Source organism: Vibrio sp. J2-4 (genome assembly GCF_021728155.1).
GTDB lineage: Bacteria > Pseudomonadota > Gammaproteobacteria > Enterobacterales > Vibrionaceae > Vibrio > Vibrio diabolicus.
The window spans coordinates 1-54,395 of record NZ_JAKKCN010000012.1 but is presented as its reverse complement, the minus strand read 5'-3'; the positions used below and the strand labels follow the sequence as shown (position 1 = coordinate 54,395).

Annotated in this window: 52 protein-coding genes, 1 tRNA gene, 1 rRNA gene, 1 pseudogene and 1 riboswitch; of the genes and pseudogenes, 38 read left to right on the top strand and 17 right to left on the bottom strand. The window is 45.8% G+C overall.

Features of this window, described 5'->3' with window-relative positions:
- Positions 1 to 5 precede the first annotated feature (5 nt).
- Both rrf and L3V32_RS23915 read left to right on the top strand, forming a co-directional pair.
- A 5S ribosomal RNA gene (gene rrf / locus L3V32_RS23920) occupies positions 6 to 122 on the top strand.
- Positions 123 to 191: 69 nt separating this feature from the next.
- Positions 192 to 282, top strand: a tRNA-Ser gene (locus tag L3V32_RS23915).
- Positions 283 to 1,014: 732 nt separating this feature from the next.
- On the opposite strand, the gene L3V32_RS23910 is transcribed toward L3V32_RS23915, so the two are convergent.
- From L3V32_RS23910 to hemC, 4 genes are read right to left on the bottom strand one after another with little or no spacing between them, the layout of a single operon-like run.
- Positions 1,015 to 2,196, bottom strand: a complete 1,182-nt coding sequence (locus L3V32_RS23910; RefSeq protein ID WP_237285411.1) for a heme biosynthesis protein HemY — start codon at positions 2,194 to 2,196, stop codon at positions 1,015 to 1,017.
- Positions 2,196 to 3,407: a uroporphyrinogen-III C-methyltransferase gene (locus tag L3V32_RS23905; RefSeq protein WP_237285409.1), complete on the bottom strand. Its 1,212-nt coding sequence runs from the start codon at positions 3,405 to 3,407 to the stop codon at positions 2,196 to 2,198. The genes L3V32_RS23910 and L3V32_RS23905 overlap by 1 nt, the downstream gene beginning before the upstream one ends.
- A 17-nt stretch (positions 3,408 to 3,424) precedes the next feature.
- Positions 3,425 to 4,153, bottom strand: coding sequence for a uroporphyrinogen-III synthase (locus L3V32_RS23900; protein WP_237285407.1), 729 nt, complete (start codon positions 4,151 to 4,153; stop codon positions 3,425 to 3,427).
- A 2-nt stretch (positions 4,154 to 4,155) separates the two neighbouring features.
- Positions 4,156 to 5,094 (bottom strand): hydroxymethylbilane synthase, encoded by a 939-nt coding sequence (gene hemC / locus L3V32_RS23895; RefSeq protein WP_005393847.1) that lies wholly within the window; start codon positions 5,092 to 5,094, stop codon positions 4,156 to 4,158.
- A gap of 346 nt (positions 5,095 to 5,440) precedes the next feature.
- Between hemC and L3V32_RS23890 the strand changes: the two genes are divergently transcribed.
- Positions 5,441 to 7,969 carry a class I adenylate cyclase gene (locus L3V32_RS23890; protein WP_005393844.1) on the top strand — a complete coding sequence of 843 codons (2,529 nt, stop codon included), beginning with the start codon at positions 5,441 to 5,443 and terminating at the stop codon, positions 7,967 to 7,969.
- Between the two features lie 69 nt (positions 7,970 to 8,038).
- On the opposite strand, the gene cyaY is transcribed toward L3V32_RS23890, so the two are convergent.
- Positions 8,039 to 8,353: an iron donor protein CyaY gene (gene cyaY, locus L3V32_RS23885; RefSeq protein ID WP_012841286.1), complete on the bottom strand. Its 315-nt coding sequence runs from the start codon at positions 8,351 to 8,353 to the stop codon at positions 8,039 to 8,041.
- Here cyaY and L3V32_RS23880 point away from each other — a divergent pair.
- The 7 genes and pseudogenes from L3V32_RS23880 (at position 8,333) to L3V32_RS23850 (ending at position 15,673) form a co-directional block, all read left to right on the top strand.
- Positions 8,333 to 8,544: pseudogene (locus tag L3V32_RS23880) on the top strand (lipoprotein). The gene cyaY and the pseudogene L3V32_RS23880 sit on opposite strands and share 21 nt — an antisense overlap.
- 61 nt (positions 8,545 to 8,605) lie before the next feature.
- Positions 8,606 to 9,859 carry a diaminopimelate decarboxylase gene (lysA, locus tag L3V32_RS23875; RefSeq protein WP_006743007.1) on the top strand — a complete coding sequence of 418 codons (1,254 nt, stop codon included), beginning with the start codon at positions 8,606 to 8,608 and terminating at the stop codon, positions 9,857 to 9,859.
- A 10-nt stretch (positions 9,860 to 9,869) separates the two neighbouring features.
- Positions 9,870 to 10,700: a diaminopimelate epimerase gene (gene dapF / locus L3V32_RS23870; RefSeq protein ID WP_237285406.1), complete on the top strand. Its 831-nt coding sequence runs from the start codon at positions 9,870 to 9,872 to the stop codon at positions 10,698 to 10,700.
- Positions 10,694 to 11,425: a DUF484 family protein gene (locus L3V32_RS23865; RefSeq protein WP_006743009.1), complete on the top strand. Its 732-nt coding sequence runs from the start codon at positions 10,694 to 10,696 to the stop codon at positions 11,423 to 11,425. The genes dapF and L3V32_RS23865 overlap by 7 nt, the downstream gene beginning before the upstream one ends.
- Positions 11,391 to 12,323 (top strand): tyrosine recombinase XerC, encoded by a 933-nt coding sequence (gene xerC / locus L3V32_RS23860; protein ID WP_012841287.1) that lies wholly within the window; start codon positions 11,391 to 11,393, stop codon positions 12,321 to 12,323. Before L3V32_RS23865 ends, xerC begins: the two co-directional genes overlap by 35 nt.
- Positions 12,324 to 12,331: 8 nt before the next feature.
- On the top strand, positions 12,332 to 13,048 hold the full coding sequence (gene yigB, locus L3V32_RS23855; protein WP_005393836.1) for a 5-amino-6-(5-phospho-D-ribitylamino)uracil phosphatase YigB: 717 nt from the start codon (positions 12,332 to 12,334) through the stop codon (positions 13,046 to 13,048).
- A 138-nt stretch (positions 13,049 to 13,186) separates the two neighbouring features.
- Positions 13,187 to 15,673 carry an EAL domain-containing protein gene (locus L3V32_RS23850; protein ID WP_237285404.1) on the top strand — a complete coding sequence of 829 codons (2,487 nt, stop codon included), beginning with the start codon at positions 13,187 to 13,189 and terminating at the stop codon, positions 15,671 to 15,673.
- Positions 15,674 to 15,756: 83 nt separating this feature from the next.
- Here L3V32_RS23850 and L3V32_RS23845 read toward each other — a convergent pair whose 3' ends face one another.
- Both L3V32_RS23845 and L3V32_RS23840 read right to left on the bottom strand, forming a co-directional pair.
- On the bottom strand, positions 15,757 to 16,362 hold the full coding sequence (locus L3V32_RS23845; protein WP_237285402.1) for a tRNA-uridine aminocarboxypropyltransferase: 606 nt from the start codon (positions 16,360 to 16,362) through the stop codon (positions 15,757 to 15,759).
- Complete coding sequence (locus L3V32_RS23840) at positions 16,362 to 17,912, bottom strand: COG3650 family protein (RefSeq protein WP_104974694.1); 1,551 nt, start codon at positions 17,910 to 17,912, stop codon at positions 16,362 to 16,364. The genes L3V32_RS23845 and L3V32_RS23840 overlap by 1 nt, the downstream gene beginning before the upstream one ends.
- Before the next feature lie 47 nt (positions 17,913 to 17,959).
- On the opposite strand from L3V32_RS23840, the gene L3V32_RS23835 reads away from it, so the two are divergent.
- Entirely contained in the window at positions 17,960 to 18,430 is a 471-nt protein-coding gene (locus L3V32_RS23835) for an EVE domain-containing protein (RefSeq protein ID WP_006743014.1), read from the top strand.
- A 53-nt stretch (positions 18,431 to 18,483) separates the two neighbouring features.
- Here L3V32_RS23835 and L3V32_RS23830 read toward each other — a convergent pair whose 3' ends face one another.
- Together L3V32_RS23830 and L3V32_RS23825 are read right to left on the bottom strand one after the other, a co-directional pair.
- Positions 18,484 to 19,308 carry a Cof-type HAD-IIB family hydrolase gene (locus tag L3V32_RS23830; RefSeq protein WP_005393831.1) on the bottom strand — a complete coding sequence of 275 codons (825 nt, stop codon included), beginning with the start codon at positions 19,306 to 19,308 and terminating at the stop codon, positions 18,484 to 18,486.
- A gap of 236 nt (positions 19,309 to 19,544) precedes the next feature.
- Positions 19,545 to 20,552: an alpha/beta fold hydrolase gene (locus L3V32_RS23825; RefSeq protein WP_047010230.1), complete on the bottom strand. Its 1,008-nt coding sequence runs from the start codon at positions 20,550 to 20,552 to the stop codon at positions 19,545 to 19,547.
- A gap of 65 nt (positions 20,553 to 20,617) precedes the next feature.
- On the opposite strand from L3V32_RS23825, the gene rhtB reads away from it, so the two are divergent.
- The 7 genes from rhtB (at position 20,618) to L3V32_RS23790 (ending at position 27,288) form a co-directional block, all read left to right on the top strand.
- Entirely contained in the window at positions 20,618 to 21,235 is a 618-nt protein-coding gene (gene rhtB / locus L3V32_RS23820) for a homoserine/homoserine lactone efflux protein (protein ID WP_005393828.1), read from the top strand.
- Positions 21,236 to 21,259: 24 nt separating this feature from the next.
- Positions 21,260 to 22,483 carry an EAL and HDOD domain-containing protein gene (locus L3V32_RS23815; protein ID WP_005393827.1) on the top strand — a complete coding sequence of 408 codons (1,224 nt, stop codon included), beginning with the start codon at positions 21,260 to 21,262 and terminating at the stop codon, positions 22,481 to 22,483.
- Positions 22,484 to 22,638: 155 nt separating this feature from the next.
- Positions 22,639 to 22,974 carry a metalloregulator ArsR/SmtB family transcription factor gene (locus L3V32_RS23810; protein WP_005393826.1) on the top strand — a complete coding sequence of 112 codons (336 nt, stop codon included), beginning with the start codon at positions 22,639 to 22,641 and terminating at the stop codon, positions 22,972 to 22,974.
- Between the two features lie 42 nt (positions 22,975 to 23,016).
- Positions 23,017 to 24,018 carry an ArsJ-associated glyceraldehyde-3-phosphate dehydrogenase gene (locus tag L3V32_RS23805; protein WP_005393824.1) on the top strand — a complete coding sequence of 334 codons (1,002 nt, stop codon included), beginning with the start codon at positions 23,017 to 23,019 and terminating at the stop codon, positions 24,016 to 24,018.
- 12 nt (positions 24,019 to 24,030) lie between these two features.
- Complete coding sequence (locus tag L3V32_RS23800; RefSeq protein ID WP_237285400.1) at positions 24,031 to 24,525, top strand: cyclin-dependent kinase inhibitor 3 family protein; 495 nt, start codon at positions 24,031 to 24,033, stop codon at positions 24,523 to 24,525.
- 256 nt (positions 24,526 to 24,781) lie between these two features.
- On the top strand, positions 24,782 to 25,999 hold the full coding sequence (arsJ, locus tag L3V32_RS23795) for an organoarsenical effux MFS transporter ArsJ (protein ID WP_237285398.1): 1,218 nt from the start codon (positions 24,782 to 24,784) through the stop codon (positions 25,997 to 25,999).
- 275 nt (positions 26,000 to 26,274) lie between these two features.
- Positions 26,275 to 27,288, top strand: a complete 1,014-nt coding sequence (locus tag L3V32_RS23790; RefSeq protein ID WP_005393819.1) for an acyltransferase — start codon at positions 26,275 to 26,277, stop codon at positions 27,286 to 27,288.
- Here the strand turns inward: L3V32_RS23790 and L3V32_RS23785 are convergent.
- The gene (locus tag L3V32_RS23785) at positions 27,285 to 27,614 is read right to left on the bottom strand and encodes a DUF2500 domain-containing protein (protein ID WP_012841295.1); all 330 of its coding nucleotides are present in this window, start codon (positions 27,612 to 27,614) and stop codon (positions 27,285 to 27,287) included. The two genes, L3V32_RS23790 and L3V32_RS23785, sit on opposite strands and share 4 nt — an antisense overlap.
- Positions 27,615 to 27,942: 328 nt before the next feature.
- Here L3V32_RS23785 and L3V32_RS23780 point away from each other — a divergent pair, with 328 nt between their 5' ends.
- The 4 genes from L3V32_RS23780 to L3V32_RS23765 all read left to right on the top strand — a co-directional run bounded on the left by L3V32_RS23780 (position 27,943) and on the right by L3V32_RS23765 (position 30,998).
- Positions 27,943 to 28,311, top strand: a complete 369-nt coding sequence (locus tag L3V32_RS23780; protein WP_005393815.1) for a hypothetical protein — start codon at positions 27,943 to 27,945, stop codon at positions 28,309 to 28,311.
- Positions 28,312 to 29,394: 1,083 nt separating this feature from the next.
- Positions 29,395 to 30,015 (top strand): lysoplasmalogenase, encoded by a 621-nt coding sequence (locus tag L3V32_RS23775; RefSeq protein WP_134648295.1) that lies wholly within the window; start codon positions 29,395 to 29,397, stop codon positions 30,013 to 30,015.
- Positions 30,016 to 30,084: 69 nt separating this feature from the next.
- Positions 30,085 to 30,306 carry a YecH family metal-binding protein gene (locus L3V32_RS23770; RefSeq protein ID WP_053807604.1) on the top strand — a complete coding sequence of 74 codons (222 nt, stop codon included), beginning with the start codon at positions 30,085 to 30,087 and terminating at the stop codon, positions 30,304 to 30,306.
- Positions 30,307 to 30,413: 107 nt separating this feature from the next.
- Positions 30,414 to 30,998 carry a YhgN family NAAT transporter gene (locus L3V32_RS23765; protein WP_005393807.1) on the top strand — a complete coding sequence of 195 codons (585 nt, stop codon included), beginning with the start codon at positions 30,414 to 30,416 and terminating at the stop codon, positions 30,996 to 30,998.
- A gap of 57 nt (positions 30,999 to 31,055) precedes the next feature.
- On the opposite strand, the gene L3V32_RS23760 is transcribed toward L3V32_RS23765, so the two are convergent.
- Together L3V32_RS23760 and rsmD are read right to left on the bottom strand one after the other, a co-directional pair.
- Positions 31,056 to 31,322 (bottom strand): DUF1145 domain-containing protein, encoded by a 267-nt coding sequence (locus tag L3V32_RS23760; protein WP_005378704.1) that lies wholly within the window; start codon positions 31,320 to 31,322, stop codon positions 31,056 to 31,058.
- A gap of 25 nt (positions 31,323 to 31,347) precedes the next feature.
- A complete protein-coding gene (gene rsmD / locus L3V32_RS23755; protein ID WP_005378702.1) occupies positions 31,348 to 31,947 on the bottom strand; it encodes a 16S rRNA (guanine(966)-N(2))-methyltransferase RsmD in 600 nt (199 codons plus the stop codon).
- 230 nt (positions 31,948 to 32,177) lie between these two features.
- Between rsmD and ftsY the strand changes: the two genes are divergently transcribed.
- From ftsY to glpG, 6 genes are all read left to right on the top strand, one after another.
- Positions 32,178 to 33,413 (top strand): signal recognition particle-docking protein FtsY, encoded by a 1,236-nt coding sequence (gene ftsY, locus L3V32_RS23750; RefSeq protein ID WP_237285396.1) that lies wholly within the window; start codon positions 32,178 to 32,180, stop codon positions 33,411 to 33,413.
- A gap of 22 nt (positions 33,414 to 33,435) precedes the next feature.
- A complete protein-coding gene (gene ftsE / locus L3V32_RS23745; protein ID WP_005393800.1) occupies positions 33,436 to 34,110 on the top strand; it encodes a cell division ATP-binding protein FtsE in 675 nt (224 codons plus the stop codon).
- Positions 34,100 to 35,068, top strand: a complete 969-nt coding sequence (gene ftsX / locus L3V32_RS23740; RefSeq protein WP_237285395.1) for a permease-like cell division protein FtsX — start codon at positions 34,100 to 34,102, stop codon at positions 35,066 to 35,068. The genes ftsE and ftsX overlap by 11 nt, the downstream gene beginning before the upstream one ends.
- 177 nt (positions 35,069 to 35,245) lie before the next feature.
- Positions 35,246 to 36,103 carry an RNA polymerase sigma factor RpoH gene (rpoH, locus tag L3V32_RS23735; protein ID WP_005378693.1) on the top strand — a complete coding sequence of 286 codons (858 nt, stop codon included), beginning with the start codon at positions 35,246 to 35,248 and terminating at the stop codon, positions 36,101 to 36,103.
- 493 nt (positions 36,104 to 36,596) lie between these two features.
- On the top strand, positions 36,597 to 36,917 hold the full coding sequence (gene glpE, locus L3V32_RS23730; protein ID WP_005378691.1) for a thiosulfate sulfurtransferase GlpE: 321 nt from the start codon (positions 36,597 to 36,599) through the stop codon (positions 36,915 to 36,917).
- Complete coding sequence (gene glpG / locus L3V32_RS23725; protein ID WP_046874382.1) at positions 36,917 to 37,759, top strand: rhomboid family intramembrane serine protease GlpG; 843 nt, start codon at positions 36,917 to 36,919, stop codon at positions 37,757 to 37,759. The genes glpE and glpG overlap by 1 nt, the downstream gene beginning before the upstream one ends.
- A 58-nt stretch (positions 37,760 to 37,817) precedes the next feature.
- On the opposite strand, the gene L3V32_RS23720 is transcribed toward glpG, so the two are convergent.
- A complete protein-coding gene (locus L3V32_RS23720) occupies positions 37,818 to 38,228 on the bottom strand; it encodes a flagellar basal body-associated protein FliL (RefSeq protein WP_046874381.1) in 411 nt (136 codons plus the stop codon).
- A 161-nt stretch (positions 38,229 to 38,389) separates the two neighbouring features.
- Between L3V32_RS23720 and L3V32_RS23715 the strand changes: the two genes are divergently transcribed.
- On the top strand, positions 38,390 to 38,929 hold the full coding sequence (locus L3V32_RS23715) for a chorismate lyase (protein ID WP_005393781.1): 540 nt from the start codon (positions 38,390 to 38,392) through the stop codon (positions 38,927 to 38,929).
- The gene (gene ubiA / locus L3V32_RS23710; protein WP_005393780.1) at positions 38,930 to 39,784 is read left to right on the top strand and encodes a 4-hydroxybenzoate octaprenyltransferase; all 855 of its coding nucleotides are present in this window, start codon (positions 38,930 to 38,932) and stop codon (positions 39,782 to 39,784) included. It abuts the gene before it with no gap.
- A gap of 68 nt (positions 39,785 to 39,852) precedes the next feature.
- Here the strand turns inward: ubiA and plsB are convergent, their stop codons facing one another.
- Positions 39,853 to 42,279: a glycerol-3-phosphate 1-O-acyltransferase PlsB gene (gene plsB, locus L3V32_RS23705; RefSeq protein ID WP_053807606.1), complete on the bottom strand. Its 2,427-nt coding sequence runs from the start codon at positions 42,277 to 42,279 to the stop codon at positions 39,853 to 39,855.
- 368 nt (positions 42,280 to 42,647) lie between these two features.
- On the opposite strand from plsB, the gene lexA reads away from it, so the two are divergent.
- The 3 genes from lexA to dinF all read left to right on the top strand — a co-directional run bounded on the left by lexA (position 42,648) and on the right by dinF (position 45,665).
- On the top strand, positions 42,648 to 43,271 hold the full coding sequence (gene lexA / locus L3V32_RS23700; RefSeq protein WP_005393778.1) for a transcriptional repressor LexA: 624 nt from the start codon (positions 42,648 to 42,650) through the stop codon (positions 43,269 to 43,271).
- A gap of 194 nt (positions 43,272 to 43,465) precedes the next feature.
- Positions 43,466 to 44,260 carry a class I SAM-dependent methyltransferase gene (locus L3V32_RS23695; protein WP_005393777.1) on the top strand — a complete coding sequence of 265 codons (795 nt, stop codon included), beginning with the start codon at positions 43,466 to 43,468 and terminating at the stop codon, positions 44,258 to 44,260.
- 55 nt (positions 44,261 to 44,315) lie between these two features.
- On the top strand, positions 44,316 to 45,665 hold the full coding sequence (gene dinF / locus L3V32_RS23690) for an MATE family efflux transporter DinF (RefSeq protein WP_171058394.1): 1,350 nt from the start codon (positions 44,316 to 44,318) through the stop codon (positions 45,663 to 45,665).
- Positions 45,666 to 45,722: 57 nt separating this feature from the next.
- Here dinF and sthA read toward each other — a convergent pair whose 3' ends face one another.
- Positions 45,723 to 47,153, bottom strand: a complete 1,431-nt coding sequence (gene sthA, locus L3V32_RS23685; protein ID WP_006742759.1) for a Si-specific NAD(P)(+) transhydrogenase — start codon at positions 47,151 to 47,153, stop codon at positions 45,723 to 45,725.
- Between the two features lie 263 nt (positions 47,154 to 47,416).
- On the opposite strand from sthA, the gene fabR reads away from it, so the two are divergent.
- Together fabR and L3V32_RS23675 are read left to right on the top strand one after the other, a co-directional pair.
- Positions 47,417 to 48,058 (top strand): HTH-type transcriptional repressor FabR, encoded by a 642-nt coding sequence (gene fabR / locus L3V32_RS23680; protein ID WP_005378632.1) that lies wholly within the window; start codon positions 47,417 to 47,419, stop codon positions 48,056 to 48,058.
- Positions 48,058 to 48,423 carry a YijD family membrane protein gene (locus tag L3V32_RS23675; protein WP_005378634.1) on the top strand — a complete coding sequence of 122 codons (366 nt, stop codon included), beginning with the start codon at positions 48,058 to 48,060 and terminating at the stop codon, positions 48,421 to 48,423. The genes fabR and L3V32_RS23675 overlap by 1 nt, the downstream gene beginning before the upstream one ends.
- A 66-nt stretch (positions 48,424 to 48,489) precedes the next feature.
- On the opposite strand, the gene trmA is transcribed toward L3V32_RS23675, so the two are convergent.
- A complete protein-coding gene (trmA, locus tag L3V32_RS23670; protein WP_237285393.1) occupies positions 48,490 to 49,599 on the bottom strand; it encodes a tRNA (uridine(54)-C5)-methyltransferase TrmA in 1,110 nt (369 codons plus the stop codon).
- 184 nt (positions 49,600 to 49,783) lie between these two features.
- Positions 49,784 to 49,984, top strand: a riboswitch (cobalamin riboswitch).
- A gap of 55 nt (positions 49,985 to 50,039) precedes the next feature.
- Here trmA and btuB point away from each other — a divergent pair.
- The 3 genes from btuB to murI are packed head-to-tail and all read left to right on the top strand — an operon-like array spanning position 50,040 to position 53,463.
- Entirely contained in the window at positions 50,040 to 51,875 is a 1,836-nt protein-coding gene (btuB, locus tag L3V32_RS23665; RefSeq protein WP_237285391.1) for a TonB-dependent vitamin B12 receptor, read from the top strand.
- Between the two features lie 60 nt (positions 51,876 to 51,935).
- The gene (locus tag L3V32_RS23660; RefSeq protein WP_182037205.1) at positions 51,936 to 52,619 is read left to right on the top strand and encodes an adenine nucleotide alpha hydrolase; all 684 of its coding nucleotides are present in this window, start codon (positions 51,936 to 51,938) and stop codon (positions 52,617 to 52,619) included.
- Between the two features lie 40 nt (positions 52,620 to 52,659).
- On the top strand, positions 52,660 to 53,463 hold the full coding sequence (gene murI / locus L3V32_RS23655; RefSeq protein ID WP_237285389.1) for a glutamate racemase: 804 nt from the start codon (positions 52,660 to 52,662) through the stop codon (positions 53,461 to 53,463).
- Here murI and L3V32_RS23650 read toward each other — a convergent pair.
- The gene (locus L3V32_RS23650) at positions 53,426 to 53,881 is read right to left on the bottom strand and encodes an RNA-binding protein (protein WP_046874612.1); all 456 of its coding nucleotides are present in this window, start codon (positions 53,879 to 53,881) and stop codon (positions 53,426 to 53,428) included. The genes murI and L3V32_RS23650 overlap by 38 nt on opposite strands.
- Between the last annotated feature and the right edge of the window lie 514 nt (positions 53,882 to 54,395).

Genomic DNA, 54,395 nt, shown 5'->3' with positions numbered 1-54,395 from the left:
ATTTGCTTGGCGACCATAGCGTTTTGGACCCACCTGATTTCCATGCCGAACTCAGAAGTGAAACGAAATAGCGCCGATGGTAGTGTGGGGCTTCCCCATGTGAGAGTAGGACATCGCCAGGCTTAAATATCGTTATTTGCATAGACAAGTAACAACATCATCAGTGTACTAATCTGTTGATGACAATTTGTGGAGAGATGGCTGAGTGGTTGAAAGCACCGGTCTTGAAAACCGGCATACGTTAATAGCGTATCTAGGGTTCAAATCCCTATCTCTCCGCCACTATTCAGAAGCCTCGCTAGAAATAGCGAGGCTTTCTTCGTTTCTGACGCTTAGAAATTCGTTAGGGACTGGAATCAATCCCTTAGCTGATCGTATCCCCGGACTAGGTATCCCTGCACTATGTCACTTGAGAAGCCTTGCTTTAAGCGCGTTCTCGCTATCCACAGGTTGTGCAGCGACAGAAGTTCATAACTTTATCTTCTAACGAGAGCCATCAAGTCTGAGTATTGGCATTCCTACCTCTAAGGGTGAAGTGTTTCTGTTAACAAGAGACTTGCCTTTACTCTATATTCCGTGCGTTAGCGCTCTTAGTGTTACCTAATAGCTATTCGCTATCTTGCTCTAGTTGGTACAATAAACACGGTCTAAGTATTGTATAGGAGAAAGTTCTTCATTGAAGAGAATGGAGAGTATCGGAGCTTATGTACCTATTTTTGCTTCCTGCACTATTTCAAGTTACCTGTATTTTGTTAGTAGAGCTCCTTCCTAGAAACTTATATTTGGTTGTTCGCCTTGAAGAAAGTGTGCAAGCTATTTTTTAGAGGATTTTATTGGGCTTAATGGAGTGCTGCTTGGAACGAATTAAGGAAGCTTTGCTAGGGCTTCCCAATGAAGTTCAGGCGATTGCAGGGCATTAGCTCTAGTGGATATTGCAGGTTTGTGGAGTGTTGATGAGTGACAGGCAATAAAAAAGCCGACAGTAAACTGCCGGCTTGGTTAGATGACTGCTACTTAGTCGTTCTGGACGAGCGTGAGAGCTTTACGAGAGACTTCGTGAGCGGCTTTAGTTAGATTCTGCTTCTCTAGTGTATCTGCTAGGAATGCATAATCAGAGACGTCAGAGCGAAGCTTTAAGGCGATCTCAAAGTGGTCTTGGGCTTCTTGCCACTTCTCTTGACGGAAATAGAAGTGCGCTAATGCGCTATGCGCTGCGGCGTTATCTGGCTCTTTCTTCACTACTCCCTCTAAGAAAACCACGACAGGGTGGATATCTGGCAGGTTTAGATCTGGCAGTAGTTGATAAAGCTCAGGAGCCGGTTGTTTTTTCAATGCTTCTTTTAGCACAGTAAAGGCTTCAGCATCTGCTTTCCGGGCTATCAACTCACGAGCAAAACAGGCGACTAGGTGTGTGTCTTGTTTTACTTTGCGTGCAAGGCCATTCCAATGAGAGATAAGCCCTTCGCTACCCTGTTGTTGCGCTACTTCATGGAGTAAGCCGCACTGCGCCTTTTGAATCAGCTCTGCATGTTCTTCTTCCGTGATGAGTTTTGCTTTGGTTAATTGTGGCAAGAGGTCAATAAGAGGTTGCCACAATTTTAGCTGCATGTACGTTGTTTTCAGCAAGTTCAATACAATCGAATTACTCGCATACTGACCTTTTAACGATTGCAAAGTATCGAAAGCAGCCTCGAACTCGTTGTCGCGGATAAATTGTTTCGCTCGAGTCAGCTCTACTGCGAGATGAGCATTCTCTTGCTGGCTTGCTAGCTCTAGGTAGTGCTCACGTTTTGCTTTATCACCTTGACCTTGTGCAGCTTCAGACGCGACTAAGTAACAAAGTAGTGGCATGTCGTGATGATTCGCCCAACGAGTCACTTTTTTCTCGGCACCTTTCCAGTCTCCTTCTAGGAGTTTAATAATGCCTTCATTGGTGTATCGGCGGGAATGGCGCATTTTGCGCACACTGAAGTAGTTCCATGTTGTAGAACTTGCGTAAACTAGCTTTTTAATTAGGTACTCAAGTAGAAAAAGACCTGCGAGTGCTGCGATAACGAATACGACCAATGTCGTTACGCTCATCTCGATCGTTTTCTCAGCGATGGAGATGAGTACATAGCCTTGCTGACCAGAAAATTGAGTGCCAACAAATAGTCCTGCACCTAGTACAACAAATAGGAAAATAAGACGAAACATTACTTATCCTCCATACCTGTCATCGTTGTGACTTCGCGACGTAGGCGCTCACGGATGACATCTGATAGTTGAGACTGACTTTGCAGTTTCGTTGGGTATTCCACTTGAATGTTTTGCTGGCTTAACTGGTTAACAGTTTTGTTGAACTCTTTAACGGAATTATCGTCTTGGTTGAAGAAAGCTAATGCCCATTTGTCGGCCGTTTTTAGAGACGTGGTGTAAATTTCACCTTGCTCTTGGTACACCGCTTTTATTGCGGTCTCCAATTTGGCTTTGATGTTTTCTTTTAGGTAAAAGTGTTGCTCAGGAGAAAGCAGTGGAATGACGTTACCATCGCGCGTGCGGAAGGTAATGAAGTTTTCTGAAAAGTCCTTCAGAGAGGTCATTAAGTTATCTTGCCAGTTTGCAATATCTTCAGACACTTCAGTGTTCTCTACGACTTCTGCTTCTGGGAGTAGTGCATTGGCGAGAGGTAGCTTGTCTACTTGCTGTTGCAGAGCAGTTAAGCGTAGTACCAATCCATCACGGTCAATCAGCGGGATAGTACGAAGTTTGGTGATATCGTTCGCCATTGCTTTACGTAGTTTGACGAGGCTAGGGTCATTCAGTGCTGCAATGCGTTGATCAGCACTTTCCATTAGTTGAGTGGCGCTTTCTACGTCATGCTCTAAGAACAGTTTACGACCTGCTAATTTGACGAGGTAATCGGCTTCAGCAAGTAGCCAGTCGTTTGGTCGGCGACCTTTCACATCGGCAACGGCAAGCTGTAAGCTTTCAATGCTCTTCTGTTGCTGTCCAAGTACCACTTCCGCTTTGTGTGTCACGGTCGTTGCTTTCTCGATAGTTTCTTCTTGTACCCGGCTGAGCTCTTGCTTCATGGAAGCTTGAGTGCTTTCTAGCTGACTTTTTAGTTGGGCGATCTGCGCTTGGTAATCGGCTTGCTGCTGATGCAGCTTGTATGCGAGGCCACCGCTAAAAATAATCGATAAGATGATAGCGACTGTGCCTAGTTTAACTCCGCGCTTGCCTTGTTTTTCTTCAAATTCGACTTTGGCTGGCTCGGCTGTTTTTGGGGGCTCGGCCACTTTTGGCTGTTCTTTTTTAGGGGCCGCATCCTGCTGCGATGTGCTTTTTTCGGCTAGCGGTGCCGATGAGGTTTCTTCGGAAAGGTTTTTATCGTTATTTTTTTGGTCGTTATTTTTACTTGTCATGCCTATATCCTGTGTAGCTAGGGCTGGAGAGCCGCCAGTAATTCTTGGTTGGATGCGCTTCCCGTGCATCTCACCCGAGTGAACCCCTTTTGAAGTGCGATATCAGCGATACGCTGACTGGGGATATACAACTCTTGTTGATTAAGCCAAGTCAATTGCTCTGACGTCAATTGGCTGCACAAATAATCCAGTTGCTCACCACTGGTGACGATGATCTGGTCAATTTGTAGGGTTTTCCATAGTGAGACACAGCTTACTGGATCGAATGGGATGAATTCTCTCTTGTAAGTCTCACTATAGTGAACTTTTGCGCCACGTCTCACCAATGCATCTTTGATCAGCTCTCTTCCACCGTTCCCACGAAGGATAAGAACCTGTTGTTGGGCCACATTATTGAGCTCTGGCAGTCGCAATAAATGTTCACTATCACTGACTTGGGGATAGTGTACTTTCTGTTGGGTACATTTGCTTAAATAGTGTGCTGTTTTTTGACCAACGGCAAGGTAAATGGCTTGTTTCGGCCATGATGTCTCGTTGCTGGCTATGATTTGCTGTGCACATTGCACGGCATGTCGACTAACAGCGATAACAATTTGAGCTTGATGCAGGTGTTTAGAGAGGTGCGTGTCCGTGAGATCGGCGACAATGTCGATCAGAGGATGGTGATATGCGGAAATGCCGTGCCTTTCGAGCAGAGAGCAAAGCGCGCTGCCTTGCTCTCCCGGCCGAGTGACCAACACTGCCATGATTATTCGTGATCTGCGTACAGCTTAGTTAGGATTTCACGAGCGCCGTTATCCAGTAGTTCATTGGCTAACTGCACTCCTAACGTTTCGCCGTCTTTACGATGGCCACGGATTTCACCACGAACAATTTCGCTGCCATCTGGTTCGCCAACTAATGCGCGTAGCCAAATGTTATCGCCATCTAGCAGGGCATAGCTGCCGATAGGTACCTGACAGCCGCCTTCTAGCGTCAGGTTCATTGCGCGCTCACACAAAACGCGGTCTACAGTGTCTTGGTGGTTAAGTGGCTCAAGTAGCTTAAGCAGCCTTTCATCGTCAAGGCGGCACTCAATACCGACAGCACCTTGGCCTACCGCAGGTAATGATTGCTCTGGCTCGATAAAGCTACGAATGCGTTCTTCAAGTTTCAATCGTTTAAGGCCAGCCGCAGCAAGAATGATCGCATCGTATTCACCCGCATCTAGTTTACCAAGGCGAGTGCCCACATTACCGCGAAGCTCTTTAATGATGATATCTGGACGATATTCTTTCAGTTGGCATTGACGGCGCAAACTGCAAGTACCAACCACTGCACCTTGAGGGAGTTCATCAATGTTGCTATAGGTATTGGAGACGAAAGCATCACGAGGGTCTTCACGTTCACAAATGGTCACGAGGCCAAGACCTTCCGGGAAATCGACGGGCACGTCCTTCATTGAGTGAACGGCAAGGTCTGCACGGCCTTCTAGCATTGCGACTTCAAGCTCTTTTACGAATAAGCCTTTGCCGCCAACTTTTGCTAGCGGTGTATCTAAAATCACGTCACCTTTGGTCACCATGGTTACTAACTCGACTTCCAAACCAGGGTGAGCGGCTTGAAGGGCGTCTTTGACAAAGTAAGCTTGCCATAAAGCAAGAGGGCTTTTTCGAGTTGCAATGCGAATAGGTGTGGATTGTGTCATGATCTTCTCAATGCTGTTTGGATTTGGGTTTATCCTACCATTCTCATCAAGAAATGCTTACTGTTAGTTCGTTATCTCTGAGAGCTATGAATGGAATTACATGACGTTATGAAAATAGTGTGACTGGATTCTCAATTAGACTAAGGACTATTATTAGTAATAGGTAATAAGAGCGACACTACCGCGCGATTAATTTTGTGACTAAAGTATGGTTTTGCATCCTGAGTGGTGCGTGGGCGTGAAACTTTACCCGCACCAATAAAAGTGTTAAATTGATCACGTTTTTAGGCCGTTTTGGTTTAAAACGTCAGCAGATTTTCGTGATTGTTCAACCAAGGAATTCCCCTTGCAGGCTTACACCCAAAAAATCATTCAGCGACTAGATAATTTGAATCAGCAGCGAGTTGATCGCGCGCTGGCGCTTATGGATTCGCAAAGCCAGCAAGTCTTCCACTTGATTCCTGCCTTGTTGAACTACAACCACCCTGTGATTCCTGGCTATTACGATGCCGATGTCCCGTTTGGTGTGCATGGGCTGGCGCTAAATAGCATTCAGCAGCAATTCATTGATGACATTCAACTTGCGATTGGTCAGCCACTTAAGACGGCAGAGAAACCGGCTATCTTGGGCTTATACACCATGGGCAGTACCTCATCGATTGGTCAAAGTACTTCTAGTGATTTAGATATTTGGGTGTGTATTTCGCCAGATATGGATTGTGACGAGCGAGAATTACTGACCAATAAATGCTTGCTGATCACCGACTGGGCACAAAGCCAAGGGGTGGAGGCGAACTTCTTCTTAATGGATGAAGAACGCTTTAGAAGCAACCATTCTGAAGAGATGACAGGTGATAACTGTGGCTCATCTCAGCATTTACTTTTGCTTGATGAATTCTATCGCAGCGCAGTGCGTATTGCTGGACAGCGTTTATTATGGCAAATAGTGCCGCCAGAAATGGAAGAGTGTTACGACGAGTACGTTTCTCAATTGTGCAGTGAAGGTTACATTGACTGTAGTGAATGGATCGACTTTGGCAAATTGAACCGCATTCCTGCTGAAGAGTACTTCGGCTCGAACTTGTGGCAGCTATATAAAAGTATCGATTCTCCCTACAAATCGGTATTAAAAGCCATTCTGCTTGAAGCTTATTCGTGGGAATACCCGCATACGCAACTGTTAAGCATCGATACCAAGCGTCGTTTCTTTGCCCATGAGCCAGACCTCTATGGCATGGATGCATACTACTTAATGCTGGAAAAAGTAACCCGCTATTTAGAGCGAATCCAAGACGACACTCGTTTGGATTTGGTGCGCCGTTGCTTCTATCTCAAAACCCATGAAAAGTTGTCGCGTGAACCAGATGTCGGTTCAGTGGCTTGGCGCCGTGAAGCGCTGAGCGACATGATTGCAAAATGGGATTGGGATGCCAGCGTTGTTGCTGAGCTTGATGATCGCCGCAACTGGAAAGTTGAACAGGTAAAAGTGGTGCATCATGCGTTGCTGGATGCGTTGATGCAGAGCTACCGTAATTTGATTCAATTTGCGCGCCGCAACGACATTACCTCCGCTATCAGCCCGCAAGATATCAGTATTTTGGCTCGTAAGCTTTACGCCGCTTTTGAAGTATTGCCGGGCAAAGTGACGTTGCTCAACCCACAGATTTCCCCTGATTTGCATGAACCGGATTTAAGCTTCATCGAAGTGAAAGATGGTGGTGTGAACAAGTCTGGTTGGTATCTCTATAAACAACCTCTGATCGCGCACCGCATTTTGGGGCAGCCATACTTAGAACATCATGAATACTTGAGCAAGTTAGTCTCTTGGGCATTCTTTAATGGTTTAATCACCGAGTCGACTCGTTTGCACGCGGTGGTGCGTGAAGCGCAACTGGATATCGATAAGTTCTACCAAATGGTGAGCGACTTACGAAATACCTTTGCGCTGCGTAAGCGCCGTCCGACGATGCAGGCATTAGCGAGCCCATGTGAGATCAGCCAGCTAGCGATGTTCATCAACTTTGAAAATGATCCTACGTCAGAGCTTTCGGGCCGTTCACTGAAAGTGGATGTGAAAAATACCGATATCTTCAGTTTTGGTCCGGAACATAAAAACTTAGTCGGCAGTGTCGACTTGGTTTACCGTAACTCCTGGCATGAAGTGCGTACGCTGCATTTCAAAGGGGAAACGGCGATGCTGGACGCACTGAAAACTATTCTGGGCAAAATGCACCAAGACGCGTTGCCACCAGAATCGGTGGATGTGTTCTGTTATGCGAAGAACATGCGTGGTGTTATGCGTAATATGGTCTACCAGCTTTTAGCGGAATGTATCGACTTACGCTTGAAGCCAGTAGAGCAAGAAAAACGTCGCCGCTTTAAAGCGATGCGCCTCGGTAACCAAACTTACGGGCTGTTCTTTGAACGTCGTGGCGTGTCGGTGCAGAAGTTAGAAAACTCCATTGATTTCTATCGTAGTATTTCTACTAACAAACTTAAAGGCTCGCCGCTATTAATGCTCGATCGTGAGCAAGAGTATCAAATGCCAGAAGCGGTGGATGGTTTTGCCAGTGAAGGTCTGGTGCAGTTCTTCTTTGAAGATAATGAAGATGGCTTCAATATTTATGTGTTGGATGAGTCAAACCAAGTTGAAGTGTATCACCAATTCAGTGGCTCCAAAGACGAGATGATTTCGTCCGTGAACAGCTTTTACACATCAGTAAAAGACGACAGTCGTGTTGCGTCGAAATTTATCAACTTTAACCTGCCGCAGTACTACCAGATTATCCATCCTGAAGAGGGCAATGCTTATATCATCCCTTATCGCAATGATGGGTGCTCACCGCATCGTCCCACTAAAGCGGTAAACGCGTAATTAAACCCGTATCAAAAAACAAAAAGAGCACCGAAGTGCTCTTTTTGTTTTGGTGACGATTGACCAGCATTATGCCCAATCAATGGCTTCGCCCGCGTGCTTTTCACACTCTTGCTTCACCATTTCAAATAGCTCCATGCCCGTTTTTGAGCAGGTCCATTTATCTTCAATAAGCTTGAAGTGGAAACCACCAGATTTGGACGCTAGCCAGATCTCATGCATCGGCTCTTGGCGGTTAATGATGATTTGGCTGCGGTCTTCAAATTCCAATGTCATTACGTTGCCAGTGACTTCGTAATCAATGTCTGCGCCTGAATCATCGATGGATTCTTCGATGATTTGCATCTGCGCATCCACCAGTTGATGAAATTCAGTATCGTTCATCCGTCTATCCTATTGCTTTTCCTGAGTGTGGTGCGATTATAGGGGGCATTGATTCAATAATCACGATATGCGAAATGAAAAAATTAGTTACTGTGTTGTTTGTGATGGTTGCCGCGACGTTAGCGGGATGTGGCCAGTCTGGCTCACTATACATTCCAGATGACACTCAACAGAATGAGCAATCACAATAAATAACCGCGCCTTAGGGTGAAATTAGGGTTCAGCAGTCGAATAAAATAAGGGAAGCGAATTTTGGATTACTTCAACTATCAGGATGATGGCCAGCTTTGGGCCGAAGACGTCCCACTTCAAGCTCTTGCAGAGCAATATGGCACTCCTCTTTACGTATATTCTCGAGCCACGCTAGAGCGCCACTGGAAGGCGTTTGATAGTGCTGTGGGTCAACATCCTCATCTAGTTTGCTACGCGGTGAAAGCGAACTCAAACCTAGGCGTATTGAACGCACTGGCGCGTTTGGGTTCGGGCTTTGATATCGTATCAGGTGGTGAACTTGAGCGTGTGATTGCCGCAGGCGGTGATCCGAAGAAAGTCGTCTTCTCTGGTGTTGGGAAAACACCTGCAGAAATGAAGCGTGCTCTTGAGCTGGGTATCAAATGTTTCAACGTTGAATCTGAGCCCGAGCTAGAACGTTTGAATAAGGTTGCGGGTGAGCTTGGTGTGATTGCGCCAATTTCTCTGCGTATCAATCCAGATGTCGACGCGAAAACACACCCTTACATTTCGACTGGTCTTCGCGACAATAAATTCGGCATTGCATTTGATCGTGCGCCAGATGTTTATAAATTCGCGCAAAGCCTGCCGAACTTGAATGTGCAAGGCATCGACTGCCACATTGGTTCTCAGCTCACCAATATCGACCCATTTATCGACGCGACAGACCGTTTATTAGCCCTGATTGATGATTTAAAAGCGCAAGGCATTAACATTCGTCACCTTGATGTCGGCGGTGGTTTGGGTGTGGTCTATCGTGATGAGTTACCACCACAGCCTTCAGATTACGCCAAAGCGTTACTTGGTCGTCTTGAAAATCACCAAGACTTGGAGCTGATTTTTGAGCCGGGCCGAGCAATTGCTGCGAATGCAGGTATCTTGCTAACGCGTGTTGAGTTTTTAAAACATACTGAGCACAAGAACTTTGCCATCATCGATGCGGCAATGAACGACTTGATGCGTCCTGCACTATACCAAGCATGGCAAGATATCGTGCCAGTTTCGCCGCGCACGGGTGAAGCTCAGACTTACGATTTGGTTGGCCCTATTTGTGAAACCGGCGACTTCTTGGGTAAAGATCGCGCACTCGTTTTGCAAGAAGGTGATCTACTCGCGGTTCGTTCAGCAGGTGCCTATGGTTTTGTTATGTCTTCGAACTACAATACTCGTACCCGAGCGGCAGAAGTAATGGTGGATGGTAAACAAAGCCACTTAGTTCGCCAGCGTGAGGAGCTGACCAGTTTGTGGCAGCTGGAACAGATTCTACCGGAGTAACACACAACAAATGCATTTCCACTTTTCCAAAATGCACGGTTTGGGCAACGACTTCATGGTCGTCGACTGTATTACCCAGAACGTGTTTTTCTCGCAAGACCTGATCCGCCGTTTGGCGGATCGTCATACCGGCGTTGGTTTTGACCAATTGCTCGTGGTAGAAGCCCCTTACGACCCTGAAACTGATTTCCATTATCGGATTTTCAATGCCGATGGTAGTGAAGTCGAGCAGTGCGGGAATGGCGCGCGCTGCTTCGCGCGCTTTGTTCGCTTGAAAGGGTTGACCAATAAATACAGCATCAGCGTAAGCACCAAAAAAGGAAAGATGATTCTCAACATCGAAGATGATGGAGAAGTGACGGTCAACATGGGTGTGCCAGAGTTTGAGCCGAACAAAATTCCTTTTAAAGCCAAGCAAAAAGAGAAAACCTACATCATGCGCGCTGGTGAAAAAACGCTGTTCTGTGGCGCGGTAAGCATGGGTAACCCGCATGTGGTGACGGTGGTCGATGACGTGGATACTGCTGATGTCGATACATTAGGGCCGCTGCTTGAGTCACACGAGCGTTTTCCAGAGCGCGTCAACGCTGGCTTTATGCAGGTGGTGAGTCGTGCCCATATTCGTCTTCGAGTTTACGAGCGAGGCGCAGGTGAAACACAAGCTTGTGGTAGCGGCGCATGCGCGGCGGTAGCGGTAGGGATTCTTCAGGGTCTGCTGGATGAAAACGTTAAGGTTTCTCTACCAGGTGGTGAACTGCGAATTGCGTGGCAAGGTCCGGGTAAGCCGTTGTTTATGACCGGACCTACAACGCATGTATTTGATGGTCAATTGTCTTGCTAGTAGAAGAAAAAGGAAACGGTTTGTCTCAAGTAGAAGCAGATGCCTTAACGGCTGAAGTGGTGGCCGAGTACCTCAAAGATCATCCCGATTTTTTTGTGCAGCGTCCAGAGCTTGTGGATCGTCTATCTTTCCCACACTCAGACTTGGGTGCGGTGTCTTTGGTGCACATACAAATGAATCGCCAACGTCAGCGCATTGAAGAGTTAGAGGAAGAGATCACCACACTGATGTCGCTTGCGGCGAACAACGATCGCACCTTTTACGAATTTATGGATTTGCAGGGGCAGATTCTAAAGTGTGGTGACTTTAAACAAGTCATTCATTCTATTGAAGAGAAAGCTAAAGCACTTGGCTTACGCGCGTTTGTTCGATTGTTTAGTCAATGCGACGCATCGATTCAATTGAGTAAGGAAAGTTATCAACGTTTTGCGACCACTCACTTAAATGGCAAAGATGCGTACTTAGGGCGTCTGAGAAAAGTGGATCGTGAAGCTTTGTTTGGCAATATGGATGTGCCGGAAATGGGGTCCTATGTGGTACTACCGCTCGTGAAACAGCAAACACTGGGCGTGCTTGCGTTCTCTAGTGAGGATGGCGGTCATTTTCAACCAGATATGGATACCTTGTTTTTGCGTCACCTATCATTAGTAGTGGCACATCTCGCTCAAACATTGGTATGGCAAAGTTACGATGACGACAACTCCCAACACTCCTCTGCCAAATAGTCTGCAAAAGCCTCTTGAGCGCTTCTATGAATTCTTACGAAGCGAAAAGGGGCTCAGCCTACATACTCAACGCAATTACAAACAGCAGCTAGAAACCATGGCGCAGCACTTGGCTGAAATGGGACTTAAAGATTGGTCTCAAGTGGATGCAGGCTGGGTGCGCCAATTAGCAGGTAAGGGCATGCGGGAAGGCATGAAAGCCAGCAGTTTGGCGACGCGCCTCTCATCGCTGCGTAGCTTTTTCGATTTCCTTATTCTGCGTGGCGAGATGTCAGCTAACCCTGCCAAAGGGGTTTCAGCGCCACGTAAAAAGCGCCCGTTGCCGAAAAACCTCGATGTTGATGAAGTGAGCCAACTGCTTGAGGTCAACGAAGACGACCCGTTGGCTGTGCGTGATCGTGCCATGATGGAGCTGATGTACGGTGCTGGCTTGCGTTTGGCTGAGTTGGTGAGTGTGGATGTACGTGATGTACAACTTCGCAGTGGCGAGCTTCGTGTTATCGGTAAAGGCGACAAAGAACGTAAAGTACCATTCTCTGGCATGGCAACTGAATGGGTTGCCAAGTGGTTGAAAGTCAGGGGCGATCTTGCTGCGCCAGGTGAACCTGCCTTGTTTGTGTCTAAACTCGGAACGCGTATTTCGCACCGTAGCGTGCAAAAACGTATGGCAGAATGGGGACAGAAACAGTCTGTGGCGAGCCATATTAGTCCGCATAAATTGCGTCACTCGTTTGCGACACATATGCTCGAATCCAGCAATAACTTACGTGCGGTGCAAGAGCTTTTAGGACACGAGAACATTTCGACGACCCAAATCTACACGCACTTGGATTTCCAACATTTAGCGCAAGCCTACGACCAAGCCCACCCACGCGCACGTAAAAAGAACGGGGAGTGAGCCGAAGTATGAAATTTTATCGCCGTATCGAGCCTATTAAGGCCATGACCTTCGATCTTGATGACACGCTGTATGACAATTACCCGGTGATTATCCGTATGGAGCGTGAGTTGCTGGCTTGGTTGCAGCAAACACACCCTGCCGTGGCGCACATGGATATGGCTGATTGGATGCAGGTAAAAAAACATGTGATCCAGCAGAGACCGGATCTCAGAAGCGATGTGACGCTTTGGCGTTTAGTGCAGCTAAAGCATGGTTTTCTTTCAGTTGGCTATGATGAAGCGCAAGCTCAAGCCGCAGCTGAAGAGGGTGTGCAGCTCGCTTTGGATTGGCGCAGTCAGTTTGAAGTGCCCCAATCAAGCTTAGATGTTTTGACACAATTGGGAGAGCGAGTTCCGCTCGTGGCGATCACAAACGGCAACGTCGATTTAGATAAAATTGGCTTAACGCCGTATTTTCAATGTGTGCTCAAAGCGGGGCCAGATGGGTTAGCGAAACCCGCCACCGATATGTTTACTAAGGCGAAACGGTTCTTGGATATTCCAGCAGAGAATATTTTGCATGTCGGTGATCACCTAACCACAGATGTGCATGGTGCCAAGTCGGCTGGTTTTGCGGCTTGTTGGTTCAATGATATGAATAAAAATGTCATTAACCATTCAAAAACACGTACTTTACCTGATATTGAAATCAATAGTTTGCAGCCGTTACTCACACTTTTTTAATTGCTTTCGCATTAATCCATTCTAATCTCATTTTGTGTCTAGAAAAGCAGCGTAAAGCCACGTAAATTATTCACTATTAAGTAAAAAGAGTAACGCCACACGTCGTGGTGAAGATAGTGTTACGGCAGTGGTAGGTGCATGCGAGCTTTTTCAAAACTGGTTCATGATGTCAGTCAGTTAAATGACTTTTTAGTCACTTCTCAGTTCTCTTCAAGTAAACAATATTTAGTGCAAATATTGTCGACTCAATCACGCGACTTTACGACCACACTTGCGGACGCTGTTTTATTGTTGCTGCCGAATGCTCATGTCATGGGGCATAGTACGCGTAATGTCATTCTGGAGGGGGAGATATTTACCTCTGGTTGCCTGATCAGTGTGACTGAGTTCGAACAAACCACGCTTACTTCTGCTGTACAAACCTACTCTTACTCCCCCGATATTGATGGTGGAGAGCTCAAACGCTCGCTTCTGTTGCAGCATAATTCGCAAGTGATCCTCAGCTTTGCTGTGCAAATTGAACGACGTGACTATCCCTTGTTTCAAACCTTCGCTAGTGAAGAAGTCGTGATCTCTGGAGGTTTGGCGCAGAGTATTGATGATGGCTGTTGGGTGCTATATCAAAACCGAGTTTACGATAATGCCGTGGTCGCCGTAGCTTTGCACAGCGATACCTTGAAGCTATGGACGGATGCGTATTCGGAATGGAACCCGATTGGCATGCCACATAAAGTCACCCATGCAAAAGGAACGCGCTTGTATTGCTTAGGTGAACAGAAAGCGTTGGACGTATACAAGCGTTACTTGGCGGATGGCCATGATGTGACGCTGAGTCAGCTGCTCAGCTTTCCTTTATATCGAGAAAGCTTGGGGCGCAAGGAAGTTTGCACGGTAACGGAGCTGCACGCTGATGGTAGTATGAGTTTCGACAGGCCTTGGTGTCTTGGTGACGAAGTACAATTTTGCTATAACCACCCCTCATTAACGCTCGAACAGGTGCGACATGGTGTGGTTGAGTTAGCCATGCACCAACCTGAAGTCGTGATGATTTTTAACTGCGCGTCACGGTTAGACTTTATTGACAGCAGCGACGAAGTCCAAGCCTTCAAAGATATCGCGACGACGTTTGGTAGTTATTGTATGGGGGAACTGCATGGCGGTATTGGACAGCCAGAAATTCTTCATCACAGTCTGACGTATTTAGCGATGCGAGAGGGAGACGAAGTACAAGCATTGAACTTGCCTAAGTCGCCCGTTAGCTCCTCTATTTCACCATTGTTTAGCTTGATTCGAAATGCGATTGGCGACCTCAACCATATGAACGCGCATATGGGGTATCAACTCGATCGCCAAACGCGCAAGTTACAAGAAAGCTATCGGCGAGATAGTCGCACTGGATTACAAAACCGAGTCGCGCTGCAAGAGCGGCTGAGTAGCATCTATTTGGATGAGCACTTGCTGACTCTAAAGCTACTTAACTTCAGCCATATCAATGAAAAATACGGTTATAGAGTGGGGGATCAGCTACTTAAAGACCTCTCAATGCATTTTACGAATCGACTGCGAAAGCGTTTTGGCATGCCAACGGCTTTGCAGCTTTATAGTATTGGGGTTGGTGAGTGGGCGTTCATATTTAAAGCTGACCAAAGCAGTGAAACCATCAAACAGCACTTTACTCGTTTTGCCGACGCGGTAGAGCAAACTAATTTTGAGCCAATTGGTCTGCGCGAAATAGATTATCTTTCTATCTCGCTGTGCGGTGGCTTAGTGAGTCGTCGAGATTTTCCATCAGCTTCTGCTGATGAGCTATTGCTCAAAGGCATTGAAGCGAGGCGCTCCGGTGTGCGCAGTAATACCCATATCTGCAATGCGAAAGACATCGAAGTCAGTGAGGATGTGCGTAAAGAGCAGCTTGGATGGTTGAGTTGCGTCAGTAAAGCCATTCTCAAACAGAACATCATTACCTATAGCCAGCCGATAGTGCATGCGGATAGCCATAAATTGGCAAGCCAAGAATGTTTGGTTCGCATTTTGGAGGAGGATGGAACGGTGATTGCGCCAGGGCGCTTCCTGCCTATTATTTCCGATACGCATCTTTATACTCGATTGAGTCGGCACATGATCCATTCTACGTTATATTACATGCGAGATAAGCAAGGTGACTTTTCTATTAACTTGTCGCCGCAAGATTTGCTTAGTGATAAAACTTTAATGCTTTTAGAGCATGAAATTTGTCAGCTCAATGACCCTAGGCGAATTGGTTTGGAAGTGTTGGAATCTGAGCAAATCAAAGACTACGGTCGAATGATCGAAGTATGCAGTCATTTCAGAAGTTTAGGAGCGCGTATCATTGTTGATGATTTTGGCTCAGGCTATTCCAATATTGATGAAATCCTAAAGCTGGAGCCGGAAGTCATAAAGCTCGATGGCAGCTTGATCCGTGATATCGATAAAGACTTAAAGCAGCGCAAAATAGCTTCTCAGTTGGTGCGTTTATGTCAGGTGTTTAACGCGGAGACGGTGGCGGAGTTTGTGCACAATCGAGAGGTGTGCAAAATCGCGCAGGATATGGGCGTCGACTATCTGCAAGGTTACTATCTGGGTGAGCCCGCTCGATTGTTTTAATGCTGTTTCACGTGAAACCATTCCAAATAAAAACGCAGCCTTGGCTGCGTTTTTTTATTTTGAGCAATTCGGTTTTAGTTGCGTTAGCTCGGTGATTGCTTGAGAGCGTGTCCACTTTTTTCGGCTTGAAATAGTGCAAGGTAGTGAGCAAAGAATGTGAGCATTTTTTGCTGGTTATTTTGCTCGCCTAGTTGTCCGAGTAAATGTGCAGCGACTTCAAACGTGCACAAATTGCCTTGTTGTTGGTTGCGTCGCAGCTGATATTGCGAGTCCGCCGATGCAGACAGCGCCATAGTAGGGATACTTTCTAACCAACGGCTCTTGTTGATCATCTTGCGCGCCTCTTGCCAGGTGGCATCCAAAATCATAAACAGCGGAGTTTTGGTTTGTTGTTGGCTTTGGAGCGCCACATGTTCGAGTGTGACGCTTTCTTCACTTGGGAATAGAAGCACTGGATACAGCGACGGATCAGCTAATCGAGCGAGCAATTCTGCTGGTGGTTGTTTTCGGTCCCAGATTACTCGCTCAATATTGAGTTGGCACTGCTCTAGTAGCTGGCCGGTATTAGTATCACGCGTCAGTTCATTCGGATGCATCAACAGCAAGATGTTGTGCTCGCTGGTAAGTTTCGGCACCAGTGAGCACATACAGTTGAATTGAAAACCACAATTTGGACACGGTTGCGACATTACAGACGAACTCCTTCGCGCACAGGGCTAACCCCATCCGAGAACAGACGCACGCCACTGATTTGGTTTGGTGTTGCCGTTGGTGCCATGCTTGGGTTGAGTGGGTAGCTAACCCCACTGTATTGCATCACGTGTTGGGCTGCCTTAGATCCGCCACCGCTGACATTAAAAATAAGATCTCGCCAGCCATGAGAGGTTTGTTGGCCGAGCATAATTGGGCTTTGTACCAGTGTGATGCGGCTATTGAAGCGCCACTCTTTTTCGTGATGTTCAAATATCAGCAATGTACAGCCACCGGAACCACACCAATCCAGCTGTACTAATAGCTCTTCGTTACCATCGCCGTTGAGGTCGTAAGTTAGCCAACGGTACTGGTTGTTGTTGGGATTGGTTTGGTGAATGAAGAAGTAGTTGCGCACGGCGGCATCTACTTTGGAGTCAAACTCCGCACTAGAAGGTACGTCTGCACTGCTGATGGGCTTGTTGGCGCGTTTCTCGGCTGGTTGCATCATGCCCTCATCACGAACGGTGGCAGGGTAAAGCACTAAACCACCATCGGCGATTGGGTATACCAAGTTACCGACTTTTTCTTTGGTCGCTTTGAGCTGATTGCCTTCTCGCGTAAACAGTCGCTCTGACATCAGTCTTTGTTGTTGATGATGCGTCATGACGACTTGAACCTGAGACGGACTTAATTGTTGCCAGTACCCACGCTCGATTAACGGTGCTTGCCCATTGGCGTAACTGTATTTTGTTGTGGCGCTGTGGTCTGGGCTTAAGGTCATTTGCACCTCAAAACCTTGTGATTGGGTTGAAGTCGCGACATAGGTATTGGCCCAGCCAAGCGTAGCGTCCACGTTTGCAGCCGTACCACAACCTTGATAAGTGTCGCCATCATGTTTTAGCGTCGCTTTCCAGCCATACAAAGAATCACTCATCGTATCTGAACAGAGGTTTTCTGTTAGGCGAAGTTCACCATCTTGTAGTTGATATGTGCGCTGGCGAGGTTGAAGTTGACTGCTCTTAATCGCTAATTTTGTGGTTTGTTTGCCAATTGGTTGGAATGTCAGTCCATTAGCCTCAAAGCTTGCCGACCAAGAAGGCTCATTACCAAACACGCGAGTTGGTTTGTTTGGTTGCTGACAACGGTTTGGACTTTCCGTTGTGAGGAAGTTCACTTGTTCCACGACAAAGTTAGCATCGAAATCAGCAGAAAACCCATCGATGCCCGGTGGGTTGAGATGGCCGATAACCTCGCCATACATGGTCTGGTAAGGCTCGTTATTTAACTGAATTGCTCGTTGCATTTGCTGTGGTGACAGTTGTAACCAATATTGCTTGTCGCTGCCACAAGGCATGATGTATTGGCTCTCGTGACCGACGATCACTTTTCCACGTAGCATAAAGGTTTGAGGTTGAATGGTGTCAGGCTTATCTAAGGTGGCTGGTGGAGAAGCTGGGTCGGCAGCGCCAGAATGTGGCGGCTGCGAACTACATGCTTGCAGAACCAGCAGAGTGGCAAGCGCCACTGGGTTTTTCAAAGCCTTCATGTTATATCTTCCTCATTATTGTTACTCAATCGGCATCGGATGGCATTATGGCATATTGGTTATTTAAAACTGAACCAGATACCTTTTCTATTGACACGCTTCGAACCCAAAAGGTTTCATGTTGGGAGGGAGTTCGTAATTATCAGGCGCGCAATATGATGCGTGACCAAGTGAAGGTGGGCGATTTCGTCCTGATTTATCACTCTTCTTGCAAGAATGTTGGCGTTGCCGGTATTGCTAAAGTCGTGAGAGAAGCCTATCCCGATCATTTCCAGTTCGATCCCGAAAGCGATTATTACGACCCAAAGTCAGACCCAGACAACCCGCGTTGGATTATGGTGGATGTCGAATTCGTGCGTAAAACGACGCGAGTGATTCCGTTATCGGTGATGAAAGCGATGCCTGAACTTGAGAACATGCCATTAGTGAAACGTGGAAATCGCTTGTCGATCATGCCTGTGACAGAAGAAGAGTGGGAAGCGATCCTTGGCAAAGAGAAGTTGCCAAGTCAGCGATAAAAGAAAAGGGCTGCTAATGTGCAGCCCTTTGTTATTGTTTGGAGTATTGCAGCTTACAGCAAGTGATCTTGTAGGTAGTGTGCAACCGCATCTTCTGCATTGCTGCCAATCACTTCGTTATTTGGCAATGCTTTCATCACTTTCTCGTGTGATGTACCCATGACCAATCCTTTACCTGCCATCGACAGCATTTCTACGTCATTCATGCCATCACCAAATGCCACGCAATTTTCTAACGTGAGGCCGAGTTTTTTCGCTACCGCTTCAAGAGCATGGCCTTTAGACACACCTGCACTCATTACTTCCAAGCACCATGGTGTTGAAAACGCAATATTCAGCTTATCGCCAAATTGTTCACGTAGTTTGTTTTCAAACACCACCAAGCGTTCGTGGTCTTGTGCTGGATGGGTGAAGAAGATTTTCGCAATACCGTCAGTTGGTGCTTGGTCTTCATCGAATAAGACGTATGTGAATTCGTCATGGAAATCACGCAATGTTTCGTCGTCTTTGTTCATCAACCAACTGTCATTTTGATACATGTGGATAAGTATTTCTTGATCGTGCTTGATCGTGTCGATCACGCCTTGAACCAGTTCTGCAGGGACATTCTCGCTGTACATCAACTGATCTTCCTGGTCATGCACACGGGCACCGTTCGAGGTGATCATGTAAGCCGGAATACCGACCTGACGACGGATGCTCGCAACGTCTACGTGGTGACGGCCTGTTGCAAAGACAAAGGTGTAACCCTTTTCATGCAGCGCTTTTAGCGTCTCTTTTGAGTAAGCACTGAGCTGATGGTTTGGTGCGAGTAACGTGCCATCCAGATCAGAGGCAACGATTTTAGTGATCTCTTTGCAAGGTAGCGATGTGCTCATGAAGTCCTCGTAAACGGTTTGGATAGTGTGGAACAGGTGATTGCAAACGGAGTACAGCAGACTGACTAGATCATGCTGCTCCGAATGCGGGGGAACTTTGGTCGGTTGCATCTGCATGGTTCAACGCAGCCAGACCCAAGCAGTGTACGTCAAAATGAGGATGAAAAAGAGGGTAAATCAATGTGCAGACATTTCCTCTTTAATCATGGCCGTGAAATGGTCGCCTAGAGTTCTTATTATGTTTTTTCGTTTGGCGATGATTTCGGGTCATTCATAAAGCGGAAGATCGCATCGAGTGCTTGATTACGATACTGGTCGGTCTCGAATAAGATCTCATGCTGTGCGCCTTCGATAGAAAGTAGCTCCGCATGTGGGTTGGTTTTACGCAATTTATCGATAAAACGTTTTTGTGCCAGATTGCTGACAATACGATCGTTCCCAGCTTGAATCAGGAGCACCGGTACTTTGACTTGGCGAGTCAATAAAAAGCATTGTTTTGCTGCCATTAGCCCTTGCCATACCCATCGTGTGCTCGGTCCACCGACTTGCAGTTCCGGTTTTTCCGTATAGAGATTTCGGAACCATTGGTAGCGACCATAGCTTTGGCTGAGCGGGTTATCTTCAAAGGGCTTAGGAAAGTAGGCCTGATGTCCTGGCGCATAACGTGGCAAAGTCGATACCGCTGACATAATCTGTGTCACTGGAATCGCTATTGGCGATAAGTACCATGGCAGATTAATACCAAACATAGGCGCACTGAGAATCAAACCAGTAAAGGGATGTTCTGGGTGAGTTTGCAGATAACGTGTAGCGATTGCGCCGCCCATGGAGTGGGCAATGATGAAACATTGCTGATAGTCGCTAAGGTCGTGTTTGTTTACGACCACGTCCATATCGTCAATATAATCAGTAAAGTCATAGACGTGACCCATATCTGAGTCAGACAATAGACGATCTGATAAACCTTGTCCGCGGTGGTCAAAGGAATAGACGTCGAAGCCTTGGCGATAGAGATCGTAAAACAGTTCTTGGTATTTCCAGGAAGACTCAATGCGCCCATTAACGATGAGCACGGCTTTTTTATGTTCTGGGTTGGTCAGTTTGCACCAGTAAATGTTCTTTTTCTCAGTTCCTTTAACAAAGCCTTCTTGGCGAGTTTGCCAAAGTGCCGCGATCGGACCACCAATTGCTTGCTCAAATAATGACTCTTGAGTATAAGTCAAAGGTGAATGGTTAGTAGCCATTAGTCGATTACCTGAAGATACGTTGTTTACGCGATGTATCATCGAAGAATTAGTGAGGAAATGCAATGGATACCCACGTCTGGTTAGCTTATGTAGTAACTGCAATCGTTTTTAGTTTGGCTCCGGGGTCTGGCACGGTGAACTCAATCAGCAATGGTTTGAGTTACGGTACTCGCAAATCTTTGGGGGCTGTGATCGGTCTCCAAATTGGTTTGGCCATTCACATTGCGTTAGTTGGGGCGGGAATTGGTGCGCTGGTCGCACAGTCGGCAACGGCATTTTCTGTCATTAAATGGGTTGGTGCGGCTTATTTAGTTTGGTTGGGTATCCAGAAATGGCGAGACACCTCCAGCTTGGTGGCGGCTGAGAGCCACAAAGACATGTCTGGCATGGCACTCTTGTACAAAGCTATTTTGATTAACCTGACGAACCCTAAATCGATTGTTTTTCTGGTGGCGTTGTTTCCACAGTTTATTGACCCGGCACAAGACCAACTGACGCAACTGTTGGTGCTTGGTGTTACGACTGTTGTGATCGACGCGTGCGTGATGTTGGGTTACACCACCTTGGCGGCGCAAATGGGACGTTTTATTCGCTCCGATAAAATCATGGGGAAAATAAACAAAGTCTTCGGTTCAATGTTTATGGGTTGTGGTGCATTATTAGCAGCTGCAAAGTCATAAGCCATTTATAGGTCCTTCTTTAGCATGAATACAACGTATGTTGCTCGCCAGCCGATCTTTAACCGCAAAAGACAGACGCTGGGTTATGAATTGTTGTTTCGAGATGGGGAGAGTAATGCATACCCTTCGCATATTGAGTCAAACCGAGCAACATACCGATTAATTGTCGAGAATTTCCTATCACTGGGCACTAACCCAGTGATTGCTTCTTCGCGATGCTTTATCAATTTTCCTCATCAAAGCTTGGTGCGCCGCTTACCGCGCAGCTTGCCAAAAAACAAAATCGTCGTCGAAGTTCTGGAAACTTGCCAGCCGACCGATGATCTTCTCGATGCGATTCGCGAGTTGTATCGAGAAGGTTATTTGATTGCGCTGGATGATTTCACCTTAACGCCGGAGTGGCGTCGCTTCTTACCTTACGTGCACATCGTTAAACTCGATATCATGGCAATGGGGCTGGAAAAAGCGTGTGCGTTGGTCAAAGCTCACCTTGCTAAACGCGTCAAATACCACTTTTTGGCGGAGCGTGTTGAAACCGCAGAAGAGTTTGAGCAAGCCAAAGCGGCTGGCTTTAAGTTTTTCCAAGGCTACTTTTTTAGTAAGCCATTAGTTTCGCAAACAAAATACGTGAGCCCTGAGCAAGTGTTAGCGCTACAGCTTTTTCGTGAAGTCTGCTCACCAGAGCCAGACTTTACTCGTATTGAAACCATCATTACGCAAGATGTCGCGTTGTCGTACAAATTATTGCGCTTTGTAAATACGCAAGCGCCAAACCTCGCTGTCGAAATCAGCTCGTTTCGTCAGGCCTTGATCTATCTTGGTCAGGATAATCTTAAGCAGTTTGTCTCCTTGGTCGTGGCGTCGTATATCTCTAGTAACAAGCCTCGAGAGCTGTATCACCTTTCATTACAACGAGCGCAGTTCTGCCAATTAATGTCGCGTTATCAGCCATTTTCCCACCTCAACGAACAAGGGTTTATGGTCGGCTTATTATCGATTTTAGATGCGATGCTTGATTTGTCGGTGGAATCTTTAGTCAAGCAATTGCCACTTAGCGAATCTGTACAACAAGCCTTATTACATCGCAAGGGGGTTTATGGTGCGCTGATTTCTCTGGAAGAGTGTTACGAGCGTGCCGACTGGTCAGGCGTCGAAAAAATCACGACGCAGTTGGGGTTGTCTTTGGAAGAGGTCAAGCTCTCGTTAGGTGAAGCGGTTCGCTGGAGTCAAAACGTCGCAACTGCGTAAATTTCTGCCGTATCTTTATTCTCTCTAACCGTTCTTCTCTCAATCTTTATTAGCTGTTTCGATGTGAAACTTTTATGACGATTCTGGGATCACTCTTGACGACATCCTAGAGTTAAATAAGTATATACGCATATCCATATATAGGTATGTTTATTATGCTTCCACATCAGTTTTTCAAGCTGTTATCCGATGAAACGCGCGTACGTTGTTTAATGCTAGTGGCCCGTGAAGGCGAAACTTGCGTGGGTGATTTGGCGTTTGCGTTGCAAGAGAGTCAGCCGAAAGTTTCTCGTCATCTTGCTCAGTTACGCTCCAGTGGCATCTTGGTGGATAAACGCCGAGGGCAATGGGTGTACTACGAGTTATCGCAGCAATTACCAGGTTGGATGCGTAAGCTGATTGAAGACTTAGTGGCATCAAACTGTTTGAAGCAAGAGTACCAAGACGACATCACACGCTTGCACGATAAAAGTCGTGAGGCTTGCTGTTAATAGCAAACAGAGATTCAAGGTAGAAGATTAAAGGGTAAAACTATGACAATTAAAGTAGGCATTAATGGCTTTGGCCGAATTGGTCGTTTAGCACTGCGAGCGGCATTCGACTGGCCAGAGTTAGAGTTTGTGCAAATCAACGATGTCGCAGGTGATGCAGCGACGCTTGGCCACTTATTAGAGTTCGATTCAGTGCAAGGTCGTTGGCACCATGAAGTGCAGGTTGAGGGCAATGAGCTCGTCATCAATGGCAAGCGCATCGCCACGACTCAGCAACGTGACATTGACGCCGTGAACTGGTCTGGCTGCGATGTTGTGATTGAAGCGACAGGTGTACACCGCAAAACCTCGTACCTAGACCAATACCTCGATCAAGGTGTGAAGCGCGTGGTGGTGAGTGCGCCAGTGAAAGAAGAAGGCATTGCGAACATTGTTGTTGGCGTGAACGATCATATTTTCGACCCTGAAAAACATCGTATCGTGACAGCCGCTTCATGCACAACAAACTGTATTGCGCCTGTGGTGAAAGTCATTCATGAGAAGTTGGGCATTGAGCAATCCTCTTTCACGACAATTCACGATTTGACCAATACGCAAACCATTTTGGATGCGCCACATAAAGATCTGCGCCGTGCTCGTGCGTGTGGCATGAGTCTTATCCCGACCACTACCGGTAGTGCGACAGCAATTGTGGAAATTTTCCCAGATTTAAAAGGCAAGATTAACGGCCACGCGGTACGTGTACCGTTGGCGAATGCGTCATTGACCGACATCATCTTCGATGTAAAACGCGATACCACAGCAGAAGAAGTGAATGCTTTGCTGAAAGAGGCGTCGGAAGGGGAGCTAAAAGGCATTCTTGGCTTTGAGGAACGTCCGTTAGTGTCGATCGATTACAAAGGCGACCAACGCTCAACCATCGTTGATGCACAATCCACCATGGTGGTTGGCTCACGAATGGTGAAGATTTACGCCTGGTACGACAATGAAATGGGATACGCAACGCGCACCGCAGAATTGGTTCGAAACGTTGGTCTGGCATAACAGGAGTTCATAATGTCTCATCCTACATGGCAATTAGATTTGGACTCTGGTGCATTAGTCCTAACACCGTGCCCGGGCACCAAAGGCGTCGAGTTGAAAGCGTCGTTGGAACAGTTGAAGGAGCAGGGGGTTCAAGCGATCGTTACTGCATTGGACGATAGCGAGTTAGCCGCGAAAGACGTTGCGGCTTTGGGTGACATCACTCAGCAGCTGGGCATGAAATGGTTCCAGATCGAGATTGAAGATGACTGCGCACCAAGTGAAGAATTTTCGGCGAAGTGGCAACAAGCCAGCCCGGAACTGCATGCGATTCTTGCTCAAGGTGGCAAAGTCGCGATGCACTGCATGGGCGGCTCGGGTCGCACAGGTTTGTTTGCGGCTCACTTGTTGCTAGAGAAGAAATGGCAGTTAGAAGATATCGTGCGAGAAGTGCAAGCTCTTCGCCCTGGTGCGTTTACAAAACCGGTGCAGCTTGAGTACATCGAACGCGTGGCGAAAGACGCTTGATCAGCTTAAATAGCTTTTGGAACATCATGATCCAAAAGCTATTTTCCAGTTTATATAATGGAAAATAGGTCAGCAGTAAAACTAAAGATTTTAATTTAAGCTTTTGTTTTTATTGGTTATCTTTGTCCATTTTTAAATTTCGGTGTGTTTGTGAATTCGAACTAAGGTTGTATCGCCTTATGGTTGGTGTACAGGTTAATAAGCATTTGGCACATGATGATCTAAATGCTTCTATCGCTGTACATAAGAGGTCAATATGATTTCTCAATTGAGCAAAAGTATTCGTCAGTACATGTTAGTGACGTTTAACTATTGGAACTTTACCGTGACCGACGGAGCGCTGCGTATGCTGGTGGTGCTCTATTTTCACGACTTGGGTTATTCCACGTTAGCTATTGCCTCACTGTTCCTTTTCTATGAATTTTTTGGTGTGGTGACTAATTTGATTGGTGGGTGGTTGGGCGCAAGGTTAGGCCTGAACAAAACCATGAACATTGGTTTAGCGATGCAAGTGTTTGCGTTGCTGATGCTCGCAGTACCAAATGCATGGCTGACCATTCCTTGGGTGATGGCAGCGCAAGCTCTGTCGGGGATTGCCAAAGATCTGAACAAAATGAGTGCTAAGAGCGCGATTAAAACGCTAGTACCAGACGAACAGCAAGGTGCACTCTACAAATGGGTGGCGATTTTGACAGGCTCGAAGAATGCACTCAAAGGGGCGGGCTTTTTTGTTGGTGGCTTGCTGTTGTCTTGGGTGGGCTTCCAAAACTCGATGTTTATTATGTCGAGTGTGCTGGCATTGGTGTTTGTTTGCAGCATGATCTGGCTAGAAGCAGACATGGGTAAAGCAAAGAGCAAACCTAAGTTTCGCCAAATTTTCTCCAAGTCCGAATCTATAAATATTTTATCTGCGGCGCGTATGTTCTTGTTTGGGGCGCGTGATGTGTGGTTTGTGGTCGCTCTGCCTATTTATCTTGGCAGTGTGTTTGGCTGGGATCACTTGTGGGTCGGTGGCTTTTTAGCCGCATGGGTCATTGCTTATGGGTTTGTGCAAGGCTTTGCGCCGCGTATTACTGGCAAAGCGCAAGGTCGCGTGCCTGATGGTAGTGCAGCATTAGTATGGGCAGGAACTCTTGCGTTAATTACGGGCGGTATTGCTTATGGTGTGCAAATCGGCTGGCAGCCTGAGTTGGTAATTGTTGTGGGGTTAATGATTTTTGGTGCTGTGTTTGCCATTAACTCTTCACTTCACTCGTATCTGATTGTGAGCTATGCCAAAGGCGATGGTGTGTCTCTGGATGTTGGCTTCTATTACATGGCCAATGCGATGGGACGTTTGATTGGCACGGTATTATCGGGTTGGATCTACCAAGAGGCTGGCCTTGCGGCGTGCTTATGGGTCTCCTTTGCTTTCTTGGCGCTGACGACGCTGATTTCGATTAAGTTGCCAAAAGCTAACGTTGCTACTGCGTAACTATCCCCAGTATTGCTATCTGTAGATGGTATAAATGGCTCCAAATCGGAGCCATTTTTGTTTCTTATGCGCCGTTGATGTAATCAAACTGTGTGGGTTTGGCATCGAGAGTGAATGCTGATGTTTGGTTCTCGTTAATTGATTAGAGTGGCGATGAAATCCCCGTTGTAGGTCATTGTTGCGTTAAAAATAAGCAAAAACAGATTGTTAACCATTTCACTGGCTGAGATTTACCCTATGCTATAAACGATAAGCGACTCAAAGTAGGGAAAGGTATGAGAGAAAGGGTTCTGTTTTTTGATTTATTGCGCTGCTTTGCTGCGGTGGCAGTGATCGCCATTCACGTCTTGGCCCCTTATCGAAATGAGTTAGGAGTGATTCCGTTTGACCAATGGTTGACGGCCGTAGGCGTTAATAGCGTTACCCGCTGGGCGGTGCCAGTTTTCATTCTGATCACCGGAGCGTTGATGCTCAGTGACACTCGACCATTTGACGGTAAGTATTATATCAAAAGGCGTTTAGGCAAAGTCCTAGTCCCATTTCTTATTTGGTCGATGTTTTATGCATACCTCTCTGGCTGGACGGCTCAAGGGTTTGACTTTGAAACCGTAAAAGAGGTGTTAAGCAATAGCCCATTTCACGCAACGTATTACCACCTCGGTTTTTTCTATTACTTTATACCTCTGTATTTTGTGATTCCGTTGTTCCAATGGATGGTACGCAACGTTGATGACAATGTGTTGTATACCTATCTCGCATTTTGGCTTTTCACCAGCACGCTGTTTTTGTTCAAGATTGATGGTCCGTGGAGTAACCAAATGTGGCTCTACATGGGTTACCTTCCTCTGGGTTATGTTCTATTTCAAAAAGTGCCTTTGAACCGCTCTATGGTGACCTTATTTACAGGGTTTGGCCTCGTCGCGTTGGCTGTGACATTTACTATGGTCGTGACGAACAGTTTAGAGGCGGAGAAGTACACGGTTGGACGCTGGCTTTCTTACAAAACACTGAATGTCATTCTAGCGGCTTCGATGATTTTCATGATAGGTCGTTACTTTGGGGAAGGCTTGTCACCAAAAGTACAAAAAGTGGTGAGTGTGATCAGTCAGCACAGCTTGGGGATTTACTTACTTCACCCAATTTTCTTATGGCCGATGAAAGCGTTTGGTTGGTACACCGGACATCCCGCATGGGTGATTCCAGTCTGGATCATTATCAGTGGAGCTGGAGCCTTGGCGATGAGCTATCTCTTTTCTCGCTCTGCCAAGACTCGTTGGTTACTGCCTTAACGTTTGATGGCGAAGTGAAGGAATTTGTTACCACGATAGGTTAGCGTTCCTTTATCTCCAGGGTTGAGTGCATGGTAGTAGTGCACTCCAATTTGGAACTCTCGTTTAGGGCCAATAGAACCGCGTTGGACATAAATCCAATATTCTTGGTCGTCTTGGCCTGGTGGTGCATCTGGGACGTCGATAGCTTGCTTATCTAAAATAGTTACCTGTGCACTTTGTTCTGGAGCATCTTCGCCTACATAGTGCTTGCTATAGAAACGAAAAAATACCCATGCGCCCAAAGCAATAAGGGCGAACAGGGCAACAATAAGTGAGATTGGCATGTTAACCTCCGATGTTTCATTGAGCTCTATTCTACAGAACTCACTGATGAAACGATGAGTTGAGATAACTTATTCATAATCTAATGAAAGGGACATGAATTTTATTCGGCGCACTTCACGGTTTATCTCAATGGGGACGCGATGAAATCGTTGCTTCATCTGCAAGCTACGTCACTAAAGCTGAACTAAGCAGCTTTCACTTGTCTGGCTATATGCGCTCAAGGGCACAAATTGAAAGTAAAATTGCACTTAACGGCTCGAAAAAGCTCTAAATTTATAGAAGAATAAAAATAACGAACACGGGAAGGGTCTGGTAAGGAGGGTTACGATGTCAGATATTGAAAAAGTAGTCATGCGTACCCGAACGATCGAAAAACTTTTGCGTACTCAGTACCATGCAGAAGGGAAAGGGTTACACCAACTTATTAATAGTTGTGAAGAACGTTTACCACATGACGTGATAGCGAAACTTCGTTTTATCGCTACTGTGCGTAATAAAGTGGTTCACGAAGACGATTATAAGCTGGATGATCGGAAAGGCTTTATGGCGGCATGTGACGCTTGCGAAAAAGAGCTAACGCCAAGAAGCTCTCGTTTTATTTGGCGTGCAGCAATTTTGCTAATGACGTTGATTACGCTCGCCGCTCTTGGTTTCTACTACATGCACTGGGATATCTTGTCCAAACACATACAGTAGAAAAACACAGATAAATAAAAAAGGACGCATTTGCGTCCTTTTTTATTTTTAATCAGTAGGTTAGTACATCATTGGCAGTGTCATTAAACCCACAACCACTGCAATCATTACCAGCCCTTGTTTTTGAGAAGATGAAATCATAACACTACCCCTTAATCTTTGATGAACTCGATGAATTTAATATAGCACTGTTTTTGGGGTTTGATCAACATATGCTCGATAATCTTTTCAAAAAATACACTTAACTTGTCTTTTTTTACGTGTTTTTGACTAATGAAACTGTGTTTTTTGTGTTGTATTTAAAATGCTCGCATTGTGTGATTGTTGTTCGTGTTTGATTTAAGTGTATGATTTTAAAGTGTCAATATTGGTTTGTTGTTGGCTTGGAAATTGTTTTTTGTTTCGGTTGGTATGTTGATTGCCTATTTTGTCTGTGTTTCTCAAAAATTGAGAAAATAAAAAGATGTGCTATGGAGGTGCATCATTGAGTTGCGGTGTGGAAGGGGAATTTTCTTATCTAATGAGAAAATATGGGCTTAAAAAGTGTTTAGTGATTTGATGGTTTATGAAGTCGGTGTTTTCGATGGTTATTGAGAGTGTTGCTTTATTTATCATTAGCTTACGTTCGCTATTTGATGTTTTTGTTATTGAGTTAAGTTTGATTTTTCATGTCGTTCTAATCTGTTCATCGGTGGTTTCTACTATCTTAGCTCGCTACCAAGACGATTTTCTGTTTTGTGTCTGTTATTTATTCTTGTTGCCTGTGATGTATACAGTCTGATGGTTTAGTCATCAGTTTTTGAAGTGATGGGTTACCAAGGCCATTGGGCTGCTTTTTAGTTAAATGGCCTGACTAAGCGCGGGTTATTGTGGCCGTGTGATTTGATGAACTTGGCTCATGGGATAGGGCTCTGCCCCATATTTATGGCCGTCATTAAGGCTCATCGACTTAATTGTTGTGCAGACTGAGGGTTACAAAATGTTTCGAATCGCTAGCGAGATCCAACTTTCGCAGATTGTGTCTTTACATCAAAACTGGTCTACCTAGACTAGCGGCGAGTTTAAGTAAAAGGTGTATACGGCATGTGGAGTTGGCTGGCGATAGGGCTATCAGGTGTGTATTCCGTGTTGGGAGCAAAACAAGCTAACCCGACACAATCCCTCGTGTTTAAAATCTTTACTCTGCTACTTCTTCTTGTGTTGGTGTTAACTCAAGGCGCATCCGCAACATATACCTACTGGATTGCGGGTGGGCTTCTTGTGTCTATGGTGGCAGATACGCTGCACTCGTTTAAAACTCGTAAGCTAATTTACTTTGCTGCGTATTTGCTTGCTCAGGTGTGCTACAGCAAGTCATTTTGGGTGCAGCTTAATGGTGAGATTGTCTGGTGGCTGTTGGCCCTACTGCTCGCAGCGAGTATCGTGGCGTTCTTTTTGTTGCTACCTCAACTCGACTCTCTGGTGTTTCCCGTTGTGATCATGGGGATGATGCTGGTTCAGCTTGCTTGGGCGGCAGGTGAAGTTTGGTTGCAGGCCCCGAGCTATGCCAATGCTATCGGTTTCAGCGGAACTCTAGTTTTGATCTATTCGGCGTTGGCGTATGCGATACACGGTTACCGAAAACCGATGAAACACGCCTATTTGTGGGTAAGTGGTAGCTACTTCTTTGCCCACGCCCTCATTGTTGCCTCTATCATTTACTAATTTAAGTCAAAGCAGCTCACGAAGATTTCAGTAAACTGGACGTATTGTTCTTGATGACTGGAGTCAATAATGAGTGAAATCCATGCCCACGAGCTGCTAAACCTACTTCGAGAAACGCCAATGGATCGCGAAGCGCTGGCACAGCACTTTGGCAACACCGTTCGCTTTCACACCTGTAAACTGAATGATCTAGACTTAGATACATTGCTAGCATTTTTGCTCAAGCGCGACAAAATCCGTGAGCTTGAAGGTAAGTTTGTGGTCAATATGGCGCGTGTCTGCAATCACTAAGCGGCGGCTATGATGTGAGGGTGAATATGCTGTTTTCGCCCTCAGCCATGTACTCACGTTGTCAGTTTGCTATACACTGGCCGCCATTTTTTAGGTGAGGCCAGAATATGGACATTCTTTCTGCAGCGACCATGCTGTTTCTAATCATGGACCCTCTCGGTAATTTGCCGATTGTGTTGTCTATTCTCAAGCACATCGATCCTAAGCGTCGCCGTAAGGTATTGATTCGTGAACTACTGTTTGCCTTACTAATCTTGATGTTGTTTCTGTTTGCAGGACAAAGCATCTTAAGTTTTTTGCATGTCCAGCCAGAAACGCTCAGCATTTCAGGTGGCATTATTCTCTTCATTATCGCGATTAAGATGATCTTTCCGAGTGCTGGCAGCATCACTGGACTGGCGGCAGGCGAGGAGCCCTTTATTGTTCCGATGGCCATTCCTATGATCGCGGGCCCTTCAGTGATTGCAGCATTGCTTTTGCTATCTTCACAGCATCCAGAAAAAATGTTGGAAATGTCCGCATCAGTTGTGATTGCGTGGGGCGCAACATTTTTTATTCTAATGTTTTATGGCTTCTTTAATCGTTTGTTGGGCGAGCGTGGTCTAAAAGCGGTAGAGCGTTTAATGGGCTTGTTGCTGGTGATGATCTCCACTCAAATGTTTTTGGATGGTGTTAAGAGTTATCTTGGGTGACGGAATAAACGCAATAAAAAAGCCGCTCTTGAGAGCGGCTTTTTAGTATTTGGGCGATTACATCATGTGTTTACGACGAATATCGAGCAGGGCAAAAATACCAAAGATCAGGATGGAATATTTTTCCCAACTGCTCATTTTAATTTTGTCGCCAAATGCGCCAATGAAGATGGCCATTTGCAAACCGTGCATGATGAACAAAAAAGCGGTCATGATGTACAGCGCAATCGCGGCATTGCCGGGAAACGGCATAAAGATATTGAGGATCAATACTAACCAAACAAAGGCGATAGCCGCTTTGGCCAGCATAATTAATGCTTTCATTTAAGTGTCCTTTTAAATCGAGGCGTTATGCGGAGGTACGTTCATACAGACGGTAACTCACTTGGCCTGCTGTTTTTTCTCGATGTAATTGCCAGTTTTCTGGTAAGTCGGCAATATTGAGTTCTTTTTCTGTTTCAATATAAATCATCGCATCTTCCGCGAGCCAGCCATTTTGTTCTAGCAGAGCCACGGTCTCATCCAATAGACCTTTGCGAAACGGTGGGTCAATAAACACCACATGGTGAGCAGAACCCGGTTGCTTCAAAAAGCTCAGTGCGTCGGTATTTACCACTTGGATGTTGTTCGCGTTAAGAGAGGCAACATTCTTTTGTAACTGTTGGAAAGCTTGTGGGTTCAGCTCGACCATGGTCACTTGCTCTGCTTGGCGCGAAGCTGACTCAAATCCCAAGCCGCCAGAGCCAGCAAACAAGTCGAGACATTTTGCCTGCGGCACATCTTGAGCTAACCAGTTAAACAGCGTTTCTTTGACGCGATCTGTCGTGGGGCGTAAGCCTTCAGCATCGTGTACAGGAAGTTTTCTGCCTCTCCATAAGCCACTAATAATGCGAACAAAGCCCGTTGTTGGCTTTTTTTGTGATGAGTTTTGCTGGCGACGTCTTACCATAGATTTTTTGACCGCTAATAAAGTGATACTATATCTAATCGCCCAAGCAGTGAGCTTGGAGCTTGGATACAGCCCAGAATATTCAAGATGACAGAGTGTAACACTAATAAGATTAGAATTACCTAATCGGAAAGTTTTCAGAACTTTGTCATTAGCCTTTTTTAGACAGATAATAATCTTGTCAAAAAAGAGTCATTAATAGATAAAAGAACAATCTAGGATAGCCCCAGATGACGGAAAAAAAGAAGCGCGGATTACTTTCGTGGCTAGGTTTTGGTGACGAAGAACAAAGCCCAAAACCAAAAACTGAAGAAACAGTAAAAGAAGAAGCAGTGGAAACGCCTTCTGAAGAGCAGCAAACCGACGCGGCTGCTGAGCAAGCGGAAGCAACGCCAGAACTTGAAGAAGAATCGAAAAAAGCGGAGGCTGCCCCAGCAGAAGCAGAAGCAGAAGCAGAAGCAGAAGCAGAAGCAGAAGCAGAAGCAGAAGCAGAAGAGCCTCAAGTGCCTGCTGCACCTCGCGTTCAAGAACAAGAAAAGCCAACAGAGAGCTTTTTTGCTCGCCTCAAACGCAGCCTAAGCCGCACAAAAGCAAACATCGGCGCTGGCTTCTTCGGTCTGTTCAGCGGTAAGAAAATCGATGAAGACTTATTTGAAGAGCTAGAAGAGCAACTGCTTATTGCTGATGTGGGCATGAATACCACAACAAAAATTATCAACAACCTGACAGAAAAAGCCACACGTGGCGATCTGAAAGACGGCGAAGCCCTTTATGGTTTGTTGAAAGAAGAAATGGCTGAGATTCTTTCTAAAGTCGAACAGCCACTAGAAATCGACAGCAACAAAACGCCTTACGTCATCTTAATGGTTGGTGTAAATGGCGTGGGTAAAACCACGACCATCGGTAAGCTTGCCAAGCAGTTCCAAACTCAAGGCAAAAAAGTGATGCTTGCAGCGGGCGATACTTTCCGTGCCGCAGCGGTTGAACAGCTACAAGTATGGGGTGAGCGTAACAACGTTCCTGTGATTGCCCAGCATACTGGTGCAGACAGTGCTTCTGTTATTTATGATGCGATTGAAGCGGCAAAAGCACGTGGTGTGGATGTTGTGATTGCCGATACCGCGGGTCGTTTACAGAACAAAGCGAACCTAATGGAAGAGCTGCGTAAGATTGTACGTGTGATGAAGAAAATTGATGACTCTGCACCACACGAGATCATGCTGACGCTAGACGCAGGTACAGGGCAAAATGCCATCAGCCAAGCGAAACTTTTCAGTGATGTTGCCCCTCTAACCGGGATTACCTTGACTAAGCTGGATGGTACAGCGAAAGGCGGCGTAATTTTCGCTATTGCTGATCAGTTCGGTATTCCAATTCGTTACATTGGTGTGGGTGAAGGTATCGAAGACTTGCGTCCATTTGAAACTCAAGAGTTTATTGACGCACTGTTTAGTCGTGAAGAATAAAAAGAGTTAGAGGAAATCAACGGTGATCAAATTTCAGCAAGTAAGCAAAGCTTACCGAGGTGGTCGACAAGCACTGCAAAAAGTCGATTTTCACCTGAGGCGCGGTGAAATGGCGTTTTTAGGCGGGCATTCCGGGGCTGGTAAAAGTACCTTGCTGAAATTGATCTGCGCGATAGAGCGACCAACTGATGGGAAAATCCATTTTAATGGTCACGATATCACGCGCATTCCAAGCAAAGACATCCCTTTTTTGCGCCGCAATATTGGGATTGTTTTTCAAGATCATCGTCTATTGATGGATCGCAGCGTATACGACAATGTCGCTCTGCCAATGCGCATCGAATCGATTTCTGAAAACGAAATCAAACGCCGTGTTTCTGCGGCGTTAGATAAAACGGGCTTACTCGATAAAGCTCGTTGCCTACCTAGTCAACTTTCTGGTGGTGAGCAACAACGCGTCGGTATTGCTCGTGCCGTAGTCAATCGACCAACGTTGCTGGTAGCTGATGAGCCGACAGGTAACCTCGATCCCGAACTATCCAATCGCGTATTGCGTTTGTTCGAAGAATTTAATCGTGCTGGAGTGACCATCTTACTCGCCACGCACGATGTGGGGTTAGTAAACACTCGCCCACAGTATCGTCATTTTGAATTAAACCAAGGCTTCCTAAGTGAGGTAGAAGACTATGGCAGGTAACAAGCACTCCCAAAAGAAGGGGAAAGGCCGCAGTGCCAAGCGTGCAAATACCGATGGTTTTTTCTCTGTCCACGCAAAACAAGCAAAATCCTCTTTTAGCGCCTTATGGCAACGACCTTTAGGTAATATCCTGACCCTAGCCGTGATTTCAATGGCACTTGCTATGCCAGCTTGTTTGTATCTACTGGGCAAAAACGTCGCGGGTGCCGCGGAAGATGTGGCATCTCCCTCGCAAGTTAGTGTTTACTTAGTAGAAGGCATGCCGGATGCACGTGTGATGGTTCTCAAAGATCAAATTGAAACTTGGCCTTTGGTAAAAGAAGTAGAATATATTTCTCCACAGCAAGGTCTGTCTGATTTGAGCCAATATGCAGGATTCGATCAGGCTATCAGCCTTTTAAGTGGCTATGCGCTACCCGGTGTGTTGGTGATTACGCCAGCCTCGGAGCTAAAAAGTGATATTCAGTCATTAGCCAAAGACGTTCGAGAGCAACAAGACGTGACCGATGTGAGACTTGACGAAGACTGGCTGGCGCGTCTTGATGCGATCAAAACTCTCGCGAGTATTATTGTCATTACTCTGACAGTGTTGATGCTCGGTGCGGTATTTTTAATCGTTGGCAACACGTTGCGATTTAATGTGCTGGCGAATAAAGAAGAGATTCAAACCATGAAACTGATCGGTGCGACGGACAGTTTTATTCTGCGCCCTTATTTGTACACGGGGATGTGGTTTGGCGTATTAGGTGCCACCATCGCGTGGTTGGTAACGGCTTTAGTGACCATTGTTATGAATAGTGCGGTGGAAGATCTTGCTGCATTGTACGACAGCCAGTTTCGCCTGATTGGTCTAAGCTGGGATGAATCTTTGCTATTAATCATCATTGGTAGTCTTTTGGGATGCATTGCGGCGCGCTTTTCTGCGCAACGACATTTAAAAGAAATTGAACCAGTTTAAGTGATGAAGGTCTTACTACTTGGATTTTATTAGCACTAGCTAATCTGGATCCCTTGTTTAGACCGAATGTTTATGGATAATTGCTTCCCCTTCTTGAAACTTGTTCATTTTGAGTTCAAGATATCGAAGCTAAATTTGCAATGTAATGCTCCAGATCAGAGATTGATGAGGAATTGAATGACAAAAGAAGCGTATCCGATGGCTCTAGTCACGCAAGATAGCCTTGATAGCTATATTCGCTCAGTAAACAGCTACCCAATGCTGACTGCAGACGAAGAGCGTGAGCTGGCAGAACGATTACACTACAAAGGTGAGATTGAGGCTGCAAAAGGTCTAATTCTTTCGCACCTACGATTCGTTGTTCACGTTGCTCGTGGTTACTCTGGCTACGGTTTGCCAATGGCGGACCTTGTGCAAGAGGGTAACATCGGTCTAATGAAAGCCGTTAAGCGTTTTAACCCAGAAGTAGGGGTTCGCTTGGTGTCTTTTGCTGTCCACTGGATCAAAGCAGAGATCCACGAATACGTGCTACGTAACTGGCGTATCGTGAAAATTGCGACCACTAAAGCGCAACGTAAGTTGTTCTTCAATTTGCGTAAGTCGAAAAAGCGCTTGGGTTGGTTTAACAACGGTGAAGTCGAAACCGTTGCGCGTGAGTTAGGTGTTGAGCCTTCTGAAGTTCGCGAGATGGAATCACGCTTAGCGGCGGTGGATTCAACCTTTGATATGCCAACTGATGAAGACGACAGTTCAAACGCTTACACAGCGCCGATGCTATACCTAGAAGACAAATCGTCTGATGTGGCCGACAACATTGAAGCCGCCAACTGGGAAATGCACACCAACAATCGCTTGGGTCATGCATTAGCGAGTTTGGATGAGCGTAGTCAGCGCATCGTGCGTTCTCGTTGGTTAGATGATGAGAAAGCAACATTGCAAGACTTAGCTGATGAGTTCGGTGTTTCTGCCGAGCGTATTCGCCAGCTAGAAAAAAATGCAATGAAGAAACTAAAATTGGCCGTGGGTGAATTTTAATTTCCACTGCTAATTGAAAGTAAGATTTTCATAGAAAGCCGAGATCATGTGATCTCGGCTTTTTTATTGTCGATCGAAAATCGATAGCGTTTGCGATCCGGATTTTATGTGCTACCTGTGTATAACTCTGTGAAGTAATTATTTATCAACTGTTCGAAACCCGGACAAAATAAGGGATTCAAGCACTTTTCCATCTGGGGATAGTTATAGATATACACACAGTTAGATCAGGATCATCACTACATATTGTGGATCAAAAGATCCAAATACACTTTATCAACGCAATTCACAGCTTTATCCACAAATGGTTGGAATGTGTACACTTTTGAAAGCCCTGATTATCCATGTGTCTAAGTTTGCCGTTGGATAGGTTACAATAGCGGCAGTATACCCAAGCGGCTTCAAATATAGATTTTATGCTGTACCACGGGTGCTGATTAGCACGTTAGGTTCGAGGTTGCTTGGGTATATTCATAAGAGAATGAGAAAGTAAATGGATCAGTTTAAGCATATCGATGTACAAGGTGCGCAAGCGCTGCTCGAGCAGGGTGATGCGAAGCTTGTAGATATCCGTGACCCTCAATCGTTTGCCGTTGCGCATGCGGAGTCCGCGTATCACTTAACCAACGATACGATCGTTGCGTTTATGGATGAGGTGGAGTTCGAGCAACCCATTCTGGTGATGTGTTACCACGGCATTAGTAGCCAAGGTGCCGCACAATATTTAGTTAACCAAGGCTTTGAACAGGTGTACAGTGTGGATGGTGGCTTTGAAGCCTGGCACCGAGCAGAACTACCGATAGTGAGAAGTTAATGAAGAGATTGGTAACGTTAAATAATCCACGTATGGCGCAAGCCTTTATTGATTATATGGCCTCTCGCCAAATTGACATCGAAATGATGCCAGAAGGAGACGGGCAATTTGCGCTGTGGCTGACCGATAGCCAACATGAAATAGAAGCGGAAGCTGAACTTAAGCTGTTCCTTGCTAACCCGTCTGATTCAAAATACAGCGCCGCCTCGTGGGACGTTGCCGATACTCGCAAGAGCACATTTCATTATTCTAGCCCGAGTATTATGAGCATGGTCAAAGCAAAAGCAGGCCCAATGACTTTGCTGATCATGACGGTGTGTACCATCATCTACTTGTTACAAATGTTTGGCTTTGGCAATGGCGTGTTTAAGTTGTTGCACTTCCCGGCTTTTGAGGGGCAACAATGGCAAGTGTGGCGATGGCTAAGTCATGCGTTACTGCACTTTTCAGTGACTCACATCGTGTTCAACTTACTATGGTGGTGGCAGTTGGGTGGCGACATCGAACGTCGTCTCGGTTCCGGTAAGCTATTGCAACTCTTTGTAGTATCAGCAGCGCTTTCTGGGGCTGGCCAATTCTATGTTGAAGGGGCAAACTTCGGTGGCTTGTCTGGCGTGGTCTATGCGTTGCTTGGTTATTTGTGGATATTGGGTTACCGCTTGCCACATTTAGGCCTTACGCTACCCAAGCCAATCATCGTTTTTATGTTGGTGTGGTTAGTACTTGGTTTTGTGCAGCCGTTCATGGCGATTGCAAACACCGCTCACTTGGTGGGTTTACTGTCGGGGATGGCGATTGCGCTGTTTGATTCAGGCAAGATGAAATACCAACAGCAAGCCTAAAGCTGAAATGAAAAGACCGCTTAAGAGCGGTCTTTTTTATGTTCAAAACGATTTGGGTTTATTGGTAAAGGTATTTTGTAAACAACAAATCGGCAATAATGGTTTTACCTGTTTCAGGCAAAAGTGTTTCGTTGAGGGTCGTCACTAAGGTTTTGCGCAGATCTTCTCGGCCAGAAAGGGACTTAATGGTATCTTCCGTTTGCTTACCCAGTAATTCAATCACTGCATCGCGAATCAAAGGTTGGTGATGCTCAACAATTGATAAATCTTGTTGGCTCATTACCATGATGTCGATGCGCACTTGCACATAACCTAACTTTTTGCCTTTGGTGTAAAAGTTAGTAGTGAGATCAGGCTCAAGGGTAAAGTATGCCAACTTAGGTCCAGCTTCTTCCGTTTCAGCCCAACTTGGTGCGGCGAACAGTATGGTTAACGCAAAAATAATTTGGGCTATATAACGTTTGTACATATTTCTAACTTTTCTTTCTCTGGATCGCGATATTCGAATCGCTTCAGTCTTGATACAATGGGCCGTCTATAACAAATAACGGAACTTACGGTTACATACATTACTATGGACGGTAAGTTGTTGCTTTATTGTACGCATAAAGCCTCCAATTGAATACTAGTATGAATCAGCCAACATCACTCTATCTTGCTTCTTTATTGGAAGTAGAGTGGCAAAACCCCGAAGAATTCGAATTTCCAAATGAATTTGCCAAGCACTGGCTTGAAGAGCAAGGGTCTTTGTCACGTCGTTTAAAGCAACACTGCCAAGCATTAACGGTAGAATTGCTACAAAATCAGATCGTCACTGCGGCGACGTTAAAACAGGACGAAAGCCAGTTATTGTCCGAACAAGATTGCTTACTGCGAGAGGTAATTTTGTGTGGTGACAATGATAACTGGGTTATCGGACGGACATTAATTCCTCGCTCAACCTTAGTTGATCAGCAGTATGATTTGGCTCAACAAGGGGATATCCCTTTAGGACTAACAGTGTTCAGCGCAGACAACGTTGAGCGAGACTCTTTGCAAATGGGATGGGTAGCCGTACCAGAAGGACGTTTGTTAGCGCGACGCTCAAGGTTGTGGATGAATCACAAACCGATGCTGGTCGCCGAGTTATTCTTATCTAATTCACCAGTTTACGCTAAGGAGACAGTGTAAATGTCCGCAGAAAAAGCCAAAGCATATTGGCAACTGATGCGCATGGATCGCCCGATTGGTTCACTGTTACTGATGTGGCCAACGATTTGGGCGCTAATTATCTCAGCCCAAGGGATGCCGAGTTGGGATGTATTTATCGTATTTGTATTGGGTGTGTTCCTAATGCGTAGCGCGGGGTGCGTGATTAATGATTTTGCTGACCGCAAAGTCGACGGCCATGTAAAACGTACCAAGCAACGCCCACTGCCATCAGGGAAAGTGACAGCAAAAGAAGCGATTGGATTATTTTTGGTTTTGGGTATCAGCTCATTCTTGTTAGTGCTGACCATGAACCCGTTGACGATTCAGCTATCCTTCGCTGGCATTGTGTTGGCGTTCATTTATCCATTTATGAAGCGTTACACTCATATTCCACAACTCTTTTTAGGCTTAGCGTTTAGCTGGGCAATTCCAATGGCGTGGGCTGCACAAACCGGGGAGCTACCACTGATAGTTTGGTTTGTGTTTCTGATTAACGCTCTGTGGACCATTGCTTATGATACTCAGTATGCGATGGTCGATCGCGATGATGATTTAAAGATTGGCATTAAGTCGACGGCAATTTTGTTTGGTCGTCATGACAAACTCATCATTGGGGTATTGCAACTGATTACACTCGCGATGTTGGTTTGGTTAGGGCAGTTCTACCAATTGGGACAAAGTTACTACTGGACCCTTTTGATTGCAGCGTCGTTGTTTGTTTATCAGCAGCACTTAATTCGTCACCGTGAGCGGGAGTTGTGCTTTAAGGCTTTTCTCAACAACAACTATGTTGGCATGGTGATAGCGATAGGATTATTGGTCGCATTTTGGTAAGCGAAGAAATAAGAAAAAAGGCATCCGATTGGATGCCTTTTTTCTTATTTTGGAAGAAGGTAAAACGGTTACGACTGAAGTTGATGAATACTCTCTTCGATCGTCAGTTTCACTTCTGGATAAAGCAGAGTGAATAGTAATCGTGCAAATTGCTGCGTTTTCTTCGTGTCACAGTTACCATCGTTATCGAGGTATTTTTGCTGTTTGAGTGTATTGAACATAGCGGTAAACACACCTTTATCGAAGAATTCTGGAGCATTAATACCGTGTAAGCGTCCTAAACGTTGAGCAATATCTTGGCTCTTCTGTTCTAGGTCCGATTTACCGAGCTCTGGGTAAGCAACAAGCAAGTTCATCGCGATAGAGTAGCGCTGCAGTGTTTCTGTGATTGTACGACCTAGCAGAACCAAAGGCTGGTTGTTCGACTGATTGATCTCCAGCTTATCACCATCGAGGCTAATCATTTTCTGATCGGCAAACTCATGCAGTGTTTTAACGACCAATTCATCCAACTCGTCTTCTTGATAGCTTAAGAACAACTCTTTCTTCAAGAATGGGTAGATTTGCGCGACATTCGCTTGAATTTTTTCTACCGAAAGGTTGCGCTGACGAATGATCATCTGAGCAATTAATGATGGCAGAGCAAACAAGTGGATGATGTTGTTGCGGTAGTAGGTCATCAGGATCGATTGGCTACGATCCAGCGAAATGATGTCACCCATGCTATCGGTTTCAATCACGAACTTATCAAGTGAAATCGCATGATCGACCAACTCCTCAGCACTTTCGGTAGGGATAGTGGAGGTGCTTGAGTACGGATTATTTTTGAGTAGCTTTAAGTAACACTCGATCTGATTGATCAGCGAGTCACGAGAAAGTGCACGTTGACGAGAAGCAAGCAGTGCGGTTGCACACAAGGTCAACGCGTTTGCCGCCGCCGCATCATTGATGTGCGTCATCATCTTATTAGCAAGGTCGTTCACCACAGGATTCATCCACTGTGGTTTGTTACCACCCATGCTGTCGATGTCTTTCGTCCACTCAGGAGCATGCTCGTTCAAGTATTGGTTGAGCTGAATTGGCTCACCGAAGTTCACATAGCCCAAACCAAAGTTACGCAGTTTACGCAGAGTACGCAGTACAAGCCCTGCGTTTTCTTTCTCTTTGCGTTTGCCACGCAACTCTTTCGCGTAAGTGCCTACTTCCATTACGTGCTCGTAACCGATGTAGACCGGCACTAGTGTTACTGGGCGGTTTAGACCACGTAGCATTGCTTGGATGGTCATAGCCAGCATACCCGTTTTCGCTTGCAGTAAGCGACCTGTACGTGAACGACCACCCTCACTGAAGTACTCGACTGAATAGCCTTTGGCAAACAGCTCAGCTAGATACTCGCGGAAAATGGTTGAGTACAGTTTGTTACCTTTAAAGCTACGACGAATAAAGAACGCCCCACCGCGACGGAAAAGAGGACCGGCCGGGAAGAAGTTCAGGTTAATGCCTGCCGCAATGTGCGGAGGCACCATGCCTTCATGGTATAAAACGTAAGACAACAGTAGGTAGTCCATGTGACTACGGTGACACGGAACGTACACAATTTCGTGGCCGTCTTGCGCTAAACGACGCACAGTCGAGGCGTTATTGATGTGCAACCCTTGGTACAGCTTTGTCCATAGCCAACTCAGGATGCGGTCGCCGTTTTTCACTAGACCGTAGGAGAAGTCGGCGGCGATTTCATCCATGATGTCGTGGGCTTCTTTACGTGCCTTATCAATCGAGATATTTTTGCTCTTGGCTTCGTCAGCGATCGCCAGTTCAATAGCTGGAGATTTTAATAAACGAGCAAACAACACTTGGCGTTGTGGCAGGTTTGGGCCTGAAGCCGCAAGTTTTTGGCGAGAGAAGTGGATACGCGCCACGCGAGCCAATTTGTGCGCAATTGCGCTGTCGGTACCGTGAGAGTCTGCCATATAACGCAGAGATACCACGGGACTAAAGCGAACCAAGCAGTCGCGTCCTGCTGCTATTACCGCTTTCGCCTTTTGCGGGCCATTCATTGGCTGAAGGTAAGGCTTTTGGTTTTCTTCTTTACCTGGTTTACGACCCCAAAGCACGGTTGCAGGGATCATTTGAACGTCCAACTCACTATCCAGCTTATGCAGTTCCAGTAAGTCAGAGAACAGAGAGACAGAGTCGGTTGGGACATCATTATCGTTGTTCATCACAGTTGGACGCGCAGCGATAAAGACGAAACGGTTCAGCGTTTTGCCATTGATTTCCAGCGGACTGAGCGGGTCAGGCAGACCAAGGCTCATGGCTTGTTTTTGCAGTGTCAGCAAATCCACGTTCGAGCGGAACGGTAGGGCATATACAATCGGCTTAGCGAGGTCGATATTCAGATCTTCAATCGGGTTCGACGGGATTGTGGTGCCCTTTACCAGTACCGATAAAGGTAGTTTTAGTAATGAACGTGAAAATGATTGTCCAGAAGACATAAAGTTCACAGCCTCAATAGGTATTCAAACAGGCCTAACCTTATTTCAGTGTCCGCTTTGCATGTCTTCTATAGAAAAAGAAATGAGTACGGCAAAAGAAATAAGCCTAGGCGATAAAATTTAAGCGCAGCAAGGATACCAGAAACTGGTCAAACCTTTTAATTTTATTGGCTGTAAATTAGTCGAACTCCTAAGTTGTTGCTTTACTTTGATTAACTGAAAAGGCGGTGTTTTAAACGCATGAATAATGAACTTAGTCAGCAAACGAAGTGCACTCCACAAATAAATTAAAAAACAACCAATTGGGTTTTCATTTGAGCATTTACTGGATATACTCACAGTTAACTGTATAAAAAGACAGGTGAGACATGAAGCCGTTAACGCCACGCCAACAACAAGTCTTCGATTTGATCAAAAGTAAAATCGATGACACCGGAATGCCACCAACTCGTGCAGAGATTGCGCGTGAGCTTGGCTTCCGCTCTGCGAATGCCGCAGAGGAACACCTAAAAGCGCTTGCTCGTAAGCAAGCAATTGAAATTATTCCAGGTGCATCGCGTGGGATTCGTATCCTACTTGATGACTCTGCCGCTAATGACGAACAGGGCTTGCCTTTGATTGGTCAAGTTGCTGCGGGTGAGCCCATATTGGCTCAGGAACACGTAGAAGCGCACTACCAAGTCGACCCTGCGATGTTCAAGCCGCAAGCGGATTTCTTACTTCGTGTAAATGGCGAAAGTATGAAAGACATCGGGATTATGGATGGCGATTTGCTCGCTGTGCATAAAACCCAAGACGTGAGAGACGGTCAAGTTGTCGTTGCGCGCGTTGATGATGATGTGACAGTAAAGCGTTTAGAGCGCAAAGGCTCAACCATATTACTGCATGCTGAGAATGAAGAGTTTGCCCCAATCCAAGTAGACTTAACGTCTCAGCATCTTACGATTGAAGGCTTAGCCGTTGGTATTATTCGTAATACCGATTGGATGTAAGTGTATTTAAGCAGCCCAGTTCATCTGGGCTGTTTTGTCTTTTCTCTTCTTTTCTCTTTTTCTACTTCCTCCAAAAGCTTGCTTATCATCTTGACCTTGTTTGTTTTGAGCAATTTATAAGCTTGATAATGTAATTGATATTCATTATCATCTATTTCAATGTCTATGTTTTCTCTCTGGCGCAGGAAATGCCCATGTCTCAGTCTAAACATCAAGTTCCTAACCATTTATTAAAGCCACTGTTATTGCGTAGCCGTGAAAGCATGGTCGACAATGGCTTGGTGTACGATCCGATTGCTGCTAAAGCGTGTTTGAGCTGTAAGATGGCGCCGGATTGTTTGAGTGGTGATATTGCGCAGAAGCAATTGCTGCACGTGACGCTGACCCAGCTTTGTGACCAGCAGGTTAGTCACTTCTTACAGCAGTATCCTGATGCTTGGATTATCAATGTCGGAGCTGGGCTGGATACCCGCTTTTATCGTTTGGATAATGGACGCTGCCATTGGATAGAGCTGGATGTGACGGAAAATTTGGTATGGCGTCAGCGCTTGTTCCACAAAAATGAACGTTATGAACATCGCTGTGGCAGTGTGGATGAAATGTCGTGGCTAGAGACGTTAGCCATTCCAGAGCAAGCACCGGTACTCATTTTATGTGAAATGGCACTGCTCGATTGCACAGAGCGTCAAGTCGCGAAATTTATTCAAACCTTGGGTCGACATTTTGTTTCTGCTGAACTGTGTATGGTGCTAGCAGGAGATTTAACGGAAACCAAGTGGGGACAAAAGCTTGGCTCTGATCGTTATGCACATGGCTTTGAAGCGCCCGCAGAACAGATATTGCAATGGTTACCATGGGCACAGTGGGTGAAAGCTTTTTCGCCATTCGATCGATTCTGTTCTCGTTGGAAAGCTTGGCAGCGTTGGCTTAATAAGATTCCAATGTTGAAGCATCGCCTCACGCCAGTCCTCGTTCACATCAAGTGGTAATTGGCTAGTCGTTAAACGCTCAGGTACACTCGTCGATCTTACTGATGAGGTGCCTGTGACAAATTCAATCTTCTCTCCTTTATCTAACCCACAAGTTCATCGCCAGGTCTTAGCTTTAGCGATACCTATGGTGCTGTCGAATATTACTGTTCCATTGCTCGGTTTGGTCGATGCTGCGGTGATTGGTCATCTAGACCACGCTTGGTATTTGGGTGGTGTTGCGTTGGGCAGCACCATGATCAGCGTGACGTTTTGGCTGCTTGGTTTTTTGCGTATGTCGACTACTGGGTTGGCGGCGCAGTCCTATGGCGGTGAAGACCGAAAGCAACTTGCCTTGGTGTTTATGCAAGGCTCACTTATGGCGCTGCTGTTTGCGTTAGTCTTCCTTATTGCCCATACCCCGATAGCTGATTTGATCTTTGGTTGGAGTGACGCCAGCGCGGAGGTAAAACACTACGGTATGCAATATTTCTCTATCCGTGTGTGGAGTGCCCCCGCTGCGCTAATGAACTTTGTGTTGTTGGGGTGGCTGCTCGGAACGCAAAATTCCAAAGCACCAATGTGGATGGTGATCATCACCAACGTGACTAATATTGCCCTCGATTTGTTGTTTGTGATTGGTTTGGGGTGGAAAGTAGAAGGCGCTGCGCTTGCATCGGTGATTGCTGACTACTCAGGCATGGGTTTTGGTCTCATGTGTGTCTGGAAAACCTGGCGAGAGAGGCAATTACCATCACCTCAAAAGTTGCTAGCCAGCACTCAACACGGTTTAGGGCGATTCGTGAAATTGAATCGCGATATTTTCTTACGCTCTTTGTGTCTGCAAGCGGCTTTTAGCTTTATGACGTTCCAAGGCGCGAGCTTTGGTGATGAGGTTGTCGCTGCAAATGCGGTTCTGATGAGCTTCCTGATGATTATCTCGTATGGCATGGATGGCTTTGCTTATGCAATGGAGGCCATGGTCGGGAAGGCGATTGGTGCCAAAGATAGGCAACAATTGAGTGCATCGCTTGTCGGCACTTTCTTTTGGAGTTTGGTTATTTGCTTAGGACTGACCGCGCTCTTTGGTTTGGCGGGATCGGAGTTGATCGCCATGATCACTTCAATTGAGACGGTACAACAGCAAGCAGCGGTGTATCTACCTTGGCTGGTGGTGATGCCACTTGCGTCGATGTGGTGCTTTCTATTGGATGGCATTTTTGTCGGTGCAACCAAAGGCAAAGACATGCGCAATAGTATGTTTGTCGCGACCAGCAGTTTCTTCGTTGTCTTTTACTTGTTCGCCGAGTGGGAAAATCACGCGCTGTGGTTTGCAATGACGAGCTTTATGTTGATGCGGGGTATTGGTTTAGGGGTTATCTTTCTCTACCAATGGCACAAGGATACCTTCCTCGCACAATGTTGATATAAAAACAGCAGGTCCAAGCCTGCTGTTTTTCTGTCTGCTATCAAGAAGCATAGATTAGAACAAGCGGTTCAAACCATTCAACGCAGCGACACGATACGCTTCGGCCATTGTTGGATAGTTGAAGGTGGTATTGACGAAATACTCGATGGTATTCGCTGAGCCTTTTTGCTCCATAATGGCTTGACCGATGTGGATAATTTCCGCGGCACGTTCGCCAAAACAGTGAATCCCTAAAATTTCTTTGGTTTCACGATGGAACAATATCTTCAAGCTACCGATGTCTTTCCCTGCGATCTGTGCACGAGCTAGATGCTTGAACGAAGAGCGTCCTACTTCATACGGTACTTTCGCAGCTGTTAGCTCTTGCTCGGTTTTACCCACAGAGCTAATCTCTGGGATGGTGTAGATACCCGTTGGAATATCATCAATCAGATAGTTTTCTGCCTGACCTTTCGTAATGGCTTGTGCGACAAATCGCCCTTGGTCATAAGCGGCGCTTGCAAGGCTAGGGTAACCGATGACATCGCCTACAGCGTAAATGTGTTCGATATCGGTTTGGTAGTTACGGTTTACTTTTAGTTGTCCGCGAGAGTCCGCTTCCAGACCCACAGCACCCAAATTCAACTTATCGGTGTTACCTGTTCGACCATTCGCATACAACAAGCAGTCTGCCTTCATCTTCTTGCCAGATTGTAGGTGAATAATCACGCCATCTTCTGTGCCTTCGATTTTTTCATAGGTCTCATCATTACGAATTACCACACCGCTGTTCCAGAAGTGGTAAGACAGCGCATCTGACACTTCGTTATCCAAAAACTCCAACAAGCGGTCTCGGGTATTGATAAGGTCGGTTTTCACTCCAAGTCCGCGGAAGATAGAGGCGTACTCACAACCGATAACGCCTGCACCATAAATGATGATATGACGAGGGTCGTGTTTCAGGCTCAAAATGGAATCACTGTCGTAGATGCGCTCATGCAAGAAATCTACGTCGTTAGGCTGATACGGGCGAGAACCTGTCGCGATGACAAACTTATCCGCAGAATAGATTTCTTCTGTACCGTCGCTTTGCATCACTGCAATTGAGTAGTTATCGATAAATCGCGCGGTTCCGAACAAAAGTGTGCATGAGTTACGGTCATAAAAGCCCTGACGAAGTCGAGTTTGCTTATCAATGACCGATTTAGCATGATCTAAAATGTCAGAAAATGTTGCATGAACGCTGGTGTTGTTTCGACAAAATAGCGGGTTGCTATTAAATTCGATGATGCGGCTAACGGCATGACGCAGTGCTTTTGATGGAATAGTACCCCAGTGAGTACAACCGCCGCCGACACTGCTTTCTTTCTCGACAATGGCAACATTCAGTCCCGCTTTGGTTAATCCCATTGCAGCCCCTTCTCCGCCAGGGCCACTACCGATTACGATCACGTCATAGTGATTAACATGCGCCATGATGCCTTCCTTGTTATATTTGCTTAACATTGCTTTAGCGCGATTTTAACTCATTTACTCTATTGGTACACGTCATGCCTGTTAGAGAGTGGAAGTGATCACGCAGAATCGACCAAAAGGATGATTTGGTATGTTGTATGTCTATAAATTGCATCGAGAACATTGCAATTAGATGCATGCCAATAGTAACGTTCTCGGCGCTCAGAGCGAGCGAAGCAACATATCTTTCTCCGTAGGAGCAAATTGCGTTATATTGAGGCTCTTGTACCCTACAGAAAAAGAGCAAGTTAAGAATGAAATCGATGGGAATCCGCGCACAGCAAAAAGAGAAGACACGTCGATCATTGATCGATGCGGCATTTAGTCAATTAAGTGCGGATCGCAGCTTTTCCAGCCTTAGCTTGCGAGAAGTCGCCCGAGAGGCAGGGATTGCACCGACTTCTTTTTACCGTCACTTCAAAGATATGGATGAGCTAGGCTTAACCATGGTTGATGAAGGCGGTTTGCTACTACGTCAACTGATGCGTCAGGCGCGTCAACGTATTGTGAAAGAAGGTAGCGTAATTCGTACCTCGGTCGAAACCTTTATGGAATTCATTGAAAGTAGTCCGAACGTTTTTCGTTTGTTGTTGCGTGAGCGCTCCGGCACTTCTGCTGAATTTCGTACCGCTGTTGCTCGAGAAATCCAGCATTTTGCGGCAGAATTAACCGAGTATTTAATGAGCACCGGCGTGACCAGAGAAGAGGCGTATACTCAAGCAGAAGCGTCTGTGACTTTGGTTTTCAGTTCGGGGGCTGAAGCTTTAGATTTAGATCGACGTGAGCGCGATGAACTCGCCGAGCGATTGATCATGCAATTGCGAATGATAGCCAAAGGGGCCTATTGGTATCGCAAAGAACGTGAACGTAACCGATTAAAAGGCGGGATAGAATAATGTCGAATGGAAATAAATCTGAAAAGAAAACGCTGATTTTGGCACTGGTTGCAGGTATGTGTGGTGATGCTTTGTTGTCATGGTTGACCATGAGTGAAGTGTCTTTTTCAATCTTCCCATTGATTGCACTCGTACTGGCTGTACAAGCTCTTTACCAAGAGTACCTAAATAATCCGGTATCAGAAGATATCCCATTAGTTGGCTTGGCGTGTTTCTTCGTAGGTGCGTTTGGTCACTCTGCGTTTATTAAAGCGCAATACCCAGAAGCAGGCTCAAACTTCTTTGCGATCATGGTTTCAATGATCTTACTCGCATGGATTGGTAAGAAGCTAGGGTTTGTCAGCAAGAAGACTTCTGCGGAATAAGCAAAACGAATCAAATACAAAAAAGCGAGCCATTGAGCTCGCTTTTTTTGTATTTGACGCCGTGGGTTACGCTTTGCGTTCCAATAGCACGCCCGCTTCCATATGGTGGGTATAAGGGAATTGGTCAAACAGAGCAAAACGCGTCACGTTGTGTGTTTCGCATAGAATGTCCAAGTTCTCTTTTAGAGTCTCAGGGTTACAAGAGATGTACATGATGCGCTCGTAACCTTGCACCATTTTACAAGTATCGACATCCATACCAGAGCGTGGTGGATCGACAAAAATCGTATTGCAGTTGTAGCTCTTCAGATCCACGCCTGCATCTTGTAGACGACGGAATTCACGTTTGCCTTCGATTGCTTGAGTAAACTCTTCTGCTGATAGACGTAGGATTTGTACGTTATCAATCTTATTGGCGGCGATGTTGTACTGTGCAGATACAACCGATGGTTTTGCTAGCTCAGTTGCCAGGACGCGGTCGAAATTCTGTGCCAAGGCCAGCGAGAAGTTACCGTTACCACAGTAAAGTTCTAGTAGGTCGCCAGTGCTTTCTTGGGTGCAGTCGACCGCCCATTCCAGCATCTTCTCTGCGACTTTGCCGTTCGGCTGAGTGAAGCTGTTCTCTACTTGTTGGTAGATGTAGCTCTGACCATTTACATCGAGTTTCTCGACCACGTAGTCGCGGTCTAGGACAATCTTCATCTTACGAGCACGACCAATGATGTTTAGGTTGAAGCCTTCATCATTTAAGCGCTGTTTAAGGGCTTTCGCGTTTTCAATCCACTCTTCATCAAGTTGGCGATGGTAAAGGAGTGAAACCAGAATCTCACCACTTAGCGTCGATAGGAAATCCACCTGGAACAGTTTACGACGTAGCGAGTCGTTGTCTTTCATCGCTTCAACCAATAGCGGCATCAGGTCGTTGATCAGACGGCTTGCTGCAGGGAATTGGTCAACACGGTACTTCTCACGAGTTTCTTGGTTGAACATGATGTAGTAAAGATCTTCGCCTTCATGCCAAACACGGAACTCAGCACGCATGCGGTAATGCTGCTCTGGTGATTCAAACACTTCCAGTTCTGGCATGTTGTATGGCGCGAACATATCCGTGAGACGTTCGACTTTTTCAGCCAGTTGTTCTTGGTAGCGTTGTGGGTTTACATCAAGAGTAGCCATGATCTTACCTTTTATGGTGCATTCAATTTAAGAGCGCAGATTTTATTCAATCTCAATAGGATGTCCAGTTTTGTACTGGAATTGATTTAAAGATAGTGCGTACAGGCAGAGTAGAAAGCAAAATCAATCAAAACGTTACAACTTCTAAGGGCAATATTGGCTGGACAAATAATCAATAGCTGAATAATATTTGCCTCAAGTTGGTGCTATCTAGCAATCTAGATGGCTGAAATGGGAATCTGGTGTGAATCCAGAACTGACGCGCAGCGGTAAAAGAGAACGAACGCTCATCAGACACTGCATTAATTTATGTGGGAAGTCGAGCAAGTAGGCGGTACACCCGTGCTCTTGAGTCCGAATACCTGCCAACAACTGAGCCACAGCACTGGACTGTCATGACGACAGGGCTCGGAAGGAATTACGCGATTTAGGACAATACAATGAGAAAATCCGCACTGGCGATCACTTTGGCATCGCTGCTTTCACCTGTCTCTTATCTACAGGCCCAAGAAACCTCCACTGACGAAACCATCGTTGTGACTGCAAACCGTTTTGAGCAAGCCGAAAGCCGTACGTTGGCAGATGTTGAAGTGGTTACTCGACAAGACATTGATCGCATTCAAGCGAAAACCCTACCAGATGTGTTGCGCCGTCTTACGGGGATTCAAGTTTCACAAAATGGTGGTCGTGGTCAGTTAGCTTCTTTATTTGTTCGTGGTACCAGTTCCGACCAAGTTCTAGTACTGGTTGATGGCGTACGTTTTGCACGAGCAGCGAAGGGCGCTGTGGACTTTAACCAAATCCCACTTACTTACGTTCAACGGATTGAGTACGTGCGTGGTGCGCGTGCGTCACTTTATGGTTCAGAAGCGATTGGTGGCGTGATCAATATCATCACCATTGCGCGTGCTGACGAAGAAGGAACGAAGTTAAGCACAGGTTTAGGTAGCTTAGATTACCAAGAATTGAGTGTGGCATCTGGCATTAAAGTCACAGAGAGCGGCCAGCTGAATATCGCGCTTGGTAGTGAAAGTGATGATGGTTATAACGTTCGTCCTGTACCGGGAGTTAATGACGGCGATCGCCATGGCTTTGATACAAAGAATGGTCTGCTAGGTTACGTGCATAACTTCAATGACCAGTGGTCTGTATTTGGTAACCTACGTGCTTACGAAAATGTTTATCAATATGACAGCAGCTACGGCAGTCGCGGTTATTACGAAGCAGAAAAAGACGACCTTTCTGCCACTCTGGGCGGTAAGTATCAGTCTGATAATGTGATGTCAGAACTACAAGTAACGGCACAGAAACAGAAGTCTTGGAACTATGAGCAAGCAAAAGGCAAACACTCAGGTACTGAAGATGAACTTGAGCAGCAAAATGTCCAGTGGACCAACAGCTACTTGCTAAACAACAATACGACGTTTGCTGGTGGTGTTGACTGGCGTAATGAGTCTTATAAAGACAAGAGTGCGAATAAAACGTTTGATCGTACCAATGGCGCTCTGTTTGGTATGGCAACCACCAGTATTGATAAAGCAATGCTTGAGGGCAGTGCTCGCCTTGATGATAACGAAGAATACGGTAGTGAGTTCACTTACAGCTTAGCGGCTGGTTACCAGTTTGTGCCAGAGTTTGGTATTAAAGCTTCTTTTGGTACTGCGTTTAAGGCTCCAAACCTATATCAACAGTATGACCCAACATACGGTGAGAAAGATCTGAAGCCGGAAGAGTCAGATGCTTGGGAGCTAGCATTCAGCGGTGATGTCCAAGGCGTTTTTTGGTCCGTCACGGGTTATGACTATAAAATCACGAATCTTATCGATTACCATCCAACCACATACAAATATTTGAATGTCGATGGTGAAACACATATCCAAGGTGTGGAGCTTGTTGCTGAGTTTGATACAGGGATTGTGCAGCACCAGTTGAGTGCGGATTACAAAGATGCTGAAGATGATAAAGGGCATCAGTTGCAGCGCCGCGCTAAAGAAATGTATAAGTGGAACGCTTTAGTGAGCTTCGATAAAGTGGACTGGTCGGTTAGCTATCAGTATGTAGGTAAGCGTCCAGATGTGGATTACAGCACTTGGCCTTCACAAGATATCACGCTTTCTTCTTACTCGTTGGTTGATACGGCTGTGACTTACTATCCGAATGAGTCGACCTCTATTAGCGCTCGTATCGATAATCTATTTGATAAAGAGTATGAGATGGCAAAAGGTTACCCTGCCGCGGAGCGAGCGTACTATCTAAACGTTGGCTACGAATTCTAATCGTGAATGAACACAAACCGCCTTCGGGCGGTTTTTAATATTTTTGTGATGGAAAATCGAATGACGAAACCCAAGCAAGTGGTGGTCAGTTGGTCCAGTGGTAAAGATTCGACATTAACGCTTGAGCGCCTTAACGAGAATCCAAATTATCAAGTTGTCGGTTTGTACACGACTTACGTAGGGAAAGAAGTCCCTTTCCAAGCAACTCCGCTTGAGGTTGTACAAATGCAAGCAGACTTACTTGCGCTTCCGCTCATTACTATCGAGCTACCTGAAGTCTTTCCGAGTAACGACATTTATCAATCGACCATCGTTAATGCATTACAAAGTAGTGGTCTGAATATAGAAGCAGTCGCATTTGGCGATATGTTTTGCAATGGCATTGCCGAGTACCGACGCAGCTATATTGAACCTGCTGGCTGGGAGTGCGTCTTTCCGCTATTAGGGGAGAGCAGCGACAAACTAGCGATGGAAATCATAGAGCGTGGTATTCAAACGATGTTGATCACTATCGACGGAAGTGTTCTCCCTCCAGAATGGTGTGGTCTCTGGTATGACAAAGTCCTAATAGAGTCATTACCAAGTCAAATTGATCCCTGTGGGGAAAATGGTGAATTTCACACATTGGTCACGTCTTCGCCGTCTTTTCAAGGGCATATCGAGCTAACGAAGCGAGATGTAGAATCTGGAGATAGATTCAGCCATCAAAGATACCATGCTAAAGCATTGCCAAAACAAATCTAAGCAGTATGATCGCAACGTTTCTGTTCTTTAGGTAAGGCTCGTGCGAGTAGCAAGTAAGAAAAAAGTCCTAGTTTTTGACTCTGGTGTTGGTGGTCTTTCTGTATTCCAAGAGATACATCGCCTATTGCCGCATCTTGACTACTTATACTTATTCGATAATCAGGCTTACCCTTATGGTGAACTCGATCAGGCTGTACTCATTTCACGAGTTAACCAACTGGTCTCTTCATTAGTCGAAGAACACCAAGTCGACATTGTTGTCATTGCTTGTAATACGGCAAGCACCATAGTGCTTCCTTCCCTACGCGAAAATCTATCGATTCCCGTTGTTGGTGTTGTCCCTGCGATTAAACCCGCATCGCTTTTAGCATCAAAAGGGGTGGGGCTGATCGCCACTCCGGCGACAGTAACACGTCAATATACTCACGAGTTAATACGAGACTTTGCGCAAGGCAAACCAGTTGAGCTGTTGGGATCAACTCGCTTGGTGGATATGGCCGAAGAGAAGTTGCGAGGCAACAGCGTTTCTCTAGACGAACTGACAAAAATCCTGCTTCCGCTTCGCGATAAAATAGACGTTGCGGTGCTCGGTTGTACTCACTTCCCTTTAATCAAAGAGGAAATTCATCAAGCTTTGGGTGGAAACGTTACTTTAATTGATTCAGGTGCGGCCATTGCGCGTCGAGTAAAAGCATTACTATTAAGTGATGAAATTGAGGATACGAAAGAGGGAAGTAAGTCGATTTATGCCAGTGCAACTCCTTGGCAGGAAGATGCACTGAACATTTGTTTAAAGAAGCTAGGTTTTAATCCTGTTCTGGTTTACCACCATCCGGGTGTTTAGGATCGTTCGCAATTCTCACTTTTAGCGTTCTCTCCATATATTCCTTTTCATTAAGTTTATCGATAGCTGGCTTGGCATCTGCCGCAGCCATCACGACAAAACCAAACCCTCTTCTTTTTCCAGTGCGCTTATCTTTCATTAAGCGTACTGCATAGACCTGTCCATATTCAGCAAACAAATCGCGAACGTGACTCTCATTGGCCTTATAAGGAAGGTTGCCGACATACAGAGTTTTAGTTGATGGATCCGAGTCTGTTGATTGAATAGAAGGTGTCTGGCTAGAAAATGAAAATAAAAAAGCAGTAGCGATAACACCAATGAGAAAACTCAAGGCTGGTGGGATGGTGACTTGAGAGAAGACGATTCCCCCAACGACGGCCAGCCCAGCACATAAAATCAGATTTTTTTTAGACGTCATTTTAATTACTACACATAGTGATAAAGAGATCGATTGTCCATTAACAGAATAGACACATGAATCTTACGTATATGGTTGGTGTTTTTCCAACCAATTGCTGTGATATGTCTCAAATGTGACGAAGAAATATGCAAATATCACGCTTTTGGCTAACTAATGACCTGTTGAAAGTTTTTTTGCAAAAAACGCTTGTACTAATTTCTCAACTCCCTATACTGCGCATCCACCGACACGGAGTGAGACGAAAGTCACACAGCGAGTCGGAAGTGAGAGAAAAAGAAATTTGAAAAAATGCTTGACTCTCTCGCGGTGCGGAGTAAGATACGCACCCCTAACGACGAGCAACTGAGTTGCTGGATAAGTTAGAAAAGCTCTTTAAAAACATAAACCTATCAATCTGTGTGGGCACTCGTTGATGATAATCCAATTAGAAACTTCGGTTTCAAATTAGGTTTCAATGAAACGAAGTGACCATTGAATCTTCGGATTCAGCACAGTCAATTCAAACATTACT

Excerpts from the sequence above, each read along its gene's own strand:
- L3V32_RS23790 (WP_005393819.1), top strand. The coding sequence starts at position 26,275 with ATGAGAGAAAGGGTTCTGTTTTTTGATTTATTGCGCTGCTTTGCTGCG.
- L3V32_RS23785 (WP_012841295.1), bottom strand. The coding sequence starts at position 27,614 with ATGCCAATCTCACTTATTGTTGCCCTGTTCGCCCTTATTGCTTTGGGC.
- ubiA (WP_005393780.1), top strand. The coding sequence starts at position 38,930 with ATGTCCGCAGAAAAAGCCAAAGCATATTGGCAACTGATGCGCATGGAT.
- glpG (WP_046874382.1), top strand. The coding sequence starts at position 36,917 with ATGAAGAGATTGGTAACGTTAAATAATCCACGTATGGCGCAAGCCTTT.
- L3V32_RS23910 (WP_237285411.1), bottom strand. The coding sequence starts at position 2,196 with ATGTTTCGTCTTATTTTCCTATTTGTTGTACTAGGTGCAGGACTATTT.
- L3V32_RS23810 (WP_005393826.1), top strand. The coding sequence starts at position 22,639 with ATGCTTCCACATCAGTTTTTCAAGCTGTTATCCGATGAAACGCGCGTA.
- hemC (WP_005393847.1), bottom strand. The coding sequence starts at position 5,094 with ATGACACAATCCACACCTATTCGCATTGCAACTCGAAAAAGCCCTCTT.
- L3V32_RS23850 (WP_237285404.1), top strand. The coding sequence starts at position 13,187 with ATGCGAGCTTTTTCAAAACTGGTTCATGATGTCAGTCAGTTAAATGAC.
- plsB (WP_053807606.1), bottom strand. The coding sequence starts at position 42,279 with ATGTCTTCTGGACAATCATTTTCACGTTCATTACTAAAACTACCTTTA.
- L3V32_RS23905 (WP_237285409.1), bottom strand. The coding sequence starts at position 3,407 with ATGACAAGTAAAAATAACGACCAAAAAAATAACGATAAAAACCTTTCC.
- trmA (WP_237285393.1), bottom strand. The coding sequence starts at position 49,599 with ATGGCTACTCTTGATGTAAACCCACAACGCTACCAAGAACAACTGGCT.
- L3V32_RS23770 (WP_053807604.1), top strand. The coding sequence starts at position 30,085 with ATGAGTGAAATCCATGCCCACGAGCTGCTAAACCTACTTCGAGAAACG.
- L3V32_RS23835 (WP_006743014.1), top strand. The coding sequence starts at position 17,960 with ATGGCATATTGGTTATTTAAAACTGAACCAGATACCTTTTCTATTGAC.
- L3V32_RS23760 (WP_005378704.1), bottom strand. The coding sequence starts at position 31,322 with ATGAAAGCATTAATTATGCTGGCCAAAGCGGCTATCGCCTTTGTTTGG.
- L3V32_RS23840 (WP_104974694.1), bottom strand. The coding sequence starts at position 17,912 with ATGAAGGCTTTGAAAAACCCAGTGGCGCTTGCCACTCTGCTGGTTCTG.
- L3V32_RS23780 (WP_005393815.1), top strand. The coding sequence starts at position 27,943 with ATGTCAGATATTGAAAAAGTAGTCATGCGTACCCGAACGATCGAAAAA.
- L3V32_RS23650 (WP_046874612.1), bottom strand. The coding sequence starts at position 53,881 with ATGACGTCTAAAAAAAATCTGATTTTATGTGCTGGGCTGGCCGTCGTT.
- L3V32_RS23695 (WP_005393777.1), top strand. The coding sequence starts at position 43,466 with ATGTCTCAGTCTAAACATCAAGTTCCTAACCATTTATTAAAGCCACTG.
- L3V32_RS23900 (WP_237285407.1), bottom strand. The coding sequence starts at position 4,153 with ATGGCAGTGTTGGTCACTCGGCCGGGAGAGCAAGGCAGCGCGCTTTGC.
- L3V32_RS23815 (WP_005393827.1), top strand. The coding sequence starts at position 21,260 with ATGAATACAACGTATGTTGCTCGCCAGCCGATCTTTAACCGCAAAAGA.
- btuB (WP_237285391.1), top strand. The coding sequence starts at position 50,040 with ATGAGAAAATCCGCACTGGCGATCACTTTGGCATCGCTGCTTTCACCT.
- arsJ (WP_237285398.1), top strand. The coding sequence starts at position 24,782 with ATGATTTCTCAATTGAGCAAAAGTATTCGTCAGTACATGTTAGTGACG.
- L3V32_RS23660 (WP_182037205.1), top strand. The coding sequence starts at position 51,936 with ATGACGAAACCCAAGCAAGTGGTGGTCAGTTGGTCCAGTGGTAAAGAT.
- sthA (WP_006742759.1), bottom strand. The coding sequence starts at position 47,153 with ATGTTAAGCAAATATAACAAGGAAGGCATCATGGCGCATGTTAATCAC.
- L3V32_RS23715 (WP_005393781.1), top strand. The coding sequence starts at position 38,390 with ATGAATCAGCCAACATCACTCTATCTTGCTTCTTTATTGGAAGTAGAG.
- dapF (WP_237285406.1), top strand. The coding sequence starts at position 9,870 with ATGCATTTCCACTTTTCCAAAATGCACGGTTTGGGCAACGACTTCATG.
- L3V32_RS23675 (WP_005378634.1), top strand. The coding sequence starts at position 48,058 with ATGTCGAATGGAAATAAATCTGAAAAGAAAACGCTGATTTTGGCACTG.
- L3V32_RS23765 (WP_005393807.1), top strand. The coding sequence starts at position 30,414 with ATGGACATTCTTTCTGCAGCGACCATGCTGTTTCTAATCATGGACCCT.
- L3V32_RS23825 (WP_047010230.1), bottom strand. The coding sequence starts at position 20,552 with ATGGCTACTAACCATTCACCTTTGACTTATACTCAAGAGTCATTATTT.
- yigB (WP_005393836.1), top strand. The coding sequence starts at position 12,332 with ATGAAATTTTATCGCCGTATCGAGCCTATTAAGGCCATGACCTTCGAT.
- L3V32_RS23845 (WP_237285402.1), bottom strand. The coding sequence starts at position 16,362 with ATGTCGCAACCGTGTCCAAATTGTGGTTTTCAATTCAACTGTATGTGC.
- ftsY (WP_237285396.1), top strand. The coding sequence starts at position 32,178 with ATGACGGAAAAAAAGAAGCGCGGATTACTTTCGTGGCTAGGTTTTGGT.
- L3V32_RS23830 (WP_005393831.1), bottom strand. The coding sequence starts at position 19,308 with ATGAGCACATCGCTACCTTGCAAAGAGATCACTAAAATCGTTGCCTCT.
- L3V32_RS23805 (WP_005393824.1), top strand. The coding sequence starts at position 23,017 with ATGACAATTAAAGTAGGCATTAATGGCTTTGGCCGAATTGGTCGTTTA.
- rsmD (WP_005378702.1), bottom strand. The coding sequence starts at position 31,947 with ATGGTAAGACGTCGCCAGCAAAACTCATCACAAAAAAAGCCAACAACG.
- ftsX (WP_237285395.1), top strand. The coding sequence starts at position 34,100 with ATGGCAGGTAACAAGCACTCCCAAAAGAAGGGGAAAGGCCGCAGTGCC.
- L3V32_RS23720 (WP_046874381.1), bottom strand. The coding sequence starts at position 38,228 with ATGTACAAACGTTATATAGCCCAAATTATTTTTGCGTTAACCATACTG.
- fabR (WP_005378632.1), top strand. The coding sequence starts at position 47,417 with ATGAAATCGATGGGAATCCGCGCACAGCAAAAAGAGAAGACACGTCGA.
- L3V32_RS23800 (WP_237285400.1), top strand. The coding sequence starts at position 24,031 with ATGTCTCATCCTACATGGCAATTAGATTTGGACTCTGGTGCATTAGTC.
- lexA (WP_005393778.1), top strand. The coding sequence starts at position 42,648 with ATGAAGCCGTTAACGCCACGCCAACAACAAGTCTTCGATTTGATCAAA.
- rpoH (WP_005378693.1), top strand. The coding sequence starts at position 35,246 with ATGACAAAAGAAGCGTATCCGATGGCTCTAGTCACGCAAGATAGCCTT.
- L3V32_RS23775 (WP_134648295.1), top strand. The coding sequence starts at position 29,395 with ATGTGGAGTTGGCTGGCGATAGGGCTATCAGGTGTGTATTCCGTGTTG.
- rhtB (WP_005393828.1), top strand. The coding sequence starts at position 20,618 with ATGGATACCCACGTCTGGTTAGCTTATGTAGTAACTGCAATCGTTTTT.
- cyaY (WP_012841286.1), bottom strand. The coding sequence starts at position 8,353 with ATGAACGATACTGAATTTCATCAACTGGTGGATGCGCAGATGCAAATC.
- xerC (WP_012841287.1), top strand. The coding sequence starts at position 11,391 with ATGACGACAACTCCCAACACTCCTCTGCCAAATAGTCTGCAAAAGCCT.
- glpE (WP_005378691.1), top strand. The coding sequence starts at position 36,597 with ATGGATCAGTTTAAGCATATCGATGTACAAGGTGCGCAAGCGCTGCTC.